The sequence below is a fragment of the Streptomyces sp. BE20 genome, assembly GCF_036322525.1.
Taxonomy (GTDB): Bacteria; Actinomycetota; Actinomycetes; order Streptomycetales; family Streptomycetaceae; genus Kitasatospora.
Genome location: NZ_JAQYWW010001135.1, coordinates 1 through 56,113, shown reverse-complemented (window position 1 = coordinate 56,113; position 56,113 = coordinate 1). Strand labels below are relative to the sequence as shown.

At 74.1% G+C, this 56,113-nt stretch carries 53 protein-coding genes and 1 pseudogene (1 of these 54 cut by a window edge); 33 read left to right on the top strand and 21 right to left on the bottom strand.

Features of this window, described 5'->3' with window-relative positions:
• Positions 1-125, bottom strand: partial view of a DUF5959 family protein gene (locus tag PUR61_RS36265; protein ID WP_329883813.1) — the 5' portion only. The gene continues 352 nt to the left of window position 1, outside the view; only the first 125 of its 477 coding nucleotides appear in the window; it begins with the start codon at positions 123-125; its stop codon lies beyond the left edge, outside the window.
• A gap of 1,227 nt (positions 126-1,352) precedes the next feature.
• On the opposite strand from PUR61_RS36265, the gene PUR61_RS36260 reads away from it, so the two are divergent.
• The 7 genes from PUR61_RS36260 (at position 1,353) to PUR61_RS45625 (ending at position 7,818) form a co-directional block, all read left to right on the top strand.
• Positions 1,353-1,772: a hypothetical protein gene (locus PUR61_RS36260; protein WP_329883812.1), complete on the top strand. Its 420-nt coding sequence runs from the start codon at positions 1,353-1,355 to the stop codon at positions 1,770-1,772.
• 110 nt (positions 1,773-1,882) lie between these two features.
• The gene (locus PUR61_RS36255) at positions 1,883-2,833 is read left to right on the top strand and encodes a hypothetical protein (protein WP_329883811.1); all 951 of its coding nucleotides are present in this window, start codon (positions 1,883-1,885) and stop codon (positions 2,831-2,833) included.
• Between the two features lie 86 nt (positions 2,834-2,919).
• The gene (locus PUR61_RS36250; RefSeq protein ID WP_329883809.1) at positions 2,920-4,932 is read left to right on the top strand and encodes a PE-PGRS family protein; all 2,013 of its coding nucleotides are present in this window, start codon (positions 2,920-2,922) and stop codon (positions 4,930-4,932) included.
• A gap of 238 nt (positions 4,933-5,170) precedes the next feature.
• A complete protein-coding gene (locus PUR61_RS36245; protein ID WP_329883808.1) occupies positions 5,171-5,716 on the top strand; it encodes a hypothetical protein in 546 nt (181 codons plus the stop codon).
• 90 nt (positions 5,717-5,806) lie between these two features.
• Positions 5,807-6,550, top strand: a complete 744-nt coding sequence (locus PUR61_RS36240) for a hypothetical protein (RefSeq protein WP_329883807.1) — start codon at positions 5,807-5,809, stop codon at positions 6,548-6,550.
• A 35-nt stretch (positions 6,551-6,585) separates the two neighbouring features.
• Positions 6,586-6,819 (top strand): DUF6458 family protein, encoded by a 234-nt coding sequence (locus tag PUR61_RS36235; RefSeq protein WP_329883806.1) that lies wholly within the window; start codon positions 6,586-6,588, stop codon positions 6,817-6,819.
• Between the two features lie 705 nt (positions 6,820-7,524).
• Complete coding sequence (locus tag PUR61_RS45625) at positions 7,525-7,818, top strand: STAS domain-containing protein (protein WP_443035302.1); 294 nt, start codon at positions 7,525-7,527, stop codon at positions 7,816-7,818.
• A 36-nt stretch (positions 7,819-7,854) separates the two neighbouring features.
• On the opposite strand, the gene PUR61_RS36225 is transcribed toward PUR61_RS45625, so the two are convergent.
• Entirely contained in the window at positions 7,855-8,823 is a 969-nt protein-coding gene (locus tag PUR61_RS36225) for a helix-turn-helix transcriptional regulator (protein WP_329883804.1), read from the bottom strand.
• A 325-nt stretch (positions 8,824-9,148) separates the two neighbouring features.
• Here PUR61_RS36225 and PUR61_RS36220 point away from each other — a divergent pair, with 325 nt between their 5' ends.
• The gene (locus PUR61_RS36220; protein WP_329883803.1) at positions 9,149-9,685 is read left to right on the top strand and encodes a DUF6480 family protein; all 537 of its coding nucleotides are present in this window, start codon (positions 9,149-9,151) and stop codon (positions 9,683-9,685) included.
• 59 nt (positions 9,686-9,744) lie between these two features.
• On the opposite strand, the gene PUR61_RS36215 is transcribed toward PUR61_RS36220, so the two are convergent.
• Complete coding sequence (locus tag PUR61_RS36215) at positions 9,745-10,134, bottom strand: hypothetical protein (protein WP_329883802.1); 390 nt, start codon at positions 10,132-10,134, stop codon at positions 9,745-9,747.
• 313 nt (positions 10,135-10,447) lie between these two features.
• Between PUR61_RS36215 and PUR61_RS36210 the strand changes: the two genes are divergently transcribed.
• Positions 10,448-11,128, top strand: coding sequence for a hypothetical protein (locus PUR61_RS36210; RefSeq protein ID WP_329883800.1), 681 nt, complete (start codon positions 10,448-10,450; stop codon positions 11,126-11,128).
• Positions 11,129-11,300: 172 nt separating this feature from the next.
• Here PUR61_RS36210 and PUR61_RS36205 read toward each other — a convergent pair whose 3' ends face one another.
• Positions 11,301-11,678: a cupin domain-containing protein gene (locus PUR61_RS36205; RefSeq protein WP_329883823.1), complete on the bottom strand. Its 378-nt coding sequence runs from the start codon at positions 11,676-11,678 to the stop codon at positions 11,301-11,303.
• A 354-nt stretch (positions 11,679-12,032) separates the two neighbouring features.
• On the opposite strand from PUR61_RS36205, the gene PUR61_RS36200 reads away from it, so the two are divergent.
• From PUR61_RS36200 to PUR61_RS36185, 4 genes are all read left to right on the top strand, one after another.
• Positions 12,033-12,929, top strand: coding sequence for an RNA polymerase sigma-70 factor (locus PUR61_RS36200; RefSeq protein WP_329883822.1), 897 nt, complete (start codon positions 12,033-12,035; stop codon positions 12,927-12,929).
• Between the two features lie 203 nt (positions 12,930-13,132).
• A complete protein-coding gene (locus tag PUR61_RS36195) occupies positions 13,133-13,879 on the top strand; it encodes an SDR family oxidoreductase (protein ID WP_329883799.1) in 747 nt (248 codons plus the stop codon).
• A 520-nt stretch (positions 13,880-14,399) separates the two neighbouring features.
• Positions 14,400-14,750 carry a CU044_2847 family protein gene (locus PUR61_RS36190; protein WP_329883798.1) on the top strand — a complete coding sequence of 117 codons (351 nt, stop codon included), beginning with the start codon at positions 14,400-14,402 and terminating at the stop codon, positions 14,748-14,750.
• Between the two features lie 9 nt (positions 14,751-14,759).
• Positions 14,760-19,067: an nSTAND1 domain-containing NTPase gene (locus PUR61_RS36185; RefSeq protein WP_329883797.1), complete on the top strand. Its 4,308-nt coding sequence runs from the start codon at positions 14,760-14,762 to the stop codon at positions 19,065-19,067.
• A 69-nt stretch (positions 19,068-19,136) separates the two neighbouring features.
• Here the strand turns inward: PUR61_RS36185 and PUR61_RS36180 are convergent.
• A pseudogene (locus PUR61_RS36180) lies at positions 19,137-19,658 on the bottom strand (AraC family transcriptional regulator); the annotation flags it as partial.
• Positions 19,659-19,984: 326 nt separating this feature from the next.
• On the opposite strand from PUR61_RS36180, the gene PUR61_RS36175 reads away from it, so the two are divergent.
• A complete protein-coding gene (locus PUR61_RS36175; protein ID WP_329883796.1) occupies positions 19,985-21,241 on the top strand; it encodes a GNAT family N-acetyltransferase in 1,257 nt (418 codons plus the stop codon).
• Between the two features lie 125 nt (positions 21,242-21,366).
• Positions 21,367-21,978 carry a WYL domain-containing protein gene (locus tag PUR61_RS36170; RefSeq protein ID WP_443035301.1) on the top strand — a complete coding sequence of 204 codons (612 nt, stop codon included), beginning with the start codon at positions 21,367-21,369 and terminating at the stop codon, positions 21,976-21,978.
• A gap of 7 nt (positions 21,979-21,985) precedes the next feature.
• Here the strand turns inward: PUR61_RS36170 and PUR61_RS36165 are convergent, their stop codons facing one another.
• The 4 genes from PUR61_RS36165 to PUR61_RS36150 form a co-directional block, all read right to left on the bottom strand.
• On the bottom strand, positions 21,986-22,441 hold the full coding sequence (locus tag PUR61_RS36165) for an SRPBCC family protein (protein ID WP_329883795.1): 456 nt from the start codon (positions 22,439-22,441) through the stop codon (positions 21,986-21,988).
• A gap of 175 nt (positions 22,442-22,616) precedes the next feature.
• On the bottom strand, positions 22,617-23,615 hold the full coding sequence (locus PUR61_RS36160) for a tyrosinase family protein (RefSeq protein ID WP_329883794.1): 999 nt from the start codon (positions 23,613-23,615) through the stop codon (positions 22,617-22,619).
• A gap of 1 nt (position 23,616) precedes the next feature.
• Positions 23,617-23,952 carry a hypothetical protein gene (locus PUR61_RS36155; protein WP_329883793.1) on the bottom strand — a complete coding sequence of 112 codons (336 nt, stop codon included), beginning with the start codon at positions 23,950-23,952 and terminating at the stop codon, positions 23,617-23,619.
• A 211-nt stretch (positions 23,953-24,163) separates the two neighbouring features.
• Positions 24,164-24,568, bottom strand: coding sequence for a nuclear transport factor 2 family protein (locus PUR61_RS36150; RefSeq protein ID WP_329883792.1), 405 nt, complete (start codon positions 24,566-24,568; stop codon positions 24,164-24,166).
• Positions 24,569-24,795: 227 nt separating this feature from the next.
• Between PUR61_RS36150 and PUR61_RS36145 the strand changes: the two genes are divergently transcribed.
• From PUR61_RS36145 to PUR61_RS36135, 3 genes are all read left to right on the top strand, one after another.
• Entirely contained in the window at positions 24,796-25,191 is a 396-nt protein-coding gene (locus PUR61_RS36145) for a MarR family winged helix-turn-helix transcriptional regulator (protein WP_329883821.1), read from the top strand.
• Between the two features lie 350 nt (positions 25,192-25,541).
• Positions 25,542-27,029, top strand: a complete 1,488-nt coding sequence (locus PUR61_RS36140) for a glycoside hydrolase (protein WP_329883791.1) — start codon at positions 25,542-25,544, stop codon at positions 27,027-27,029.
• A 137-nt stretch (positions 27,030-27,166) separates the two neighbouring features.
• On the top strand, positions 27,167-27,601 hold the full coding sequence (locus PUR61_RS36135) for a VOC family protein (protein WP_329883790.1): 435 nt from the start codon (positions 27,167-27,169) through the stop codon (positions 27,599-27,601).
• An 81-nt stretch (positions 27,602-27,682) separates the two neighbouring features.
• Here PUR61_RS36135 and PUR61_RS36130 read toward each other — a convergent pair whose 3' ends face one another.
• From PUR61_RS36130 to PUR61_RS36120, 3 genes are read right to left on the bottom strand one after another with little or no spacing between them, the layout of a single operon-like run.
• Positions 27,683-28,060 (bottom strand): hypothetical protein, encoded by a 378-nt coding sequence (locus tag PUR61_RS36130; protein WP_329883789.1) that lies wholly within the window; start codon positions 28,058-28,060, stop codon positions 27,683-27,685.
• Positions 28,061-28,106: 46 nt separating this feature from the next.
• Entirely contained in the window at positions 28,107-28,784 is a 678-nt protein-coding gene (locus tag PUR61_RS36125; protein ID WP_329883788.1) for a response regulator transcription factor, read from the bottom strand.
• Positions 28,781-29,884, bottom strand: coding sequence for a sensor histidine kinase (locus PUR61_RS36120; RefSeq protein ID WP_329883787.1), 1,104 nt, complete (start codon positions 29,882-29,884; stop codon positions 28,781-28,783). Before PUR61_RS36120 ends, PUR61_RS36125 begins: the two co-directional genes overlap by 4 nt.
• Before the next feature lie 186 nt (positions 29,885-30,070).
• Here PUR61_RS36120 and PUR61_RS36115 point away from each other — a divergent pair, with 186 nt between their 5' ends.
• Complete coding sequence (locus PUR61_RS36115) at positions 30,071-30,721, top strand: hypothetical protein (RefSeq protein ID WP_329883786.1); 651 nt, start codon at positions 30,071-30,073, stop codon at positions 30,719-30,721.
• 39 nt (positions 30,722-30,760) lie between these two features.
• On the opposite strand, the gene PUR61_RS36110 is transcribed toward PUR61_RS36115, so the two are convergent.
• Complete coding sequence (locus PUR61_RS36110) at positions 30,761-31,414, bottom strand: nucleotidyltransferase domain-containing protein (RefSeq protein ID WP_329883785.1); 654 nt, start codon at positions 31,412-31,414, stop codon at positions 30,761-30,763.
• Between the two features lie 176 nt (positions 31,415-31,590).
• Here PUR61_RS36110 and PUR61_RS36105 point away from each other — a divergent pair, with 176 nt between their 5' ends.
• The 3 genes from PUR61_RS36105 to PUR61_RS36095 are packed head-to-tail and all read left to right on the top strand — an operon-like array spanning position 31,591 to position 35,353.
• Entirely contained in the window at positions 31,591-32,178 is a 588-nt protein-coding gene (locus PUR61_RS36105; protein ID WP_443034547.1) for a (2Fe-2S)-binding protein, read from the top strand.
• Entirely contained in the window at positions 32,175-33,209 is a 1,035-nt protein-coding gene (locus PUR61_RS36100) for an FAD binding domain-containing protein (protein WP_329883783.1), read from the top strand. The genes PUR61_RS36105 and PUR61_RS36100 overlap by 4 nt, the downstream gene beginning before the upstream one ends.
• Positions 33,206-35,353, top strand: coding sequence for a xanthine dehydrogenase family protein molybdopterin-binding subunit (locus PUR61_RS36095; protein WP_329883782.1), 2,148 nt, complete (start codon positions 33,206-33,208; stop codon positions 35,351-35,353). The genes PUR61_RS36100 and PUR61_RS36095 overlap by 4 nt, the downstream gene beginning before the upstream one ends.
• 445 nt (positions 35,354-35,798) lie before the next feature.
• On the opposite strand, the gene PUR61_RS36090 is transcribed toward PUR61_RS36095, so the two are convergent.
• Positions 35,799-36,269 carry a GNAT family N-acetyltransferase gene (locus PUR61_RS36090; protein ID WP_329883781.1) on the bottom strand — a complete coding sequence of 157 codons (471 nt, stop codon included), beginning with the start codon at positions 36,267-36,269 and terminating at the stop codon, positions 35,799-35,801.
• 217 nt (positions 36,270-36,486) lie between these two features.
• Here PUR61_RS36090 and PUR61_RS36085 point away from each other — a divergent pair, with 217 nt between their 5' ends.
• A complete protein-coding gene (locus PUR61_RS36085; protein ID WP_329883780.1) occupies positions 36,487-37,722 on the top strand; it encodes a mechanosensitive ion channel family protein in 1,236 nt (411 codons plus the stop codon).
• Here the strand turns inward: PUR61_RS36085 and PUR61_RS36080 are convergent.
• Positions 37,719-38,729, bottom strand: a complete 1,011-nt coding sequence (locus PUR61_RS36080; RefSeq protein WP_329883779.1) for a YihY/virulence factor BrkB family protein — start codon at positions 38,727-38,729, stop codon at positions 37,719-37,721. The genes PUR61_RS36085 and PUR61_RS36080 overlap by 4 nt on opposite strands.
• A gap of 951 nt (positions 38,730-39,680) precedes the next feature.
• On the opposite strand from PUR61_RS36080, the gene lanKC reads away from it, so the two are divergent.
• From lanKC to PUR61_RS36045, 7 genes are all read left to right on the top strand, one after another.
• Positions 39,681-42,356: a class III lanthionine synthetase LanKC gene (gene lanKC / locus PUR61_RS36075; protein WP_329883778.1), complete on the top strand. Its 2,676-nt coding sequence runs from the start codon at positions 39,681-39,683 to the stop codon at positions 42,354-42,356.
• A 115-nt stretch (positions 42,357-42,471) separates the two neighbouring features.
• Complete coding sequence (locus PUR61_RS36070) at positions 42,472-42,609, top strand: SapB/AmfS family lanthipeptide (protein ID WP_329883777.1); 138 nt, start codon at positions 42,472-42,474, stop codon at positions 42,607-42,609.
• Between the two features lie 204 nt (positions 42,610-42,813).
• Positions 42,814-44,604 carry an ABC transporter ATP-binding protein gene (locus PUR61_RS36065; protein WP_329883776.1) on the top strand — a complete coding sequence of 597 codons (1,791 nt, stop codon included), beginning with the start codon at positions 42,814-42,816 and terminating at the stop codon, positions 44,602-44,604.
• 262 nt (positions 44,605-44,866) lie between these two features.
• Positions 44,867-45,142: a GNAT family N-acetyltransferase gene (locus PUR61_RS36060; protein WP_329883775.1), complete on the top strand. Its 276-nt coding sequence runs from the start codon at positions 44,867-44,869 to the stop codon at positions 45,140-45,142.
• Between the two features lie 292 nt (positions 45,143-45,434).
• Entirely contained in the window at positions 45,435-45,635 is a 201-nt protein-coding gene (locus PUR61_RS36055) for a hypothetical protein (protein WP_329883774.1), read from the top strand.
• A 42-nt stretch (positions 45,636-45,677) separates the two neighbouring features.
• A complete protein-coding gene (locus tag PUR61_RS36050; RefSeq protein ID WP_329883773.1) occupies positions 45,678-46,379 on the top strand; it encodes a restriction endonuclease in 702 nt (233 codons plus the stop codon).
• Positions 46,380-46,531: 152 nt separating this feature from the next.
• Positions 46,532-47,218, top strand: a complete 687-nt coding sequence (locus PUR61_RS36045) for a ribonuclease H family protein (RefSeq protein ID WP_329883772.1) — start codon at positions 46,532-46,534, stop codon at positions 47,216-47,218.
• 70 nt (positions 47,219-47,288) lie between these two features.
• On the opposite strand, the gene PUR61_RS36040 is transcribed toward PUR61_RS36045, so the two are convergent.
• Positions 47,289-47,468 carry a hypothetical protein gene (locus PUR61_RS36040; RefSeq protein ID WP_329883771.1) on the bottom strand — a complete coding sequence of 60 codons (180 nt, stop codon included), beginning with the start codon at positions 47,466-47,468 and terminating at the stop codon, positions 47,289-47,291.
• 317 nt (positions 47,469-47,785) lie between these two features.
• Here PUR61_RS36040 and PUR61_RS36035 point away from each other — a divergent pair, with 317 nt between their 5' ends.
• On the top strand, positions 47,786-48,211 hold the full coding sequence (locus tag PUR61_RS36035) for a carboxymuconolactone decarboxylase family protein (RefSeq protein ID WP_329883770.1): 426 nt from the start codon (positions 47,786-47,788) through the stop codon (positions 48,209-48,211).
• An 85-nt stretch (positions 48,212-48,296) separates the two neighbouring features.
• Here PUR61_RS36035 and rox read toward each other — a convergent pair whose 3' ends face one another.
• Positions 48,297-49,736 (bottom strand): rifampin monooxygenase, encoded by a 1,440-nt coding sequence (gene rox / locus PUR61_RS36030; protein ID WP_329883769.1) that lies wholly within the window; start codon positions 49,734-49,736, stop codon positions 48,297-48,299.
• A 493-nt stretch (positions 49,737-50,229) separates the two neighbouring features.
• On the opposite strand from rox, the gene PUR61_RS36025 reads away from it, so the two are divergent.
• A complete protein-coding gene (locus PUR61_RS36025) occupies positions 50,230-50,772 on the top strand; it encodes a hypothetical protein (RefSeq protein ID WP_329883768.1) in 543 nt (180 codons plus the stop codon).
• 75 nt (positions 50,773-50,847) lie between these two features.
• On the opposite strand, the gene PUR61_RS36020 is transcribed toward PUR61_RS36025, so the two are convergent.
• The 4 genes from PUR61_RS36020 to PUR61_RS36005 all read right to left on the bottom strand — a co-directional run bounded on the left by PUR61_RS36020 (position 50,848) and on the right by PUR61_RS36005 (position 54,787).
• Positions 50,848-52,026 carry a hypothetical protein gene (locus PUR61_RS36020; RefSeq protein WP_329883766.1) on the bottom strand — a complete coding sequence of 393 codons (1,179 nt, stop codon included), beginning with the start codon at positions 52,024-52,026 and terminating at the stop codon, positions 50,848-50,850.
• Positions 52,023-52,937 (bottom strand): hypothetical protein, encoded by a 915-nt coding sequence (locus PUR61_RS36015; RefSeq protein ID WP_329883764.1) that lies wholly within the window; start codon positions 52,935-52,937, stop codon positions 52,023-52,025. Before PUR61_RS36015 ends, PUR61_RS36020 begins: the two co-directional genes overlap by 4 nt.
• Positions 52,934-53,752 (bottom strand): hypothetical protein, encoded by an 819-nt coding sequence (locus tag PUR61_RS36010; RefSeq protein WP_329883763.1) that lies wholly within the window; start codon positions 53,750-53,752, stop codon positions 52,934-52,936. Before PUR61_RS36010 ends, PUR61_RS36015 begins: the two co-directional genes overlap by 4 nt.
• Before the next feature lie 84 nt (positions 53,753-53,836).
• Positions 53,837-54,787 carry a hypothetical protein gene (locus PUR61_RS36005; RefSeq protein ID WP_329883762.1) on the bottom strand — a complete coding sequence of 317 codons (951 nt, stop codon included), beginning with the start codon at positions 54,785-54,787 and terminating at the stop codon, positions 53,837-53,839.
• A gap of 595 nt (positions 54,788-55,382) precedes the next feature.
• Here PUR61_RS36005 and PUR61_RS36000 point away from each other — a divergent pair.
• Positions 55,383-56,113, top strand: a 731-nt coding sequence (locus PUR61_RS36000; RefSeq protein ID WP_443035300.1) for a DUF7507 domain-containing protein, incomplete at its 3' end; no start/stop codon positions are given.

Here is a 56,113-nt window from a genome sequence, read left to right as displayed (position 1 = left end):
AGCCAGTCGTGGCCCAGGAGAGCGCCCGGAGCACTCCGGCCCGTCACCCGCACGCTGACGCTCCGGCCACCGAGCCCGGGGCGGTCGGCCAGGCGGATCAGGTCGACGGACTCGGTCTCTTCCACGACAGCTCTCTTCCCTGCGGCGACATCGGCCCCGGCATCCTCTCCCGGCACACCGACAGGGGTGGACGGCGGGGCCCGGGCAGCGCGGGGGCACCCCGAGGCGGTGTCGGACCGGGGCGACCGGTGACACGGGTGCCGTGACCCGTGCCCGCCGTCCGCCGCGGGCGGCGAGGGTCGAGCGGGCCGCATGCGACGCCCGGTTCTCCCCCGGCCGATTCAGCACCCCGCCCCTTTGGCGACCGCGCGGCCTGCCACGAGCGGGCGGCTCGCGGGATTCCTCGGTGAATACCGGACGGGCACAATTCGGAGCATCCCGTTCCGGTTTTTCGCGGCCGTTCGGCCGGCCCGCGGTCGGGTTTCGATCCTTCGCCACACCGCCACCCTCGGATATCGGAATCCACTAGTCCGGATTCACCGGGATTCCCGCACCCGCGCACGTCCCCGGCGGCGTCCGACAGAACGGATCGAATCCGACCCGGATCTTTTCGGCCCGGCCGCCATGTCCATGGCCGACCTTTTCGCCCCATAACCATTTCCTGGAGGCCATGGAGGTCGAACCGGGATGAAGCCGCGTGAAATCGGCGGAACCGCAGCCGGCAAGAGGCGCACGCCGCAGGATCCCCCCTCCAGGGCCGTCACCACACGACGACCTCCCCCACCCGCACCCCCCCTTCCACCGAAGCCCGCGCAACGGCGCAGCGGGGAGGGCGCAGCGGTGACGACAGGCCCTGCGGACGCCGTGACGGCCCTGGGGCCGGCCGGCCGCCGGGGCACGGCCGCGACGGGACTCCCCTCCGAGGCGCTCCGGAAGCCCCTCCGTGGAGCCTCCGGATATGCCGTGGAATTTCCGGTGCCCGCGCCGGGACCGCCACTGCCGACCGGACCGCGTGATTCTTCCGCACTGCGGGCCAATCGGTGCGGGGCATATCCCCCGAAGCGGATCAGGTGTGGTCCAACAAGAAACAGGGGAACAACGGGCCGAATCCCCTGGCGACCGAATCCCGGGCGTCTCACAGTAGGACGTGAAATATTCTCAAACCCCACGTCAGCGGGTCGGCGACGGTTGAGACGTCTCAAGGAGGCCGGTTTCCCTTGGATCGACCCCACCCCTGGGGCAGAGTCGTCAATCGCCGGGCGGAAATCGGCCCGGACATGACCAGGCAATGACCTCGATCCCGATAGCGGGAGCGCGGGTAATTCCTTGTCCACCCACTGAAAGGCAGTGACATGACAAAGAAGATGGCGGCCGCCGCGCTGGCCGCGGTCACCCTCGGAACGGTGCTCCTGGGCACCGCCGGACCGGCTCTCGCGAGCAGCGGCGGCTGCGTCACCGGCGACGCGTGCGTCTACTACAGCCCCAACCTGCAGGGCGCCAAGTTCGGCAAGGGCGAGGGCGGCAACTACGACGGCTACTTCGGTGGCGGCGGGGCCGGCAACGGCCAGGCCGTCGTGAACAACGCCGCCTCCGTGCAGAACCTCGACCACTCGTGGAACCTGCGCGTCCACTACCGCGAGTACAGCATCCGCAACTCCGGCCCGAACCAGTACGTGCCCCACGACCAGTGGGTGAACCTGGGCGCGGTGCCGTGGAACGGCGGCTCGGTCAACATGCGCAACAACAACCACTCGCAGAGCTGGGAGCGCTGACCCGGCCCTGACCGGGTGCCGGGCCCCCTCCCCGGGGGGCCCGGCACCCGGACCGGCCCCACCCCCGAACGCCCGCACCACCCAGCGGGCCGGTTCCCAAGGAGCCCGCCATGACATCCCTACGCCGTTCGCTGCCCGCCCTGCTGCTGGTCCCCCTGATCCTCCTCGCCGGATGCGCCTCCCGCCCCGCCGCTACCGAGGCCGCGCCCACCTCCTCCCTCGCCCCGATGGAGCCGCCGGCGATCGGGGACGTCCCCCTGCTGAACCGGGTGGACGACCGGACGCTGCCCATCGAGGCCTACCTGCTGAGCGGGGAGCAGTTCCGGCAGTACGACGCGGCGCAGACCGTGCTGGTCGCCCGGTGCGTGCGGGGGTTCGGTCTCGACTACACCCGCCCGGACGGAGCCGGGGCGTCCGCCGAGACCCAGACCACCCACCGGTACGACCCGATCGAGATCGCCGACGTCACGGTGAACGGCTACCACTCGCCCGACCCCGACCGCGGGAAGAAGCCGACCGGAGCGCCCTCCCTGAGTGCCGACCTCACCACGGTGCTCGGCTCCGGCCTCGGGCCGGACGGCAAACCCGCCCCGGGATCCGCCTCCACGCTGCGCGGGAAGCCGCTCCCGCCCGGCGGATGCATCGGGGCCGCGCAGAAGGAACTGACCTCGCGCGGCGGGACCGGCCGGGACGCCGACGTCGCGGTGGGGATCAACTACGAGGGCTTCGAGCGCTCGATGAAGGACCCCCGGGTCAAGGCCGCCTTCCAGGACTGGTCACGCTGCATGGCCGACCGCGGCCACTCCTACGCCACGCCCGGGGACGCCCTGAAGGACCCGCGGTGGGCGGCCACCGCCAGGGCGACCGCGGAGGAGATCGCCACGGCCACCGCCGACGTCGAGTGCAAGGCCCGGACCAACGTGGTGGGGACGTGGTTCACCGTCGAGACCGCGTACGAGAACGAACTGATCCGGCGGCGCCTGCCGGAGCTGACGGCGGTGAAGGCGGACAACGACGCCATGCTGGAACTCGCCCGGTCCGTGACGGCCTCCGGCAGCTGAGACGGCGCCGGGACGGCACCGTCCGGCCGCACCTTCCCGGTGGCCCGTCGACCGGTCCCGGCCGTCGATCGGCAAGGATGGCCGCCATGACGAGTGCGAACGCCGAGCTGCCGGACCTGCCCGACCTCCCCGACCTTCTCAAGCGGGCCGGCTTGGAGACCGTCGGTGACCGGTCGGCCCCGGAGGCCCTGACACCGTCGGCCGCCTGGCGTCCCGTGCTGTCCGGCGAGGTCGAACCCGCCACGACCGTGCGACTCGACCGTCCCGACGCCGTCATCGCACTGAACGCGCGGTGGCACCGGTTCGCCATCGAGCACGGAATCCTCGGCGCGGACGGCGAGTTCCTGATCGACGTCCCCGGCTCGTCCGGCAGTTGCGGCTGCCGCCACTGGACCAGGGTGCGCCTCACCGAGGACTGGGACCTCGCCGGCGTCCTGGGCGCCCCCCGCGGGCGGCCCGCCTTCCTGACGGCCTCGCCGGACGGCGGCACCCTGCTCGGTGTGACCTCCGAGGACGCGATCGCCCGGCTGGTCGCCGTGGAGCGGGTCCGCGAGCGTCAGGAGACCTCCGCCGCGCGGGAGGTCACCGAGACGGCCGAGGAGCGCGCCGCCGCCTGGACGTCCCTGCTCGACGGCCCCGGACCGTCCGAGGCGCTGGGCCGGGCGTGGACCGACGGCCTCGGCCGCAACCCCGCCCTGCCCGAGGACCTGTACGAGGACCTGGTGGATCGCACCAGGTGGATCCTCTACCGCCGGATGCCCGCGAAGGCTCTGGCGAAGGCACTCGGCCACCCCGACCGGGCCATCCGCATCTCCGCCCTCGAACACCAACCCGGCCTGGGCCCCGAACACTGGGCCCAGGTGCTCCGGGACGCGGGATCCGCCCGGACCCGTTGGGTCGTCACCATGCTGGCGGCGGAGTACGGCAGGGAACTCCCCCCGGACACCTGCCGACAGCTCGCGTCCGACTCGCAGGCCCGAGTCCGCGCCGAGGCCGCCCGGCTGCCCGGGCTTCCCGCCGACCTGCTCGCCGGCCTAGCGGCCGACCCCGACCCGACGGTCCGGGCCGCCGCCTGCCCCCGGGCCTGGCCGCACCTGGACGGCCCGGCCCGCGAGACGCTGCTCACCGACCCCGACGACAGGGTCCGCACCCACGCGCGGCACCGGCACCACATCGACCACCCCCTCACCCGCGCTGTGTTCGACGCCGAGGACGGCCTGGACACCGCCGCACTGCAGACCTGCCGACTGGACCGCGACCTCGCCGGGCACCTGGCCCGCCACGGCGCCGCGAACCAGCGCCGCGCCCTCGCCGACAACCCTCGGCTGGACCCTGACCTGGTCGACCTGCTCGGCCGAGACCCCGACGAGGCCGTACGCCACCGGGTGGCCCTGCGCCACGACCTCACCGAGGAACAACGCGCCGCCGTCGTGGTCGCGTTCGACCCATCGGCCCATTCGTCGGCACTCGACTGGGTCGTGGCACTGCACGAGGATCCCGACGCCATGCGCCGGCTGGCCGCCTCCGGCCACCCGCTGATCCGGCGGAGCGTCGCCCGGGCCCGCCGCCTTCCGTCCGACGTGGTCGATCGCCTCGCCCGTGACGAGGACCGCTTGGTCCGGCTCTTCCTCGCCGAGTCCTGCGACGACGCGCCGGCCGACATGCTGATGAGCGTGTGGCAGTGGTGGACCGGCAGCCTCACCCGTCCCGACCGACCGCTCGGCCACCCCCATTTCCCCCGCACCGACCTGCTGCGCCACGCCGACGACCCGAATCCGCGGATGCGGAGGCTCGCGCTGGAGGACCCGGCCTCGACAGCCGGGCTGGTCGAGCGGTTCAGCCGGGACGCCGACCCGGAGGTGCGGTACCGGGCCGCCACCGACCCGCGGCTCGGGGCTGCCTCGGCGGTCAGGCTGCTCGACGACCCGAACCGGCACATCCGGCAGGCCGCCGCTGCCCACCCCGGGCTACCGGCACGGGTCCTGGTCCGGCTGCTGCTGGACTCCTGCACCGCAGCCGAGGCCGCCGCCCAGCCCGCACTCCCGGCCGAGGTCATGCGCCGGATGGCGGCCGGTCCCACCGGCGGCCCCCTGTCGTGACGGCCCGCGTCGCCGATCCAGAGCACCCCGCAACCCTCCGGGCCCGGCCCCGCCGACGCCCTGACGCGGCGTCGGCGGCCCTGGCGCCGGCTCCGCACCCGGCGGGCCCCGCCGGGCCCGCGACCACGGTCCTTGTGCCACCGGGAGTTTGAGCCCGGCGGTTCGGGCAAGACGGGCCCTCGGCAGGCCACCCGGCGCGGAGCCGGGCAGGGCAGCACCGAGGGAAGGGACCCGGAGAATGGAAGCCGGCTACATCGCCATCGCCGCACTGCTCGTGCTGGCCGCACTGCTCGCGGTCGTGCTGCCACGACTGCGCTCCCGCAGGCTGCATGCCCGCTTCGGACCCGAGTACGACAACGCCGTGCTGGGCCACGACGGGCAGGTCCGGCTCGCCGAGCAGGAGCTCTCCGACCGGATCTCCCGCCACCGGAGCCTGCGGATCACCCCGCTCGACGCCGCCGACCGCGATCGGGCGGCGGCCGAACTCCAGGGCCTCCAGGCGCTGTTCGTCGAGGACCCGCTGCGCGCGGTCGCCGAGGCCGACAGCCTGCTGGACACCGTGCTCGGCCGCATGGGGTACCCGGAGAAGGGCCGGCTGGAAGCCGTCTCCGTCGACCACCCCGCCGCGCTCGCCCGCTACCGCACCGCCCGCCGGACGCTGGTCCGCGCCCAGGGCGGCGAGGCCGGCGACAGCGAGGCACTGCGAATGGCCCTGATCGCGGTCCGCGACCTCGCCCAGGAGCTGCTGCACCGGACCCGCCAGGGCGCACTCGCGACGCGCTGACGCCCGACGCACTCCGCGCCCCGCGCGCTCCGTTCCCGACGCACCCGAAGCACTCGAAGCACTCGAAGCACTCGAACGAGGAGGACCGTCATGACGGACACCCGGCACACCCATCGCGCTCCCGCCCTGCCCGCGGAGCCGCCCACCGCCGTACCGGACGTGCCCCCGACTCACGCCGCACCGCCCGCCGCACCCGGCACGGCCCCCGACGGCCGGGCCCGGCTCGCCGTCGCGCAGACCCCGGTGCACCTGCCGCACGACGCAGCCGACCACACGCCGGGCCGCACACCGGAGCAGGTCCCCGGGGGGGCCCCGGCCGGGCCGGACCGCCCGGCCGCAGGCGCCGCACCCGCCGAGCACGTACGGCCCGCGCACGACCGGCCCGCGCACGGTGCGGCACCCGCCCACGACGTGGCCGCCCGCAGTACCGACGCCGCCGCGGCTCCGGCCGGGGCCATGACGAAGGCCGACCCCGATCCGCAGACCGGCGCCCACACCGCCACGCACGCCGGAGCCCACGGCGCCGCCCGGCCGACCCCCGGCGGCTGGCTGGACCGGCAGCGGGTCGAGGTGATCGCCGCCGAGTGGGGCGCCGTGCAGGCCGGATTCGTCGACGACCCCGCCGGCGCCGTCACCCGCGCCGACGACCTGATCGGCCGGACCGCCGACCAGGTGGCCGAGGCGGTGGCGCAGCGCCGCGCGGCCCTGCGCCCGATGGTCGACGCGGCCGCCAAGGGGTCCGGCGGGTCCGGCACCGGGGCCGGGTCGACCGAGGAACTCAGGCTTGCCATGCGGGACTTCCGCAGCGTCCTGGACCGCCTGATCGCCTCCTGACCGGACACCGGTCAGCTCGGAGAAAGGACAGACCTGTGGGAATCGGCGGATGCATCATCCTGTTCGCGGCCGGCGCCATCCTCACGTTCGCCGTCGACTGGGAGCTCTCCGGTGTGAACGTGGACGTGGTCGGCATCATCCTGATGGTCGCCGGACTGCTCGGAATCGCGGTCTACGCCCGGGCGCTGCGCCGCCGGCGGGCGCTCGGCGGCTCGCGCGTGGTCCAGGAGCCCATGGTCGAGGAGCGACGCTACTTCGACGGTCCCTGAACCCGCGGTTCCGGGACATCTGGGCAAGCCGACGGTTGACGGCGCACCCCTTCGGCGGCCCGGTCCGCAGTGGACCGGGCCGCCGCCCCGTGGCCCGTGCGGGCCGCGTGGGACCGGGCCCCTTACCCGGTGCCTCCGCAGCCGTGCCCCACCGTAGGGAGCAGGCCCTCCACGGCCGCCACCACGCCGCTGTTCGCGGTGGGGTGGCGGCCGGCGCCGTGCGCGGGTCCTCACGGCCACCCGCTCAGCGCCCGCGTTCGAGCCGGTCCGTCCACGTCGTCCCCGGAACGGCGGACTCGGATCGCGCCGCCCCTGCCCCGACCTGCCCGCGCCGCAGTCGGACCGGCGTGCTTCGACGGGGGCCACCGCGCGGCGCCACTCGATCGCCCCGGGTTTGCGGGGCCCCTCTGAACCCGCCGCACGCCTCTGAACCCGCCGCACGCCGCGACGCCCGGTCCCGGGCCGCGGAGCCGGGTGCGCCGGGATACCTCGACGGCACCCGTACCCACCGGACGCAGCGGCCCGGGGCCCCGGTTTCGTTTTCCGGCCGGCCTCGGGGCCGGCCGGCTTCGTTCCCGGTGCTGCGAGGAGCGCCGGGGCACGGCACAGTGGGGCGGAGCAAGCCTCGGCCGTGTTCAGGAAAAGGCAGCAGTGGAATCCGGACTTCGCATCACCCGCCGTCAAACCGCGCCCGGTGTACGGCAGGTGGCACTGGACGGGTATGCCGACATGGACACGGCCGCCGTCCTGCGCGCCGCCCTGGAGGACGAGTTCGGTGCCACCCCCTTGCCGACGACCCTCGTCGTCGACTGCGGGGAGCTGAGCTTCTGCGCGTCGGCCGGACTCAACGAACTCCTCCGAGGCCGGCTGACCGCCGCCGGCCTGGGCGTCACCTTCCAGGTGGCCTCGCCTCGGGACCAGCTGCGCAGACTGCTGCACCTGACGGAGACGAGCGCCCTCCTGGGGGTGCGGCCCGCCACCGAGCCCACGCCGTCCTGACCGGCCGCTCGCCGCGAAGCGGCTCCCGGCCCGCAGTCATCGTCGGCCGGTACGGTCCCCGTGGAGCGTGAGCGAGGGCGCCCGGCCGTACGCCCTGCGGTACATGTCGGCGAAGCGGCCCGGGTGGGCGAACCCCCAGCGCATGGCGATCTCCGTGACGGTCGCACCGTCGCACGGGTCCGCTGCCGCGAGGTCCGCGTGCGCCCGCTCCAGGCGGACCCGGCGCAGATGGCCGAGGGGTGTGGTCCCGGCGTGGCGACGGAACGCGTACTGCAGTGCGCGCGGGGTGACCCTGGCGGCGGTCGCGATGTCCGCGAGCGTGAGGTCGCGGTGGGCGTTGTCGTCGATGAACGCGACCGCCCGTCGGAGCGTGCCGCTGCCGGCGTCGCGGGTGTCGACGCGAGCGGGCGCGGTCCTGGCGGTGTGGGGCAGCGCGGACAGCACGGCTGCGGCCAGGTGGTGCGCCGCGGTGGAGACGACCAGGGCGCCCGGGGAGGACCCCGCATCGTTCAGCACGGCGTCCCGCAGGTAGAGGACCGCGGCGGTGAGCCGGTCGTTCCCGTCAGCGGTGGTCGCCCTGGGGGCCGTCAGCCTCACCGGCCCCGGCCCGGCCGTCCCGCCGGCGACGGCCATACGGTCCAGCAGGACGGTGTCGAACATCGCGATGGTGTAGCGCGCCGCCCGCACCTCTCCCTGGTACGGAAGGTCGGGCTGGGCAAGGAGAAACGTCTCCCCCGGGCCGAACACCGTCTCGCGGCCACCGGTCCGGTCCACGAGCGTACCGGCGTGCATGCTGATCAGGCAGACCTTTCCGAGGCTGCCGGCGTCGTACCGCATGTCGTAGCCGAGCACGAGGCGGTCCACGCTCAGCGACCCCATCGCTCGCCGGCTGATCCGCACCCGGGCGTCGCTCACCGACCCCCCGATCCGCATCGGCGTGTACGCGGATGAGAGGAAGGCTTCCGTAGCGTCCAGGTTGCCACTGCGAAAGTCCAAGCTGTCCATGTGCCCACTCTCTCGCACCCACCGCGTCCGGGTGAAGTACGCGCTACGCCCGCTCCGGCAGGGTACGGCCCGAACCCGGCGGGGCACCTCCGGGGTCCGGCGGAAGCCACGGGGCGGACGCGCAGATCAGCGCCCTCGTCAGCGGCGACGGCGCACCCGGGCGGGCGGGCCGGCGGGCGGTCCGGCGGTCGGGCCGGCGGTCGGGCCGGCGGTCGGGCGGGCCGGCGGCGGCAGAACTCCCCCGCACGATTGGTTCGCATACATTCGGGTAGACGTGCCGGGTGACGTGGACGGCGCAGCCCGCCCACGGGACGGGAGGCCGATCATGGCGACAGCAGGTTCGCAGACGCCCCGGGGTTCGCGGACGCCCGGGAGCCTGGAGCGACCCGATCTGCACGCGAGGGCCGCGGCCCTCGGATGGTCGGTGGAGGACGCCGCTCCACGACCACGGAGGACCCTCCGGTTCGCGCGGTCCGGCCTCGCCGTGGAGTCGTTCTTCTCGGACGACGGCAGATTCCTCTTCACCCGTGTCCACGGGCCTGCCGGGCCGGGCGAGGAACTCGACCTCCTGTCGACACTCGCCTTCCTGGAGCGCCACGGGACCGGGGCCGACGGCGGGCGGGTCCGGGGCGGAGCCGCTTCCGCCGCGGCCGCCGCACGGTCGGGCGACGACACCGCCCGGCCGGCCGCCGGCCCGACTCCCCAGGAGACGCCGCCCGCGGAGAGCAGCACCACCGCCGGCATCTCCACCCCGGAGTCTCCGGAGTTGCGCCGGGCGTGGGGCCCGTGGCCGATCATGGTGGTCGCGGTCTTCGTGGTTTGCGTCGTGCTCTTCTTCGTCGCCCGGATCGCGGGTTGGTGAGGAGGGCGTGTGGCACCGGTCGCGCACCGCCCGGGGCGCCGGAACGGCCTGATGCGGCGTCAGCCCCGAACGGTGTACGAGGTCTTCTCCGCCAGAGTGCCGTTGCGGAAGCAGAACCGGAAGACGATCACGTCGTCGTTCCGCTCTGCGGATTCCGTGGAGAGCAGGCGCAGGCACCCGGAACCCTCGGGCACGGCCGGTTCGCCCCTGCTCAGGTCCTCGGCGAGGATCCTGGTGAAAAAGCTTTCGCCGTCCGGCAGTTCGCGGCGGACGTCCGCCTCCGGGGTGCCGACCTGGACGGCGTCGTACTCCTTCCCCTCGATGAAACCGTCGCGGTAGTTGCTGTAGAGCAGCCAGCCTCCGAGGGCGAGGAGAACGAGGAGGAGCACCCCGATCACCCCACAGCCGATCAGGCAGCCGTTGCGTCGCTTGGTCGTCGTTTCGTGCATGGGGACCACTGTCGCGAGGGGCCGTGGCGAGGGGCTGTCTCCGAAAGTCTCGCGTGTGATCGACTTCCGGTGCGATTTTCCGACCTCGGCCGACCAGCCGGCCGGTCGGCACCTGCGGGCGCGGAGCCTCCGGACCGGGGGTGGCCGCCGGAAATCACGAAACCGGAGGTGCCGCCCCGCCCTCCACGGCAGACTGGACACCCTGGCGTCGGAGCCTCTCGGCGGCCCCTGGGAGGTCCCGGCACCGGGTTCCACCGACCGACTTCGACTCCGCCGACACCGATGCCGATGCCGATGCCGAGGAGTCGTGATCGTGGAGAAGTTCGTTCCGAGGTTCCAGGGCGCGCCGTGGCCCGACGGCGCCCGCGTCCTGCACGTCTACGCCGTCCCGGACGTGTGGAGCAACCGCCCGCTGGCCCGCCTGGTCGGCGCGTGCCGAAGCGAGATGAGCTCCTACCCGATCACCCCGATCGGTGACGACACGCTGCACTGCACCGTCGAGATGATCGCCGACACCACCGCGGACAGGATCACGGCCGACGAGCGCGACGACCTCGTCGCCGCCCTGCACAGGCACGTGGCCGCCACGGGCCCGCTGGAGGTCACGGCCGGCTCCCCGATCGCCAACCGCTTCGGCGCGTTCCTGGACCTGGCCCCCGACGACGGGCTCGTCGAGCTGCGCGAGCGGGTCCGCGACGCGATCCGCGAAGTCCGCGGGCCCGGCGCACTGCTCCACAACGGCGGCCGACACCACATCTCGCTCGGCTACGCCTGGGCCGAGGCGTCCTCCGACGCGTTGCAGACGGCGCTGCGGAGCCTGGCACCGAGCCACGCGCGCCTCCGCTTCACCGGCCTCCGCCTGCTCGACGTGCAGTTCCGCCTGTCCCCCCGGCCGGACGGCGAGTCGGCCTGGGAACTCTCCTGGGAACCGGTCGCGGACATCCCCCTCGCAGGTGGTTCCGGGGACACCCCGCCCTCGCGGACCGCCGGCTGACTCCCGCTCACCGGCCCGCTCCCGTGTCGGCGGCTCCCCCCTCCGCCACGACGACGGCGAACCGTCGGGCGCGGATGCTGCCGGGGCCCTCGCAGCGCCGGCCCGACGTCGCGCGGGGCGGTCACGGCTGGCCGACGGACCAGCGGGCCGACGGTCGCGGCACGCCGACCGGTCAGCGGTCCCCGGTCGGCCGGGGCGCACGCAGGTGCACGCGCTTCTCCAGCTCGTCCTGGTCGACCAGTTCGAGCATGGGCTTGCCCGGCGCGCACATCATCGTCACCACGAACCGGGTCCGGGCGTCCGTCAGCGCGTTGCCGTCCTGGTAATGGATCACGTCACCGCCCGGCTCCCAGAACGTGCCGCCGGCCTCGACCACCCGCTCGGGCTCGCCTTCGAGTTCGAAGCGGACGGCGCCTTCGACGACGTACCCGAAGGCCGGCCCCGAATGGCGGTGCGGCGGAGTGCCGGGGTCGCCGGGTGCCCACTCGATGTGGACGGTCATCGCCGAGGCCCCCTCGGGGACCGTGATCGGCGAGGCGTCCTGCAGCATCGTCGCCGCCCTCGTCCAACCCTCCGACGCGCCACCGTGGTCGGCTCCGTTCGCGTGCCCGTGCCCGTGCGCCGTGTCCTTGACCGTCATTGCCTCGTACCCCTCCGTCGGTTCACCGTTCCGGGGGGCGGCGCACCGTCCGGCGGAGGCCCGGCCGCCGCGCTCCCCAGCCGTTCGACGACAATGACCGGACACTCCCCGGCGTTGTGACACGGACGTCCGCAGGTCGCGAACGACCGCTGACCACAGGGGGTTTCAGCTCGGACCGACCCTCAGGACGATCTCTCCCGACCGCGTGCGCACCGTACTCGAACGGCTTGTACCATGAGGCCCTCACGGCTGGAAGGGACGATCATGGACGCCGGCGCCGACGCCAATTCGCTCGACCGGGCGGCGAAGGACTTCCTCGCGATACGCCCGCGACTCTTCGGCATCGTCTACCGGGTGCTCGGCAGCACGGTCGAGGCCGAGGACATCGTCCAGGAAGCATGGGTGCGGTGGCAGAACACCGACCGCGCGGAGATCCTCGAACCCGCCGCGTTCCTGGCCACCGTCACCACCCGTCTGGCCATCAACTTCGCCCAGTCCGCCCGGGTCCGGCGCGAGTCGTACGTCGGTCCGTGGCTGCCCGAGCCGGTCAACACCGGCGCGGATCCCCAGGTGGGAGCCGAGCGGGCCGAGGCGCTCGAACTGGCCGTCCTCCGGCTCCTGGAGAGGCTGAACCCGGTCGAGCGGGCGGCCTACGTCCTCCGGGAGGCCTTCGACTACCCCTACCGGCAGATCGCGGACATCCTGGAGACCAGTGAGGCCAACACCCGTCAGCTGGTGAGCCGGGCGCGCAAGCACCTGGCCGCCGCACGCCGGGAGCGTGTCAGCTCCGCCGAGCACCGGCGCCTCCTGGAGGTGTTCCTCAGCGCCGCGCAGACGGGCGACCTCGCGGTGCTGGAGAAGGTGCTGGCCGCGGACGTCGTCAGCTACTCCGACGGCGGAGGAACGCGCGGCGCGTCCAGGATCCCGGTCGTCGGGCGTCTCCCCGTGGCCAGGTACCTGGTGGCCTTCGCCCCGCGGTTCTGGCCCGGAACGGAACTCCGGTGGGTCGAGGCCAACGGCCGGCCTGCCGTTCTCATATCGTCGGCCGGGGCCACCACGGCCCTCCTCTGCGTGGACGTGTCCACCGAGGGGATCGAGACGATCATGTGGTTGATGAACCCGGCCAAGGTGTCGCCCTTCGTGGCGTCCCTGGACGGCTGAGGTCCCCCGGGGCGCGCGTCGCGGTCGCGGTGACCGGCCGCGCTGCGCTCCCCGGGGGATTCCGGAGATTCACCCGGGTGCCGCGTCACAGATCAGCCGGCCGTCCGGTCTACCCGTGTGGGGCGGGACCGGCCGGTGCGCGCGAGCGGCCGATCGGACCGCCCCGGACAGGTCAGAAGGATCTCCGCGAGAGGATCACCCCCATGAAGGTCGTAGTGATCGGTGGCACCGGACTCATCGGCTCGAAGCTGGTCGCCAGGCTCGGCGAACACGGCCACGAGGCGGTGGCGGCCGCGCCCAACACCGGCGTCGACACACTGACGGGCGAGGGCCTCGCCGAGGTCCTGGAGGGCGCCTCGGTCGTGGTCGACGTGTCGAACTCCCCCTCGTTCGAGGACGAGGCCGTCCTGAGGTTCTTCCGCACCTCGACCGCCAACCTCCTGAAGGCCGAGGCGAACGCCGGCGTGACCCACCACGTCGCACTGTCCGTGGTCGGCACCCGGCTGCTCCAGGAGAGCGGCTACTTCCGTGCCAAGCAGGCGCAGGAGGAGCTGATCACAGCCGGTGGGGTCCCGTACTCCATCGTCCACGCGACGCAGTTCTTCGAGTTCATGAAGGGCATCGCGGATGCGGCGACCGACGGCGACACCGTGCGCCTGGCCCCCGTGAGGATCCAGCCCATCCACTCCGACGACGTGGCCGCCGCCGTGGGCCGCACGGCCGTCGGCAGCCCCGTCAACGGCATCGTGGAGGTGGCCGGACCCGAGGCGTTCCGGCTGGACGAGCTCATCCGCAAGGGGCTCGCGGACAAGGGTGACCCGCGCACGGTCGTGGCGGACCCGGCCGCCCCCTACTTCGGCGCCCGGCTTCAGGAGGCCACCCTCCTCCCGGGCCCCGACGCCCGCCTCGCGGAGACCCGCTACACCGACTGGCTCGCGCAGCAGGGCTGAGTCCGCTCGGGGTGGCCCTGTCGCGAGGGCCACCCCGGCCCGGCCACCCCGGCCCAGCCACGCCGACCGCCGGACGGACTCCGGGCGGACGCCGCCCACCGGTCGGCACCCAGGGGCTGCCGGTCTCGGGCCGCGGTGCGGCCGGCTCCTCGCTCGGCGCACCCGATGCGCCCCGCGATGAGGAGCAGCCCGGCCGGAATCAGGCCGCGCGGGAAGCCGGACGGTTCGAGGACCCAGGCCCCGCCGAGCACCCACGCGCCCAGGGGCCGGCCCCGGTGGGACGGTACCTGCCGGTTCTCGACCCCGGCTCCGACCGAGGTCGACGCGTCGGCCCCTGGTAACTGCGCGGTGAGCGGGGGGCGGTGGGCGGTGGCGGGAGGACGGTCGCGGTCCGCCTCCCGGTGGTTCCGATTCGGCCATCCCCGCGCACATCGCTCGCGGTCTTGCCGCAACTCCCCATGGTCATGGGAAAGTTGCCGGGAAACCGGGAAACCGGACAACGGGGGAAGGTGGTCGGAGCATGGGTACCGAGGTGCGTACGGTCGAAGTCCCACTGGGGGACGGTACCGACGGGGTGCTGCGCGTGCAGATCCGCGAGGTGGACGAGTCGCTGGCGAGGGTCGGGCGCGGCGGTGGCGCCGTCGCGCGGGCGTCGCGCTCCTTCGGGGAGATGCTGGACGGTATCCGGCCGGTCGCGGACAGCTTCGTGAGCCGGCTGGGCGGTCTCGTCCACCGGCCGGACGAGATCACGCTGGAGTTCGGGGTCTCCCTGTCGGCCGAGGCGGACATCGTGATCGCGAGCACCGCCACCGAGGCCAACTTCTCGGTGACCCTGACCTGGAACTCCCCGGCGCCGCTCGACACTCCGTAAGGGGCCGGGATGACCGTCGCGAGCGGGTCCGCGAACGCGGACGCCGCGCTGGGCTCCGCCATCGTCCGCGTCACGGGCCCCGACGGAACGGTCGGCGGCGTCGGGTTCCTCGTGGCCCCGGACCTGGCCGTGACCTGTGCCCATGTCGTCGCCGACGCCCTGGGCCTGCCGCGCACGCAGGTCCGGGAGCCGCAGGGCACCCTGACCCTGGACCGGCCCCTGTCCGGCGCTGCCGGCCGGGCCGGGGCGGGAGTGACGTACTGGGTCCCGTTGCGGGCCGACGGCACCGGGGACATCGCCGTCCTGCGACTGGCGGCACCGATCCCCGGCGCGACCCCGCTGGCCATGGCCTCGCCTGCGAGCGTGTGGCAGCACCCCGTACGGGTGGCGGGATTCCCCGCCGTCTCCCCCGGCGGCGTGTGGCACGCCGGGCGGCTGCGCGGCGCGACCGCCGAGGGGTGGGTGCAGCTCTCGGGCGCCGACCAGCAGGGCGTCAGCGTGGACAAGGGCTTCAGCGGCAGCCCCGTCTGGGACGAACAGGCCGGGGCCGTCGTCGGGATGGTCGTGGCCGCCCAGCTATCCGGAGCCCGGCAGAGCTTCATGATCCCCACGCAGACCCTGATCGCGGAGGTCCCGCCGCTCGCTGCCGTCCTCACCCCCGCCTCCCCCTTCCGGGGCCTGGGCACCTATCAGGAGGCGGACGCCGAGGTGTACTTCGGCCGCGACGGCGAGGTGGCGGACGTGACCGCCCTCCTCGACTCCGGCCCGCGGACCTGCGTGGCCGTCGTCGGCCCCTCGGGCTGCGGGAAGTCCTCCCTGGCCCTGGCCGGAGTGGCGCCGCGGATGCGTGCGCGGGGCTACGAAGTACTCGTGGTGCGCGCCGCCGACGGGATCCCCGTACGCACCGCCCTCGCCGCGGAACTCGCCCGGCTGGCCCGGCCGGAGCTGCGCGCCGGACCGGCGGGGCCGCGGTACCTGGAGGAGTCCCTGATCCGCCACGGCCTGCCGGTCACCGCCCGGCTCGCGCTGGGCGAGCGCGCCCAACGCCTTCTCGTCGTCCTCGACCAGGCCGAGGCGGTCCTGCCCGACCCCCGGCGCGCGGACGACCTCACCGTGGGACTGCTCTTCCCCGAGCCGCGCCCCCCGGGGCTGCGCGTACTCGTCACCCTCCGGGCCGACTTCATGGAGGCGGCGCTCTCGCACCCCGTGCTGGGACCGGCCCTGGACCGGGCCGCCGTCCGGCCGCTGCTGCCGATGTCCCGTGCCCAGATGTCCGAGGTGATCCTGCGGCCACTGGCCCGCATCCCCGCCTTCTCGTACGACCCCGGGCTGGTCGCCCGGATGCTCGACGACGCCGGCACCGGGCCCGGTGTCCTGCCCCTGCTGGGCTTCGTCCTGGCGCGACTGTGGGACGAACGGGCCCTGGGCCGCCTGAGGTTCACCGCGTACGAGGAGATCGGCGGGGTTCGCGGCGCCCTGGGCCGCCACGCGGAGGCCGCCTGGCGGGACGGCATCGCGGAGGTCGACCGGGAGGAGGCCATGCGGCTGCTCACGGCGCTGGTCAGGCTGATGCCGGGAGGCGAGGCGCCGCTGCGCGGGGTGCTGAGCCGGGCCGAGGCCGGGGAGGGGCGGTGGCGGATCGCCAGTCGGCTCGCGGAGCGGCGGATCCTGGTCGTCGGCGGGGATCCGGAGCGCGGCCAGACCGTCGAGCTGGCCCACGAGGCGCTCATCGGCGCCTGGCCCACCCTGGCCCACCAGGTGGCGCAGGACCGGGAGTTCCTCACCTGGCGCGCCGGCTTCCGCCACGACCTCGACCGCTGGCGCGAGCTGGACCAGGCCCGGGACCAGCTCCTGACGGGCGCACCGCTCGACACCGCCGTCGCCCAGGTCCGGGCCCGCATGAGCGAACTCTCGATTCCCGAGAGGGAGTTCTACGAGGCAAGCCTGGCCCGGCGCACCGAGGAGGCCTCCCAGGCCCGCTGGGCCAAGCGGCGCAGGAAGGCGGTGATCTGCCTCCTGAGCGCCCTGCTGGTCGTCGCCGGCACCTTCTGCTGGATGTTCTACGGGGCCAACGACAAGCTCGGCGAGGACCTGCGGCGGGCCGCCTCCCCGCAGCTCGCGCAACTCGCGGGCCGGCTCGACGACGTGTCGCTCACCACCTCGGCCCTGGTGAGCGCCGCCGCGTACCGCACGGACCCGGCCCCCGAGGCACAGACGGCCCTGTTCGAGCAGTACGTCCGCATGCGGCACGTCGAGCAGATCGTGCTGGAGGGCAAGGGCGAGGTCCGGGACACGTTCATCAGCGAGGACGGCAAGCACGTCACCGTCGGCCTCCACTCCGGCGACCTCCTGGGGGTGGACCTCACCACCGGATCGCCGCACCTCTCACAGATCCGAACGGGGGTCGTCCGGCTGGTCACGGCCTCGGCCGACGGCCGCACCGTCGCGACCTCCACCCCCTACGGTCTCGTCACGGCGGGCACCCGTCAGACCGACGGCAGCTGGCGGACGGTGAAGCTGCGGGACACCGCGCAGGCCCGCGACAACGCGCGGGCGGCCTCGGACATCCGCTTCGACGCCCCGGGGCAGCGGCTGCTCGCAGCCGTCCCCGGTGAAGGGGTCTCGGTGTGGGAGACGGCCACGGGATCGCGGGTCGGCGACACCCTCGTACCCCCGGCCGGCTGGAACGCCTCGCACGCCTGGTTCGGCCCGGACGGTGCCACCGTCATCGGCCGGATCGTCCCGGAGGGCGCAGCCGCCGGCGCGAACGGCAAGCTGGTGCGCTGGCAGCTGTCCGGCGGCCTCCGGGACGAGGAGACCTGGGGCAGCCAGGAAGTCGGGCAGGTCACGGTCAGCGCGGACGGCTCCACCCTCGTGCGGTGCACCGCCAACGGAGTCCTCCAGGCCTGGGACCTGACCGGGCAGCCGAGGGTGAAGAAGCAGTACAGCACCAGCCAACTGGGCCTGGTCTGCCCGCTGTACGTGCCCCGGCTCGACCGGACGGGACGCTTCCTGCTCAACCCCGCGCAACGGTTCGGGGCCGGCCTGGGCCGGTACCGGTTCCTGGTGCTGGACCTCCAGGAGGGACTGCCCGCCACGCTCGATCTGCCCGCCCCCGCACAGCAGGACGAGTTCGTCGCGGGCTCGACCGCGCTGCCGGCCGTGAGCCTCGCCGGTCCCCCCGACGCGATGAAGGTCGCGGTCAGCGCGGGCGGCACGGTCGTCGTCGCCCGGGTGCCCGCGCCCACCGGCTTCGACAGTGCCATGCTCACGAGCCTGATCCGCACCGTGGACGTGGACCACGACCGTGTCGCCAGTGTCGACGCGGACGGCAGGACCCTGCGCCTGTGGGACCTGAAGACACGCCGCCAGCTCGCGGCCCTGCACCCCTCCGCCCCACTCGCGCGCAGCTACCCGATGTTCAGCCCCGACGGCAGGCGGCTGCTGACCGTCACGACCGACGGCCTCGGTGTCCTCGTCTGGGACCTGAGGCCGCCCGGCACCGGCCCCGGCACCGAACTCGCCGAGGTGCGCCGCCTGGTGCTGCCCGCTCCCCCGGGGATCGATCCGGCGGGCGTCGATCCCCGCACGGGCCGGACCCCGGCCTGGGTCAACGTCTGGTTCGACGGCGACGACCACGCCGTGGTCTCGGCCGTCTCCTACGTGTCCCGTTGGGACCTCCGGTCCGGCGCGCAGGCCGGGAAGCCGTACCGGCCGTCGGTCCAGGAGCCGGTCGACCTGTCGGCCGCGGCCTCCACCGTCTTCGGTGTGGCCCGCGCCGGTCACCACCAGGCGGCCGTCCGCTCGGGGGGAGACGAGATCCAGATCTGGGACTTCAAGGAGGGCAAGGTCGTCGAGAGCTTCGACTCCGAGAAGGGCACGCCCCGGCAGATGACCTTCGACCAGACGGGCCGGCTGCTGGCCGTGGTCACCACCGACGAGGTCCTCAGGATCCGCGACATGGACAAGCACACGTGGCGGACACTGGCCTACCAAGGCGTTCAGTGGCTCAACGGCTTCCCCACCCCGTCCCGGCTGAGCACCGTGGCCACGGCCAACTCCTTCACCTTCTGGGACGTGGGCAAGGGCACGGAGCTGTACCACTTCTCCCCCGGCTACGGGGCGACGGGCGACTGGTCGGCGGACGGCAGCCGGCTCGCCTGGTCCGAGGGCTCGTCCGTGGAGGTGCTGCCGCTGGACCCGGAGTCCTGGCGCCGACGCGCGTGCGACCTCGCCGCCCGCGAACTGTCCGAGGCCGAACGTGGACTCCTCCCGCCGGGCAGCCGCCCCGACGCCTGCACGGCACCGGAGAAGTGACCCCCGCGTCCCGTCGGGGCACCGGCCGGGCCCGGGGGATCCGTCACGCTCCCCACACGGGCGCTGCACGGCCGGCCAGGCGCGGTCGCCCACCGTCAGGAACGGCTCGCCCAGCACGGCGGCCGGGGTCGTGCCGGTGAACGCCATGACGTCCCGATGGAGGTGGGACTGGTCGTATTCGGCCGCCAGGTGGTCGACCCGGACGAGGCCCCGGCCGGCGACGATCCGGTCCCAGGCCCACACCACCGCCGGGTCCACCGGCGACCGTCCTTCGAGTCGGCGGGCGAGCAACGCGTCCGTGCACGCGAAGCGGTCTTCCCACGACGGGATCTCGCCCAGTTGCTCGCGAATCCGTGACGCCTCGCGGCCCCACACCTCGTCGAGGGAGACCAGGAAACCGGCCAGATCGGCCGGGCAAGCGCCCAGGACCCTGCCCGCGACCACGGGGGACAGCCGGACCTGGACGCACTCGACGTGTTCGCCCCACGCCCGGGCCGCGCCTCCGGAACCGAACCCGGGCCCGGCGACGAGACTTCCCCGTTACCGCCGCCCGGCGCCGTCCACCACGATTGACGAACCCGCCCCGAGCTCCTCGGTCACCCCCCAGCTTGCTCGATGGACTGACGGGACTGCCCGTCACCACCTCACCGAGAGCGCCCGCCGGTGGTGGGAGGATCTCGACTCCGGTACCCGGATGTTCACTTGGTGGTCCGGCTCCGAAAGAGCGCGACAAGCCGCGTGCGCGGAGCTGAAGGTCTGGCTGACCGCTCGGGCTCCCCCCGTTAGACGCTAGATGATGATATGACCAGCCCCGGGGGCAGGCCGTAATTCGCTTGCCCCGGCGGTGGATAGGCGCTGCACTGTGGCCGGGCACCACGGCTCGTGGTGCCCGGCATCCCGGGGAGGCGGCGGCGGCGATGGAGATTCGTTCCACGAGCGACGAGGACCTTGACGTCTTCGTCGACACGGTCCATGCCTCGTTCGGACGCTTCCCCGAGACCCCGGTCGAGGGCGGCGGGCTCTGGTGGTCGGCGATCGACATGGACCGCTGCCTGCTCGCCCTGGCGGAGGACGGGCGGCCCGTCGGCACGGCCGCCACGCACGCCTTCGAACTCACCCTGCCCGGTTCGCACCTCGTCCCGGTCGCCGGTGTGACCGCGGTCGGCGTCCTGCCCTCGCACCGGCGCCAGGGCGTGCTCGGCGCGATGATGCGGCATCAGCTCGCCGGGTTGCGGGCAGGCGGGGAGTTCCTCTCGGTCCTGCTGGCCTCCGAGGCCCCGATCTACGGCCGGTTCGGCTACGGGCCGGCCACCTACACACAGCGGCTGACGGTGCCGCGCCACCGGGCCGCCCTCGCGCTCCCCCGGGCGCACGGGCGGGCCGACGCGTCGGCGAACACCTCGGGTACCACCTCGGGTACCGCCTCGGACACCGGCACGGTCGAGCTCCTGCGGCGCGCCGAGTGCGGCGGGATCCTGGAGGAGGTGTACGACCGGTACCGCCGCGCCCAGCCCGGCGCACTGTCCCGGCCGCACCGCTGGTGGGCCCTGCGCGCGGGCCAGCCCCCGGTCTCGGCGGCGCCGCGCCACGTCGCCGTCCACCGGAACGCCGACGGCGTCGCGGACGGGTACGCCAGCTACGCGCTCGGCGAGCCCGACACCTTGACGGTCGACGAGACCGTCGCCACCGATGACGCCGCCTACACGGCCCTGGCCCGGTTCGTGCTCGGGCACGACCTCGTCACCCAGGTCGTGTTCAAGCACTTCCCTCCCGAGCACCCGCTGCGCTGGCAGCTCGCCGACTTCCGCGCCGGCCAGGTGAGCGGCGACACCGACTGGCTCTGGGTGCGGCTGCTGGACGTCCCGCGTGCGCTGGCCGCGCGCGGCTGGTTCGCGGACGGCGAGCTCGTCCTCGACGTCCACGACCCGTTCCTCGGCGAGCACGGCCGCTACCTGCTGACCGCCCGGGACGGCAGGGCCGTCTGCGTCCCGACGGACCGGGAGCCCGACCTGTCCCTGGACGTGCGCGACCTGGGCTCGGTCTACCTCGGCGGCACCGCCCCGAGTACGCTCGTGCGGGCCGGACACGTCCGGGCCCACCGCCCGGACGCGGCTGCCCGTGCCGACGCCCTCTTCCGCGCCGAACGCTCCCCGCACTGCCTGCACTGGTTCTGACCGCGCTCGCCGCCCCACGCTCGCCACCCCGCGCACGGCCCGCCGGGCGGGCCACGGCCGGGCGGCCCGCCCCATCGGAGGCGGCGGCCCCGGAATCCGGCGTCCTGCTGCCGGTCGCCGACGCGGTGAACCACCGCCGCCCGATCGCCGCCCGGTACACCGCCGCGGACGGTCGCCGCAGCGAACGCACGCTGCACCCCCACGGGCTCGTCGCCCACGCGGGCAGGTGGTACGTGACGGCTTCTGATCCCACGACCGGCCAGGACCGGACGTTCCGGCTGGACCGCATCACGGACGTGCGGACCCTGCCGGGCTCGTTCGAACCGCCCACCGGACCCGACCCGGCGAACCGCGTCCTGACGTCGCTCGCCACGGCCCCGTACCGGCATCGGGTGACCCTGTACGTCCAGGCCACGGCCGACCACGTCCACACCCGGCTGCCGCCCGGCATCGCGATCGTGGAGGAACTGCCGACCCCGGACGACGCGGACCGTCAGGCCGACGGCTGGTCCCGCGTCGACCTGCGCGTGGACCGGCTCGACTGGCTGCCCGCCACGCTCGCCTCGCCGGACCGGCCCTTCAGCATCGAACGCCCGGCCGAGCTCCGGGAACTCGTCGAAGCCCTGGCCGAACGGCTCGCCCGTTCCGCCCCGCCGGAGCCCGCCCCGCGCGTGACCGCACCGCGCATGGCCGGCCCGCGCATGACCGGCCCGCGGCGGTCCGGCATCAGGCGCTGACCGGGCGTCAGGCGCTGTCCGACGTCGGCCGGGGGCCACCCTCGACGCCGTGATCCTCTATGAACTCCTTGAAGCGACGCAGGTCTCCCCGCACCTGCCGGTCGAGCACACCCAGCTTGTCGGCGGCCTTCTCGGCCAGCCCGTTGGGCTGGAAGACCATGACCATCCTCACCCGCGTCCGGCTCGTGTCGAGCGACTCGAAGTCGACCGTGCCGGAGTGCTTCACGGTTTCGCCGGTGGTACGCCAGGCGACCCGCTCGTCCGGCGCCCGCTCGACGATCTCGGTCTCGAACTCCCGAAGCAGTCCGGCGATCCTCACCCGCCAGTAGGCACGGCGGTCGTCCAGCTGCCTGACCTCCTCCACACCCTCCATGAACTGCGGGAAGTCCTCGAACGACGCCCACTGCTCATAGACGACGCGGACCGGCACGTCCACGTCGATCGACTCCTCCACCCTGCTCATCGCCACACCTCCACACCGCCCCGCCCGGCCGGCCCGCGCACGACCGCCGGACGAGGAATCCGCTGACGGCACCACTGTCCATCCTGTCCCTCCGCCGAGCGGCGGCAACCCGCCGACCCGCGGGCGAACCGGCCCCGATGCCACGGACGGACCGGGGCCGCGGGGCCGCCACCGGTCAGGGCAGGACGTCATAGGTGCAGACGGCGGAGAAGTCGAGCACGGATCCCGGCGTCGCGTGCGCCCCGAGCGGCGAGACGATCCGGTCGTCGATCCGCTCGCCCTTGAACCTGTTCGCCGGGAAGCTCATGTCCGGGGAGTAGATCCGGCCGTACCGCGTCATCCAGCCCTCCCAGATCCGGTCCACGTTGCAGTGGTGCAGGTAGAACGCGGGGTCGTTGGGGGACGTACCGAACGCCATGTCCCCGCTGATCCACACGTGGACCTGGTTGTGCATGTGGACCGGACGGGCGGGATCGCTCGGGATCCAGCCTTCGAGCAGGTTGCGGAAGCCCCGCGAGGATACGTTGAAGTCGAGGGTGTCGTAGCGGGCCGCCGGCCCGCTGCCGCTCGGCGGCCCGTAGGCGAGCGTGCTCTTGACCTCGGAGCCGGTCGGCAGGGCGGGCCAGTCCGCGGCGAGGAACCGGCTCAGGCCGCGGGGCGGGTCGGCCTGGACGGGCATCCCGCCGGGGTCGCTCTCGATGCGGACGGTGAAGGTCGCCGGATCGGCCGGGTCGAACGCGAACCTCCCGGTGCTGACGGGGTCGCCGTCCCCGCCCAGGTAGTGCTCGGTGAAGACGGTCGCGTCGGTGGGCGAGCCGAGGTCGCCGTCGGCGGCCCAGTCCCAGTAGGGCAGCGCGAAGCCCGGCTTGTCCAGGATCTTCTGGATCTTCGCCTCCAGCAGGCCGAGCATCACCCGGTGCCACGGGAGGAAGATCGGCCCGGCGTGGGCGGCGTTGCGGTCGTCGGGGTTCCCGCCCGGTGGGATCGGGGTCATCATCGTCCAGCAGTGCCAGATCACGAACTGGTCGTAGGTGTGTACGGGGACGGCCGGCCCCGGGACGCCGAGTTGCTGGGTGGTGAAGCCGCTCTCCTCCTGTTTGAGTGCGAGGACGCCCTCGATGTAGTCGTCCCGCGCGGCGGCGTCGGTGAGGATGTTCCTTCGGACGACGGACATGTCACCGGTCCTTCGGGAAGTGCCTGGGGTACTTGCGGATCAGCGTCCGGACCGTCTCCACCGCCGAGGTGAACTGGTAGGCCGGCAGGCCGTGGCAGGACAGCGAGCCGTCGTCGTGCACGTTGAGCCCGACCGCGAGCGGCCGGCCGTCCACGGTGATCTCGTACGAGGTGACGATCTTGATCTTGTGGCCTTCGAACTCCACCTCGCGGACGGAGGACGCGTGGCCGTGGTGACCCATGTGGTCGTGCGCGGGCTTGATGCTCGCGAGGTGGTTCCCGAACGTTTCCGGGTCGATGGCGGCGGCCAGGTCCGCCGGGGTGATGGTCGGATCCATGTCAGCATCCCGGGAGGTTGCGGTACGGGCGCGCGACAGGAGTGCGAGCGCCCTCTCCCTCTCACCATCCCGCCGGAACGGGAGCCGCGCAGCTCGGTCGCCCGGCGGCCACGCAGCGTGGCGGCCGGGCCGGGGAGCCGGGGCGACGGTGGTGGGGCCGGTTGCCGTCCGTGCGCGAGCGGTCCCAGCCTCCGCGACAGGTGCGCGGGGTTCAGCGCGCGGAGCCGAGGTCCCGCTCGGCCTCGGGCCCGTCGAGGAGGAGGGTGGTCTCCTCGATGCGCCGGAAGCGCCCGCACGGGCCGTACTCGCCGAAGAGGTAGACCTCCATACGGACCCGGGTGCCGTCGGTCTTGACGACGTCCACGGTGTGGCGGTCGGCGGTGAGGTTGCCGGCGTGGAACTCCTCGTGGACCTCCAGGGTGCCCGAGGCGACGACCCCGCGCAGGTGGCGGATGTGGTCGACGAAGGCGGCCCGGTCGGCCCAACTGCCGTCGGTGCGCTGGCGGTAGTCGGGGGTGAAGTGGCGGTCGACGGCGGTGTCGAGGTCGAGGCCGGGGGTCAGGAGCAGGTCGGTCAGGGCGGCGGTGATGGTGGTGTGCGAGGCGGTGACGGACATGGCGGTTCCTTCCACGGACCAGGAGTGCGTGCGTGCCGCACGCTTACGGAAGGACTGTACCCCAGAACGCGTGCGCCGCGCACGCTAGGATAGGGGGCGTGAAGGACACCCCCTCCCCCAGGCCTGCCACCACCCCCGACGACACCCCCGACGACACCTCCGACACCCCCGACGCCGCAGCCGTCGCCGGTCTCGGTGACGCCGTCGCGGACGCCCTCGCCACCCTCCTGCGACGCGGCACCCGCACCACCCTCTACCACCGCCTCACCGAGCACCTCGGCGAAGCGGTGGACGAGGTCACCTACCCCGTCCTCAGCGGCCTCGGCCGCACCGGCCCGCGCAGCGCCGCCGACCTGGCCGTCGAGATCGGCCTCGACCGCTCCGGCGTCAGCCGCCGCGCCACCCGCCTGGAGGCAGCGGGCCTGCTCCGCCGCCAGCCCGACCCCCACGACCAGCGCGCCACCCTGCTCGCCCTCACCCCGGACGGCGAGCGCACCGTCGCCGAAATGCGCCGCCGTCTGGCCGACAGTATCGAAGCCACCCTCGCCACCTGGCCCCCCGCCGAGGCCGGGATCTTCGCGCGCGCCCTGCAACGCTTCACCGAACAGGGCCCGTTCAGCTGACCCGGGGGCACGGACGGGACCGCCCGGCACCCGGACCTCCGCGCGTTCGGGGCTCACCCGGAGCAGGCGTCGACGAGAACGACCGGCCCTCCCCGGCCGATGCCCGGCGCGACGCCGACCGGCTGCGTGCGGGGCCGGCCGGAGGAGCAGCGTTCGTTCCCGGCGCGGCATCAGGTCCGCTCGCGCCGAAGGGAACCGGGCCTCGACGGGCTCCGGGAACTCCCGGCAGACCGGCGGACGAGGTGGCCGGAAGCGGTGATCGTCCGACCGACCTCGTCGTCGTGTCGGTACGGTACTGTGCCGTTCGCGTGCGTCGGGATTCCGGCGCGGGGGATCTGTTTGGGGGGCTGATGGAACGTCGTACTGTCCTGCGCGGACTGGTGGGTGTGCCGGTCGGGGCGATGGCGGTGGTCGCGGCTGCGGGGACCGCCAGGGCCGACTTCACCACCACGGTCAATCCGTCGCACACCTGGGGCACCTGGGAGGGCTGGGGCACGTCGTTGGCCTGGTGGGCCAACCAGCTGGGCCCGCAGGAGGACCTGGCCGACGTGCTGTTCAGCCGGAAGACCGTCCAGTTCCACGGTGAGACGGTGCCCGGCCTGGGCATGAACGTGGTCCGCTACAACGCCGGCGCCTCGGGGACGAACAGCATCGGCGGCAGGACGATGAAGCCCGTCCCGGCGCTGGACGGTTTCAAGAAGATCGAGGGCTACCAGCTCGACTGGTTCTCGGACGACCCGCAGTCGGCGAGCTGGAACTGGAACGCGGACGCGAACCAGCGCGACATGATGTGGCTGGCCCGGGACCGGGGCGCAGACAAGTTCGAACTCTTCACCAACTCGCCCATGTGGTGGATGCTGAAGAACGACGATCCGCGCGGAGCGGTCAGCGGCCACACCTGCAACCTGCAGGACGGCAACTTCGGCCGTCACGCGGCGTACCTGGCAACGGTGGCGCGGTACGCCCACGACCACTGGGGCATCGACTTCACCTCCGTTCAACCCGTCAACGAACCGCTGGCCAAGTGGGAGGCGTCGACGGAGTCGATCGAGGGGCAGGAGGGTTGCCACTACGACCGCCCCCAGATCGCCGAGATCGTCCGGCAGACCCGCGCCCAGCTGGACGTGCGGGGCCTGCACTGGATGATGGTGGCGGGTCTCGACGACTGGGGCGTCGGAAGCGCCGTGTACAACTGGACCAACAACTCCGACTTCGACGCCGCCACCCGCGCGGCCGTGGGCCGGGTCAACGTCCACGGTTACGAGGACAACGGCGACCGCTACGCACTCCACCAGGCCGTGGCGGCGGACAACAAGGACATCTGGATGTCCGAGTACGGCGACGGGGACACCAGCGGCATGCTCCTCGCCCGGAACCTCAACTACGACCTGCGCTGGCTGCACCCCACGGCCTGGGTCATCTGGCAGATCCTCGACTGGAACAACTACGGCGCGATCAGCCTCACCAACGGCGTGATCGGCGCGGTCAACCCCAAGTTCTACGTCCTCGCCCAGTACATGCGGCACATCCGCCCCGGTATGACGATCATCGACGCGGGCCACCCCGACGCCGTCGCGGCCTACGACAGCGTCAACCACAAGCTGGTCATCGTCGCCGTGAACTACGGGGAAGACGGGCAGACGATCGACTTCGACCTGTCCAGGTTCAGCACGCCCGGCCAGGACAACGCCCTGATCGGCCGGTGGGCCACCGGAACGAACCCCGGTGGCGAGCGCTACCGGTACTACGAGGACACCTACCTCCACGGCAACCGGTTCTGGTCCACCTTCAACGCCCGTACCGTGCAGACCTTCGAGGTCTCCGGCGTGTACCTGTAGGCCCCACGCCCGTCACACCCGTCGTGCCCCTCGCGGCCGCCCCGTCCGGCGGCCGCGAGGGGCGTCGGCCCGTCCTGGCGCTCACGCGTGCCGGCGGACGACCGGCGGCTGTCGGAGGTCCGCAGTACGCTCCTGCCATGTCAGCCACCATCGATCTGACCCTGGATTGCGCGAACGCACAACTCCTCGCCGATTTCTGGAAGACGGCGCTGGGCTACGTCGACGAGCCGCCACCCGCCCCCTTCGCGACCCGCGAGGAGTGGCTCGCGCAGTTCGACCTGCCGGAGGACGAATCCGTCGACGACGGGGCGTGGCTCTGCGATCCCGACGGCGTCGGCCCCCGCCTCACGATCCTCAAGGTCCCCGAGCCGAAGACGGCGAAGAACCGGCTCCACATCGACGTCCGGGTGCCGGGACACGGCAGCCCCGAGGAGCGGTGGGCCCGGATCAAGGCGGAGTCCGATCGGCTGGTGACGGCGGGTGGGTCCGTCCTGGCGGAGTTCGACGGGCATCACGTGGTGATGGCCGACCCCGAGGGCAACGAGTTCTGCGTCGCCGCGGCCTCGGCCTGAAGCCGCCCCGGAGCGGGCACCCTGTGCCCGCTCCGGGCCGGGCCGGTCCAGTCCGGGTGGGGCTGATGCGGTGGGCCGTGATCAGTACGGGAGTCCGATCAGGCCCCAGCCCCGCTCCCCGGCCCCCGTGACCACCTCGCCCCACTCGCGCAGGAGCGCGACGGCCTCGTCGAAGCGGCCGGACCGGATCGCCCGGCCATCGGCTTCGTCCTCGGTCCGGGCCTGGGCCTGGGCGTCGAACGGTTCGCGGAGCTCCTCCAGCCGCGGCTCCGCCGTCCGCCAGTCACGGACGAGCGCCGGCACCTCACCCGGCGCACGGAGCAGGAAGTCGGCGTCCTCGCACGACTCGCAGCAGAAGTACGGGTGCACGGCGTCGGTCACCACGACCAGGCGCTCCCCCGCCGGTATCCGGGCCAGCCGCTCCCAGTCGGCCATGACCACGGTGATGTCCAGTCCCATCCGTGCAGGCTAGCAACCGGTCGTGGCCACGGTGCCGGGCCCGCCCTCAGCCGCCGACCGTACGGGCGTGCTCCCACGCCCAGGCGGCGATCCCCACCCGGTTGCGGGCCCCGATCTTGCGCTGGATCGAGGCGAGGTGGTTCTTGACCGTGCCGGACGTGATGAACAGCGCCGCACCGATCTCCGCGTTGGTGGCCCCGTCCGCCACGAGCACGGCGATCTCGCTCTCGCGGGCGGTCAGCGCCTCCGCACCCCCCGTTGACGCCACCCCCGCACCGACCGCCCGGTGGCGCTGCGCCGGAAGGAGCTCCGGCTGCGAGAGCTGCTTCAGCAGCCGGACGGTGATCTGCGGGCTGATCAACGTGTCCCCGGCGACCGCCGCCCGGACCGCCTCCGCCAGCAGGGCCGGGCCCGACCGCTTCAGCAGGAAGCCCGTCGCCCCGGCCCGCAGCGCGGCGTGCACGTACTCGTCCAGGTCGAAGGTGGTCACCACGACCACCCGGAACTCCCCGCCCAGCTGCCTGGTCAGCTCCAGGCCGTCCAGCCGGGGCATCCGGATGTCCGCGAGCACCACGTCCGGGCACAGCCGCCGGGCCAGTTCGAGGGCCTCCACACCGTCGGCCGCGCCGCCGACCACCTCGATGTCCGGCTGTGCTCCGAGGATGATCGCGTACGCGCTGCGGATCGCCTCGTCGTCGTCGGCGAGCAGAACCCTGATGGTCATCGGCCCTCCAAGGGCATACGTGCGGTGACCAGCCAACCGCCGTCACCCCGACCGGCGGTGAGCGTTCCGCCCAGCGCCTCCACCCTGGCCGCCAGTCCGGCCAGCCCGCTGCCGCCGCCCCGGCGCGGGCCCGGATTGGCCGCGCCGCCGGTGCCGTCGTCGGCCACCGTGACCTCCAGACCGCCCCCGACCCGGAGGACCCGCACCACGACCGCACGCGCGGCGGGCGCGTGGCGCCGGACGTTCGTCAGCGCCTCGACGACGACCCGGTACGCCGTCGCCGCCACCTCACGCGGTACCCCGGTGTCCTCCTCCGGGGCCTCCAGCTGCACGGAGGTACGGCCGGAGGACGCGAATCGGTCGACCAGGGAGGCGAGTTCCTCCAGACCGGGCTGCGGTGCGCGCTCGGCTCCCGGCTGATCCCACGGTGTCCGCAACAGGTCGACCGTCCGGTCCAGGGCACCGAGCGCCTGTTGCCCGGCCTTCTCGATCCGCTCGAAGAGCGCCGCCGCGCCGACCGGGTCGGCGGCCGCCAGGACCGTGCCGGCCTGGGCCAGCGCGACCATGCCGCTGACGTCGTGCGCCACGAAGTCGTGCAGGTCGTGCGCGAGTTCGATCCGCTGGGCCCGGCGGGCGGTCTCCACCGAACGGCGCCGGGTGTCGTCCAGGCCGCGCAGGTACAGCCCGGCGAGCGCCGCCGGGACGACGAGGACCGCGCCGAACCCGGTGAGGGTCAGCGGGTCGGCCGCCGCGTCGGCCCCCTCGAACCGGGACGGCCAGAGTGCCACCGCCAGGCCGACGGCCGCGACCGACACCGATCCGGGCCGGCGCCGGGAGTGGCGCAGCGCGAGGACCACCAGCAGGATCAGCGCGGCCAGTTCGGCCAGCGCCGCCAGGGCGGGTATCCGGTCCGCCTCCTCCCACCGACCGAGGAGCGCGGTCGCGGCGGTGACCGCCAGCGACACCGCGGCAGCCACCGCCGCGGTCACCGCCGCACTCGCCGCACCCGCCGGAGTCGCCGGCCCGTGCCGTCGTCGCACCGTCAGAGCGAGCACCGCCACGCCCGGTACGGCGAGAGCCGCCAGCGTTCGTCCGATCATTCTTCCGCCCCCATGCCCCCACCTTACGGATCTTCGGGCCCGGCCACCCCTGCCGATCGGCACATACGGGCCCGGGCCGGACCTCCCGGAACAGCCCGATCGGCATCTGCCGCGCCACCCCGCCCGACCAGCAGTCTTGAGGCATCGCAGCGGCCGACCGGGCCGCCGGGAAGAGGAGCCAGTCCCATGATCGACACCAGGCAGTCCTTCCGGTCTGCAGAGTCCGCCCGGTCCGCCCGGTCCACCCGGACCCCGGCCCGGCAGGCCCGGCCGTCCGGCCACGGCGCCGTCCGGTCCTCGTTCCATCCGGCCGGCGTCCCGGCCGAAGCCCCCGCCCCCCGCTGGGCCGAACTCGCCGCCAGGGCGGCCGTCTGGGCCACCGTGCCGTCCGGACTCTGGCGGATCGCCTTCGCCTTCGGCGCGACGATGGGCTTCTCCGGTGAGGCGCTCGCCTTCCTCCACCAGAACGTCCCCGGCTGGGGCACCGTCTACATGCTGACCCTGAGTACGCTCGCCGAGGTCCTGGCCTTCCTCACCCTCGGCCTGGTCCGCCCCTGGGGGCGGGTGGTCCCCCGCTGGATGCCCCTGATCGGCGGGCGCCCGGTCCGCCCCCTCGCCGCGGTCGTCCCGGCCGCCCTGGGCGCACTGGTCCTGACGGCCGCGGGCGTCCTCGGTGTCCTCTGCTGGAACAGCACCGACAACATGGGCAGCCCCGACGCCCCGCAGGGCCTCGCCGGTCTGGTGATGACCCTCTGCTACCTCCCCCTGGTCGCCTGGGGCCCGCTCCTCGCCGCCGTCACCGTCGACTACGCCCGCCGCACCCGGGGGCGCCGGTGACGCTGCACGGCGAACCGGAGCCGTCCGTGTGCGGGGTCTTCAGCGCGCGGGGCCGTCGACCGGCGGGAGGTCCGCCAGCCAGCCGTGTCCCGGATGCACCCGGGTGAGGAGCGCGGCCAGGGTCTGCCGCTGGGCCCCGTCCATCAGGGGGAGCGCGCCGGCGAAGTCGTGCCGGTCCTTGGGGCGGGCGGCCTTGGCCTTGAACAGCAGCGCCAGTTCCGGCGCGAGGTACGGGATGCCGTCCACCGTCCGGCGGACGACGGCGGTGTACGGCAGGCGGATCGAGGGGTCGCGCCGGCAGATCCAGGTCGGTCCGTCGTGCGGCTCGCGGAAGACGTCCACCAGGAAGTCCCCGGTCGCCGGGTCGCGCAGCCAGGTCTGGTGGGACAGTCCCGCCACCTCCGGCGTGAGCTCCCAGAGACGGCCGGACGCGACGACGTCGAAGGCGAACGCGTCGAACCGGGCCCGGATCTCGGGGAACCGCGCGGCCGGGACCGCGATCTCCAGGTCGTCGTGCCGCCGGGTCCGCTCGCCCCTGAACAGGTCGACGGCCCATCCCCCGGCAACGCACCAGGGAGCCGAGACGCCTGCGAGCCGGGCCGCGACCTCGGCGGGCGTCCAGGCGTTCGCCCATCTGGCCCCGGCCTCGGCCTCGGTGATCCCGACGCCACCGGGAGGAAGTCCATCGGTCATCCGACCAGCCTACCGAGAGGTCGATCACGGAACGGGTTCCCCGCAGGACGCCGTCCGGTGAGCGAGCACGGCGAGAGGCGCGCCCGCCTGCGGCACCGCTCCCCCCTCGACGCGGCACGGTGCGGCGTTTCGGTGGTCTGCGCGGCGGCGGCGTGTCCGGACGCGACCCCGGTGGAATGCCTGGCCTCATGGATCCCACCGAAACCGTGCCGACCGCGAGCACGATCACGCTGACCGTCAACGGCCACCCGCACACGCTCACGGTGGACCACCGGAGCACCCTGCTGGACACGCTGCGGGACCGGCTCGGTCTGACCGGCGCGAAGAAGGGGTGCGACCACGGCCAGTGCGGGGCCTGCACGGTGCTGCTGGACGGGCGCCGGTTCAACAGCTGTCTGCTGCTCGCCGTCGCCCAGGACGGCGCGGCCGTCCGGACCGTGGAGGGGCTCGCCGGGCCGGACGGGCCGCACCCGCTGCAACGCGCGTTCGTCGAGGAGGACGCGTTCCAGTGCGGCTTCTGCACACCGGGCCAGCTCTGCTCGGCCGCGGGCCTGCTCGACGAGACGGCCGCCGCGGCGGAGCGGCTCGACGAAGCGGCCGTCCGCGAGCTGCTCAGCGGCAACCTCTGCCGTTGCGGCGCCTACCCCGGCATCGTGCGGGCCGTCTGCCGGGTGCTGCGGGACGCCGCCGCGGGAGCGGCCGGCGGGCAGGGCGCCGGCGGGCGGCCGGCCGGGGCCGGCGCGGGATCGCGGGTCGCCGGATGAGGCCGCTCGGATACCACCGCCCGGCCGACGTGGCGTCGGCCGTCGCCCTGCTGGCCGCCCACCCGCAGGCCCGGGCACTGGCCGGCGGAACCAACCTGGTCGACCTGATGAAGCTCGGTGTGGAACGGCCCGCCCTGCTGGTGGACATCGCCCGCCTGCCGCTCGACCGGATCGAGAAGACGGCGGACGGCGGCCTGCGGATCGGCGCCACCGTCCGCAACAGCGACCTCGCCGCGCACCCCCTGGTCCGCGACCGCTACCCGCTCCTCTCCGGGGCCGTCCTGGCGGGGGCGAGCGGCCAGCTGCGCAACGCGGCCACCACCGGCGGCAACCTCCTCCAACGCACCCGCTGCCTCTACTTCCAGGACGTCACCAAACCCTGCAACAAGCGTCTTCCCGGCTCGGGTTGCCCCGCGCTCGACGGCGTCCACCGCGATCTCGCCGTGCTCGGCACCTCCGCGCACTGCGTGGCCTCCCACCCCTCCGACCTCGCGGTCGCCCTGGTCGCGCTGGACGCCGTGGTGCACCTCACCGGACCGGGCGGCGACCGCGCGCTCCCGCTCACCGCGTTCCACCGGCTGCCCGGCGACACGCCCGACCGCGACACCGAGCTCGCACCGGCGGAGCTGATCACCGCCGTCGAGCTGCCCGCGCCGCCGGCCGGCGCGACGGGCGGCTACCGCAAGGTCCGCGAACGCGCCTCCTTCGCGTTCGCGACCGTCTCCCTGGCCGTCCTGCTGACGGTGCGCCACGACCGGGTCGCCGGCGTCCGGCTGGCCTTCGGCGGACTGGCGCCCAAGCCCTGGCGGGCCCTCACCGCCGAGGCCGCGCTCGCCGGGGGCCCGGCCACCGAGGAGGCGTTCGCCCGCGCCATGGACGCCGAGCTGACCACCGCCCGCCCGCTGCGCGACAACGCGTTCAAGGTGCCGCTGGCCCACCGGCTGGCCGTCACCGAACTGACCGCGCTGGCGGTGCAGGCCGCAACGTCCGCCCCGAGCGCGCCGACCGACGAAGTCCAGGAGGACAGATGATCACCGACCGGGCGGACCTCGCCCGCCTCGAAGGCTGGGCCAAGGTCACCGGCACCGCCCGCTACGCCGGCGACCACCATCCGGACGGCCTCGCCCACGCCTGGCCGGTGCCCGCCACGATCGCCCGCGGCGACCTCGCCGCCGTACGGACCGAGGCCGCACTCGCCGTCCCCGGCGTGCTCGCGGTACTCACCCACCACGACGCGCCCGCGCTCGCTCTCCCCGACGACGGCGATCCGACGCTCGCCGTCCTGCAGTCCCCGCGGATCGCCCACCGCGGCCAGATCGTCGCCCTGGTCGTCGCCGAGACTCCCGAGGACGCCCGGGCCGGCGCCGCCGCCGTCGAGTGCGTCTACCGGCCGGAGCCGTTCGACGTCGTCCTGACCGACCACCACCAGGGCCTCTACACCCCGGCCCAGGCCAACGGCGGCCACCCGGCCGTCCGCGAGCGCGGCGACTTCGACACCGCCCACGGTCAGGCGGCCGTCCGGATCGACCGCACCTACCGGATCGGTCCGCTGCACAACCACCCGATGGAGCCGCACACCGCCACCGCGCAGTGGGACGGCGAACGCCTGACCGTGCACGACTCCAGCCAGGGCACCAACCAGGTCCGGACGACCCTCGCCACGCTGTTCGGCCTGGCCGTCACCGACGTCCTGGTGATCAGCGAACACGTCGGCGGCGGCTTCGGCTCGAAGGGCACCACCCGGCCGCACGCCGTGCTGGCGACGATGGCCGCCCGCCGGGTCGACCGCCCGGTACGGCTCGCGCTGCCCCGGGACCAGCTGCCCGCCCTCACCGGATACCGCGCGCCCACCGTCCACCGGGTCCGGCTGGGCGCCGACGACGACGGCAGGATCACCGCGCTGGCCCACGAGGTGACGACCCGCTCCTCGACCGTGCGGGAGTTCGTCGAGCAGGCCGCCGTCCCGGCCCGGGTGATGTACCACTCCCCGAACAGCCGGACCGTCCACCGGGTGGTGCGCCAGGACGTACCCACCCCGTCCTGGATGCGGGCGCCCGGCGAGGCCCCGGGCATGTTCGCGTTGGAGTGCGCGATGGACGAGCTGGCCGAGACCTGCGGGCTGGACCCGGTCGAGCTGCGGATCCGCAACGAACCGGCCGTCGAGCCGGACAGCGACCGCCCCTTCAGCAGCCGCCACCTGGTGGAGTGCCTGCGCGAGGGCGCCCGCCGCTTCGACTGGTCCCGCCGACACGCGGACGGCCCGCGCCGCGAGGGGCGCCGGCTGCTGGGCAGCGGGGTCGCGGCCGCCACCTACCCGGTGCTGATCGCGCCCTCCACCGCCGAGGTCCTCGCCCGCCCGGACGGCACCTTCCTCGTGCGCGTCAACGCCACCGACATCGGCACGGGTGCCCGCACCGTGCTCGCCGCCGTCGCCGCCGAGACCCTGGCCGTCCCCCCGGACCGGGTGGCCGTGGAGATCGGCCGCAGCGACCTGCCGCCTGCGCCGCTCGCGGGCGGCTCGGCCGGCACCGCCTCCTGGGGGTGGGCCGTCCACGACGCCTGCACCGGGCTGCGCCGCGCGCTCACCGACCGGGGCGGTACGCCCCTCCCCTCCGAGGGGCTCCGCCATCGTGCCGACACCACCGACGCGGTCGCGGCGGGCGGTACCTTCGCCCGGCACGCCTTCGGCGCCCAGTTCGCCGAGGTCGAGGTGGACGCCGACACCGGCGAGGTGCGGCTGCGCCGGCTGCTCGGCGTCTTCGCCGCCGGCCGGATCCTGAACACCCGCACCGCCCGCTCCCAGTTCACCGGCGCGATGATCATGGGCGCGTCGATGGCCCTGCTCGAACACAGCACCCTGGACCCGGGGTTCGGTGACCACGCCGAACGGGACCTGGCCTCCTACCATGTCGCCGTCAACGCCGACGTCCCCGTCGTCGAGGCGTTCTGGCTGGACGAGCACGACGAACACCTGAACCCGATGGGGGCCAAGGGCATCGGCGAGCTCGGCATCGTCGGCACGGCCGCCGCCGTCGTCAACGCCGTCCGCCACGCGTGCGGCGTCCGCGTCCGCGAACTGCCGATCCGGCCCGAGGCCCTGCTGCCCCGTATGCCGCACCTGCCGCACCTGCCGCACCTGCCGCACCTGCCGCACCTGCCGCACCTGCCGGGCTGACCCGGGGCACGGAAACCGGCACGGAAACCGGCAGGGAAGCCGGCACCGAGACCGAAAATTCTTCGGCTCCGGCTGGTGAGCGACCGTCATTTAGGGGGGTCGACGCTGAAGATCTTCTCGTCAGTGCTGGCCGCCGACCCATCGGCGCCCGGGCGCCGCGGGTCTCGCTTCTGCGCGGCATCCGTCACCGAGCCTGCGACACGGTAGCCCTGGAGACACGGAGAGACCTGGCCCCGGCGAAGCTCCGCCGGGGCCGGACCCGTGTCCGCCACGTCGTCAGGTGACGATCACGTCGCTCACGGGCAGGAAGAACTCACCGCTCGCCCTCGCTCCGGTCCGCAGACATGCCTCCGCTCCCGCCGCCCGGCGACCGGCCGGACACTCCGAGTCACCGTTCGGGTCGGGTGGAGGGCCCCTGCCGCGCGTCGGCCGGCGCCGGGTCAGGTCAGGTCACGGGTACAGAGTTCGTTCCGGCCACCGGCAGGAGGTAGAACAGCTCGGGGTCGCCGTCGTCGAGGCCGTGCAGAAGGCCGACCGGACTCCACCCGGCCCGTCGGAGCAGCCGCTGCATCGGCTGATTGGAGACGTTCGTCGAGGTGAACAGCTTCGGGGTCGCGCACGCGTGCGCCGCGGCGTCGAGCAGGCCACGGCCGACGCCTCCGCCGCGCGCGGCGGAGGACACCATCAGCATCGTGACGAAGCCGTGCCCGAAGAACGTGTACTCGACCACGCAGTAGCCCAGCAGGCCGGACGGCCCCTGCGCCACCACCGCGAGGCCCTCCCGGCACCACCTCCGGATGCTCTCCCGCCGCTCGTCGTCGCCTCCGGCCGCGACCGTGTCGATCCCCGCCAGCGCATCCGCCTCCGACTCCCTCACACGGCGCACGACGAATCCGCCCAGGTCCACGTCATCCATGCGGTCATCGTGTCAGCCCGCCCCGGGGGCGCGCCCGGAAGGGGCCTCTCCGGGGTGCCCGGCCGGTCAGGTGCCGGGAGGATGTTTGAACAACCCTCAGCGGGAAGGCGACGGACAGCGCCGCCCCGTCCGCGGCGCCCGGCGTCGAGGCCCCGGCTCTCCCCCCGGGGCCTCGACGCGTATCCGGACCCCGATCACGACCGGAGGAGAGACCCACATGCCGATCTGGACCGTCCTTCGCCCGCTGCTGGTGGCGGCCGCAGTGCCGGCCGCCGTCTTCGCCGTGGACCGGGTGCTGCAGCTGGCCGTCGGCCGGTTGTCCGCCGCCCGGCCCGGCGCCCGACGGTGGCACGTGCTGCGCCGCTGCCGGATACCCGTGCTGGCGACGGCCACGGCGGCGTTGCTGCTCGGCTGCGAGCCGGCCGCCGGACTCGGCCCGGGCATCCGGCCGCCGGTCCGGCACGCGCTCCTGCTGGCGGTGCTGGTCAGTGCGGGCTGGCTCACCGCGCGGACGGTGTCGCTGTTCATCGAGTCCGCGCTGACCAAGTACGCCGCCGGACGGCGGGACCCCGGGCGGGTACGCAGGGTCAGGACCCAGGTCGACCTGGTCGGCCGGATCTCGGACGTGGCGATCGCGGTGCTCACCCTGGCCGCCGCCCTGATGACGTTTCCGGCGGTGCGCGCGGTCGGCGCCAGCCTGCTCGCCTCGGCGGGTCTGCTCGGCCTCGTGGCGGGCGTCGCGGCGCAGTCCTCGCTGGCCAACCTGTTCGCCGGGATCCAGCTGGCCTTCGGCGACATGGTGCGGATCGGCGACGTCGTGGTGGTGGCCGGCGAGTGGGGCACGGTCGAGGAGATCACCCTCACCGCCGTGGTGATCGCCACCTGGGACCAGCGGCGGATCGTGATGCCGGTCTCGTACTTCGCCGGCAAGCCGTTCGAGAACTGGTCCCGGCGGGACCCGGGGATCACCGGCACCGTCCTGCTGCACCTCGACCACCGCACACCGGTCGAGGAGCTGCGCGCCGAGTTCGAGAAGCTGCTGGCGGGCGACGAGCGGTGGGACGGCACCGGCCGGGCGCTCCAGGTGGTCGACACCACCCCCAGCACCATCGTGGTCCGGGCCCTGATGACCGCGGCCGACGCCGACCGCGCCTTCGAGCTGCGCTGCGCGGTCCGCGAGCACCTGGTCGCGTTCCTGCGCGACCGGCACCCCTACGCGCTTCCGCGGGTCACCGTCGCCCGGACCGAGGCGGTGGCCGGGTCCTTCCCGGACGAGACGGCCCCGTTCCCTCCCGATGCGGTCCCGGCCCGCGGCCACGCCGAGGTGCCCGCGCAGCGGCCGACCCCGTCCGAGCCGGCGGGCGGCGATCAGGGCCGGAACCGGGATCAGGACCGGAACCGGGATCAGGAGCGGACCCGGGATCAGGAGCGGGAGCGGCCGGGGCGGAGTTAGACCGCGTCCCGCCCGGCGGCGGGCCCGGCCACAGCTGCCCTGGACACGGCGGGCCCGGACGCCGCGGCCGTCCGCCGGCGGGCGAGCCCGGCGTCGAGTTCCAGGCCCAGCAGGACCGCCAGGTTGGTGAGCCAGAGCCAGACCAGGAACACCATCACCCCGGCCAGGGCCCCGTACATCCGCCCGAACGTGTCGACGTACGCGGCGAAGAGCGCGAAGCCGCCCGAGGCGGCCAGCCAGAGCGCGACCGCCAGCGCGCTGCCCGGGGAGATCAGGCGCGGTTCGCGGGAGGGGAGGTCGGGGGCCGCCCGGTAGAGCACCGCGACCGTCAGGGTGACCAGCAGCACCAGCCCCGGCCACTTGGCGAACGACCAGACGGTGAGGCCGAAGTCCCCGACCCCGAGCGCCCGGCCGGCCTGCTCGGCGATCGGTCCGGTGAGGACCACGATCGTCACCCCCGCCGCCAGCAGCACCACCAGCACGGCGGTCAGCGCCAGCCGTACCGGTGCCAGCCGCCACAGCGGGCGGCGCTCGCGGACCCCGTGGACGGCGTTGGCCGATCGGATGAACGCGCCGACGTAGCCGGAGGCCGACCAGAGGGCCCCGACCGCCCCCAGTACCGCGAACGCCCCGCCCGCACCGGAGTTCTGCTGCACCTGCCCGACGCCGTCCCGCAGGACGTCGCCGGCCGGGCCGGGCGCCAGCCGGCGCAGGCCGTCCATCACCTGCCCTCCGGGCGAGGGCCCGGCGAGGCCGAGCAGGCCGGTCAGCAGCAGCAGACCGGGGAAGAGCGCCAGCACCCCGTAGTAGGTGAGGGCCGCCGCCCGGTCGAACAGTTCGTCGCCGAGCAGCAACCGGCCGGCGTGCCGCAGCACCCCGTGCCCGGGCTGCGGGACGTGCCGATCGGATCCGTGGCGGGGCGCCCGTCGGGCGCCGGGCGCCGGGTGGCGGCGACGCAACCCGAACGGGCCCCGGTCGCCGCGGTGTCGGTGGGTCAAGGCCGGCATGGTCCCTCCTTCCTCGTACGGCTGCTCTCCTCAAGTCCCGTCGCGCGCACCGCGCGGGCGGCCCGGGCGCCCCGCCACCGCGTGCTGCCGGCGCGGGTGGATGCGCCTCGCTCGTCTGCCCGCCGCGGACCGCCGCACACGGGCCCGCCGCGCCGTCAGGCGGTCGCACACCGACGAACCGACGCGGGTGGCTCGTGCGGCCTCGACCCCGACGGCCGGCGTGCTCATCGGTGCCCGACGGGCCGGAGGTGCCTCTGGGGCCGGACGGGTTCCGGCGGACCGATCCCGTCCGAGGCAGCCAGGACATGCAGAAACGAATTTTCCGAATCCTAGAAATACTGTCGAAATAGAACTGAAATGCGGAACGGATGATTCTGTTCGGCATTTCGACAGAATCCGAACCCCCTTCCCGGGTGGTCCACGGACGCCGAAACCCTGTCCTCCGCCGGGCGTGCGCCGGAGCCGGCAGCCGCGAGGCGCGCGTGCCCACGCCGGTCGGCGGAGCCCGGAGGGGCCATCCCTCCAGGTGGTCGGCCGTACAGCCGAAGGGCCGGGGCGGACCGCTCCGGCCGACCCCGAGGCCGCCACCGGCGGCGGACGACTCCGAACGGCAGCAGCCGGCGCGTGGCCGCGCGCCCCGCTCTCGGAATGTCACCGGCGCAATCCGGGTGCGCAGAACCGGCAGTCCGGGCAGAACGTGCGCCGTTGCGGAGATTCCCCGGCGGACCCACTATTCGGATGGCCGTATCGCCATACAAGATTTCGATACCCGAGGCATTCGGCCGGCACCTCCCCGACGGCCGGGGCGGGCACGGTTTCACCGTCGTCCCGCACCACGCCTTCCACGCCCCCGCTCCACCACCCCCCGCTCCGCCGCGCTCTCTTCCCGCCTGCACCGAACCCTGCACCGAACCCTGCACCGACCAGACCCCCGCCACGAGGAGGGTTCCGTTGGACAACCGGTACGAGGCCTACGCCTACGCCGACCCGCTCTTCTACGACTCGCCCCGGCGCTGGGGAGCGCACGAGGAGTTCGCCGCCGTCACCCGGCCGCTGCCCGACGGCTGGGAGCTCGGCGAGCTGGAGATGTGGGCCGTCGTGCGTCCCGTCGGTGTCCGGATCCCCGACCAGGGCTGGAAGATCCACGTCTCCTCGTGCATCGAGACCGCGGAGGAGGTGCTGGAGACCGTCTTCTCCTACTGCCTCCGGGAGGGCGTGACCTTCAAGTTCCTGCGCGGGCTGCCGATCCTCCAGGTGCAGAACTCCAAGTACGCGCCGCGCGGTTCCAGCGGCAAGTTCTGCACGCTGTACCCGGTGGACGACGCGGAGCTGGAGCGATGTCTCGACGGTCTCGGCGAGCTGCTGGCCGGCCGCAAGGGCCCGTACATCCTCAGCGACCTGCGCTGGAAGGACGGCCCGCTCTACCTGAGGTACGGCGGGTTCGCCGAACGCCACTGCCGCAACGAGGCCGGCGAGCGGGTGCTGGCCCTCGTCGGACCGGACGGCCGGCTCGTCCCCGACGTCCGCGGCGCCGGTTTCTCCGTCCCCTCCTGGGCGCCCGTCCCGGCGTGCATCGCCCCGGCCGTCGCCGAGCGCGCCGCGCCGCAGGACACCGGACTGCCGTACACGGTGGAACGCGTCCTGCACTTCTCCAACGCCGGCGGCGTCTACCTGGCCCGCGACGGGAAGGACGGGCCGCCCGTCGTACTGAAGGAGGCCCGCCCGTTCGCCGGCCTCGACCAACGCGGCGTCGACGCGGTGACCCGGCTGCGCAACGAGCACGCCGTCCTCCGCCGTCTGTCGGGAGTCCCCGGAGTCCCGGCCGAACACGGCCTCCTCACCGCCTGGGAGCACGAGTTCCTGGTCCAGGAGTACGTGGCCGGGCAGTCGCTCAGCGCATGGCTCACGGCCCGCTACCCGCTCATCCACCCGGACGCCGACGAGAGCGCCGTCGCCGAGTACACCCGGGACGCCGTCGCGGTCGTCGGTCAGGTGGAACGCGCCCTGGCGGGGATCCACGCCCGCGGTGTCGTCTTCGGGGACCTCCACCCGCACAACCTGATCGTCCGTCCGGACGGCGAGCTCTGCTTCATCGACTTCGAACTCGCCAGCACCGTCGACGACTTCCTCCGTCCCGCACTCGGGGCAGCAGGGTTCACCGCCCCGCCCGGCCACACCGGGACGGACATCGACCGGTACGGGCTGGCGGCGATCCGCCTCTGGCTCTTCTACCCCCTGGTCCAGCTCACCGCCCTCGACCCTGGCAAGGCCGGCCAGCTCGCGGACGCCGTCGAGCGCCGCTTCCCGGTACCTCCCGGCTACACCGACGACATCCGCCGCTACCTCGGCTCCTCACCGGACGACGGCCGCACGCTCCGCCCCGAACTGAGCCACGGACACGCCGAGACCCGCGCGCTGCTGGAGCAGCCGGTCGCCGACTGGCCCGCGATCAGGGACTCGCTGGCCGCCGGCATCGCCGCGACGGCCACCCCCGAACGGACCGACCGGCTCTTCCCCGGCGACATCGCCCAGTTCACGCACGGCGGACTCGGCCTGGCCCACGGCGCGGCCGGCGTGCTCTACGCCCTGCACACGACCGGCGCCGCCGTCGACCCCGGACACGTCGACTGGCTGGCGGACGCCGCCCGCAGCCGAAGCCTCCCGGCCGGCCTCTACCACGGCGGCCACGGCGTGGCCTACGTCCTGGACCTGCTCGGCGAGCACCAGCAGGCACTGGGTCTGCTGCGCCGCCTCCCCGGGGCCGTGGACGGCGAACAATCACCGGGCCTGGCCACCGGTGGCCCCGGCATCGCGCTCACCCTGCTCCACTTCGCGCTCGCCACCGGCGACGGCCGGATGCTGGACGAGGCACTCGACGTCGCCCGGTCCGCCGCCGGGGCGTGGGAGAAGGCCGGGAACGGCGACGCCAAGCGCCGCTCCGGGCTCCTGGCCGGTGCCTCGGGAGCCGCGCTCGCCCTCGTCCGGCTCCACGAACACACCGGGGACCACTCACTGCTCGACCAGGCCGAGACGCTCCTGGGGCTGGACCTCGAACGGTGCGTCGAGGTGAGTGACGGGACGCTCCAGGTGGTCGACGGCCGCCGGGTCCTGCCCTACATCGAGACCGGCAGCGCCGGGATCGGCCTCGTGCTGGACGCACTGCTCGCCCACCGGCCGGACTGCGTCCTGGCGGAGCGGGAGGCGGCGATCCTGCGGGCCGCCGAGCCCGAGTTCGTCATCCAGGCCGGTCTGTTCAACGGACGGGCCGGGCTGCTCGGCTACCTCGCCCGCACCGGCGGGCGAGCGGGCGGCGGGAACGGCGCGGCCGGTGCGACGGGTGACGCCGGTACGGCGGGCGCCCCCGACACCGCCGGTGCCACCGATTCGGCGGACCGCACCGCGCTGCTGGACCGCCAACGTGCCCTGCTGGCCCTCCACCGGATCCCCTACCGAGGACGGCTCGCCTTCCCCGGCGACCAGTTGCTGCGCCTCTCGACGGACCTCGCGACCGGCTCCGCCGGCGTGCTGCTGGCCCTCGGCACGGCCCTGGCGGGCACCCCGTTCCTCCCGTTCACCGGGGCACCCGGCACCGCGCCCCCGCGCCGGCGCCCTGCCGCCCCCCGCTGACCCCACCCCCGTCGGCGGGCCCACCGGCCCGCCGACCCCGGGCGCGGATCCCGCGCCCCCACCGACTCCCGGCCGTCCGGTCGGGTGATGCACCGCACGAGCGAAGGAGAACGTCATGGCGATCCTCGACCTCCAGACCCTGGAGCTGCCCGAGACCGAGGCGGCGCAGATCGACGACACCCTCGCGAGCACCAGCTCGCTGAGCGTCCTGAACTGCGGCACCAGCACGGTCAGCACGCTCCTCTGTCTCTGATCCGTACCGCCGCCCGCCGGGGCGGTCCGTACGGGGAGATCGGCCGGTAGTCCTCGGACACCCGGTCGGTCGCCGGGCCGCAGCGGTCACCGCTGCGGCCCGGCCCGTCCGCACGGAGCACGTGCGCGCGGAACCCGCCCGCACCGAGCTCCTCCGGGCCGACCTCCCGGACGCCCACCGCCGGCCCCAGCAGAGAGGTGTTCCGTGGCCGAACAGCCCGCAAACGCCCCCGCCCTCGCCTCACCGGTGGTCCGGCTGCGCCGCGAACTCGCCGCCCAGCCCGTCCGGCTCGCCGTCGCCCTGCTGCTCGCCGTGGTGGCCACCGCGGCGGGAATCGCCCTCCCCCTGCTGGTCCGGAAGATCGTCGGCGACTTCTCCGCCCACCGGTCCCTCGCCCCCGGACTGCTGATGATGGGTGCGGCCGCCCTCGGCGGGGCCGTGGCCCAGGCCCTCTCGGGTCTCCAACTGGCCCGGATCGGCGAGCGGATGACGTACCGTCTCCGGACCGCCCTCATGGCGCACGCGCTGCGGCTTCCGCTGGCCGTCGTACGGGCCCGGGGCACCGGCGACCTCGCCGCACGGGTCACCTCCGACGCACAACTCCTGCGTCAGGTGGTGGAGGTGGCGACCCAGCTGCCGCTGGCCGCGCTCAGCGTCGCCGCGACCCTCGTCGTCATGGTGTGGATCGACTGGGTGCTCACCGCGGTCACCGTCGCCGCCCTCGTCGTCCTGACCGTCCTGGTGCTGCTGATCCTCCGCCGGATGAAGTCCAACGTCACCGGGCAGCAGGACGCGGTGGGGCAGATCGCCCAGCGCTTCACGGCCAACCTGGAGGCCCTCACCACCATCAAGGCGTACCGGGCCGAACCGGTGGCCGACCGGTTCCTCGCCGAGGACGCCGAGAAGCTCCGCGCGGTCTCGCTGACGGGGGCCAGGCTGGGCGCCCTGGTGCCCGCGGTGCTGACGCTCGGCAACCAGTTCGCGATGATCGCGGTGATCCTCACCGGCGGCGCCCGGCTGGCGGCCGGCGACCTCCAGGTGGCGGCGTTCGCCGCGTTCCTGCTCTACCTGCTCCAGACCGTCCCGGCCGTGAACACGCTCGCGACCGGCTTCGGGCGGCTGCAGGCCGGGCTGGCCGCCCGGGACCGCTGCAACGAACTGCTCGCGGTACCGCCGGAGGCCGACCCGGACGACGCCGACCGGACCACCCCCACCCCGTCCCCCGATGCCCCGGCGGTCGTCTTCCGCTCCGTGTCCTACACCCATGCCGGGTCGGACGACGCCGCCCTGCACGCCGTGTCCTTCGGCATCCCGCGCACCGGTCTGACGGCCGTCGTCGGCCCGTCGGGCGCCGGGAAGAGCACCGCCCTCGCGCTCGTCGGCCGGTTCGTCCGGCCCTCCGCCGGCTCGGTGAGCGTCCTCGGCCACGACGTCCGGAGCTGGCCCCTGGGAGCGCTGCGCGCCCGGATCGCCTACGTGGACCAGGCGTTCACCCTGGTCGAGGCCAGCGCGAGGGAGAACCTCCAGCTCGGCCGGGCCGGGTCGGCGGGGGACGGCGAGCTGGCCGAGGCGCTGGCCGCCGTCGGCCTGGCCGAGGACGTCGCGCGGCTCCCGCAGGGCCTCGACACCGTGCTGGGCCGCGAGTCCGACCTCTCCGGCGGCCAACGCCAGCGGCTGGCACTGGCCCGGGCGCTGCTCACCGACGCCGACATCGTGCTGCTCGACGAGCCCACCAGCCAGCTGGACGGCCTCAACGAGCTCCGATTCCGCACGATCGTGGAGCAACTGGCCCGTAGTCGGGCCGTGGTGGTGGTCGCGCACCGGCTCTCCACGGTCCAGCACGCCGACCACGTGATCATGATGAACCGCGGGACCGTCGTCGACGCCGCGGACCACACCACACTGCTCACCCGCTGCGTCCCGTACCGCGAGCTCGTGGCCAGCCAGGCCGGCCCGTCCCTCCTCGGGGACCGCCGACTCCGCCTTCCCGGCTGATCAGGCGGTCGGTTTCGACCGCGACCTCGACGCGGCGGGCACGGCGGTGCGGGCACGGCGATCCGGGCACGGCGATCCGGGGGCCCTCCCTCCGCCCCGTCGCGTGGGAACCCGGTGGCGGAGCGACGGGTGAACGGGTTGAATCCCGCAGTGAGCCACGTCGCCAACATCATGATCTCCGTCGATCCGGACGATCGACCGACCGTCGAATCGCTGAGCCGGTGGTTGCAGACGTCCGCCCCGCTGCGCGGCCACGGGCCCGGTGCCGTCGGCCGGGTCGGATCGCTCGGCGAGACCACCGGCAAGGACACCCGCCGGGGCGGCGGCAAGGTCCCGGAATGCGACGTCTACGCGGGGCACCGGGACCGTGCTGATCCGGCGCCTGCTGCGCACGGCCCGCGAGGCCGGCATCGAACGCGTCTCGCTGAGCGTCGGGCGGGACAACCCCGCCGTGGGGCTGTACACCCGCGAAGGCTTCCGTCTGCACGGCCGGGACGAGGGCGAGGACTCGCTGACCATGGTGGTCCACCTGCGGTGAAGGTCACCGGCCGGGCAGGTCGACCGGGGTGCGAGACACAGGAGCACGGCGGGAGACGCGCGCCTCTCTCCCTGGGCGTGCGCGGGAGTTCGCGCCGGTCGGCCAGGATCGGGCGGCGGCCTGCCCGTCCGGAGTGAGAGCGCACAGGACCGGCGGGGACTTGTTCGGGTGCGGCTGAAATTCTTCGAAACCCACCTCGGCCCGGGCGCGCCTCTGGCATGCTCTGCCGGACAGTCCTGACCCCGTGTCACCGGGGTCTCACGCACAGCGAACCGAGTGTCCGGGGTGGACCTTGCAGTACACGATCAGCGCCTCCGTGTTCCTGGGGATCATCATCCTCATCCGACTCTCCCGGCGAACCGAGGCCCGCAGCCGCAACGACGAGCGGATCACGGCGTTCAGCTGCGTCGTGTTCGGCGTCCTGATCGCCGCGACGCCCTGGGGGGACGCGATCCTCCGGCTCGTCGGCGTCGTCGCCCAGGCCCTCGGTTGAGAACCGGACGGGTCGCGAGGACCGGCAGGTCGGGAGCAGCGGGTGGCTAGGCGACGCGGGCCCGCGGCCCGGCGACGTGGCGGACGGCAGGGCGCGCGGCGCGACGAGGGCACGTGGCCGGCGGTCGTGCTGGTCGGAGCCGTGGCGGTCAGTGCGGTGACCGCCGCGGTGCGGTGGCTGGCGACGCACTGGTGGGTGCCGGTCGCGCTCCTGGCGGTGGCCGGCGCGGTCGCCGCCGCGGTGGGGCGGGCGCGAGTCGTCGCGGCTCGGGAGCGGCGGCGCCGACTCGCCGGTCTGCGCATGGCGTTGAGCGGCCCCGGTGGCATCGACCACATGAGTCCGGACGGCTTCGAGTACGCGGTGCGGGACCTGCTGGCCCGTGACGGCTGCCGCGCGGAGAAGGTCGGACGCTCCAACGACCAGGGCGTGGACGTGCTCGCGGACGATCCGATGGGGCGGCGGTGGGCGGTGCAGTGCAAGCACAAACAGGACCCGGTCGGCGGCAAGCCGGTGGGGGTCGGGGTGCTGTACGCCCTGGCCGGGACGTTCCAGCGCGTCCACGCCGCGCAGGTGGCGGTGGTGGTCACCAACGGCCGGTTCTCCCGCGACTCGGTGAGGTGGGGCGCGGAGCAGGGCGTCCTCCTGGTGGACCGGGCCGCTCTGGCCCGGTGGGCGAGCGAGGGGCGGCCCCTGTGGGACGTCCTGCCCCGCGTCCCCGCACCACGCAACGGGCGGCTCAGCTGAATCCGTCTGCGGTGCCGAACATATGACGATGCGTCATTTCGGCGCGGTCGCGCCGGCCGGGCTCCGGGCCGGCGGGGCGGGCACGCTCTCCCGCGCGGGGTGGTCCGACGCCGTCTTGGACCGCACGGGCCGGGCCCTGGCATGATCGGTCCATGATCGAACGAGTCATCGCCGCCTGTGACGGAGCGGCCAAGGGCAACCCCGGGCCGGCGGCCTGGGCCTACGTGGTGGCCGACAGTGCCGGGATCCCGCAGCGCTGGCAGGCCGGTCCGCTCGGACACAGCACCAACAACATCGGCGAACTGACCGCGCTGCAGCAGCTGCTGCTCGCCACGGACCCCGCCGTGCCGCTGGAGGTCCGCCTCGACAGCACGTACACCCGCGACGCGGCGACGAAGTGGCTGGTGGCGTGGAAGCGCAACGGGTGGAAGACCGCGGCGGGCAAGCCGGTGGCCAACCGCGAGCTGATCCAGCAGATCGACGCACTCCTGGAGGGGCGGGACGTCACCTTCGTGTACGTTCCCGCCCACCAGGTGGACGGCGACCCGCTGAACGCCATCGCCGACAAGGCCGCCAGCGACGCCGCCCGCACCCAGGAAGCGGCGGCCGGGACGGCCTCCGACCTGCCCGAACCCGACCCGGTCACCGGCACGTCGGCGCGGAGCGGACGCGCCTCCGCCGCACCTGCGGCCGGGAAGCGTCCGGCGGGTGGCACGCGGACCCTCAAGGCCCGCTACGCGGGCACGTGCCCGTGCACCCGCGCCTATGCCAAGGGCGACACGATCACCAAGGTCGGCGGCAGCTGGGGACACCCCCAGTGCGCGGGCGCCCACGCCTGACGCCCACGCGCCCGGCACCGGGGCCGGGGGCCCGCGTCATCGGGGCCGGTGGCGCCGGTGCCGGCGCGGATCAGCCGCGCTCGCCCTCCTTGTCGGGCGCGGCCTGCGGGTCGGGCGGAAGACCGGCCTCCTCACGGTCCTCCTCGGTGCGCTCTTCGAGCTCGTCCTCGTCGGGCCGAAGCGGCAGGCCGCGTCCGTGCCCGGTGTCGGGGTCGCCCTCGACCTGCTTGTTGGACTTGTGGTGTGCCATGGCTCCTCCTCGTCCGGACGGCGCCGTCGCAGGGTTCTGTTGCGCCGGCTGCCGGTGCCCGGGGACCACCCATCCACTCAAGCCCCCGCCGGCGGCGCCCGCAAGCCGAGCCCGCGCGGGTGACGGGCGGGCGGGGTGCTCCGGGTCGAGGAGGGCAGGTCGCACCGCGTCGCCGGTGTCGTACTTGAGCTTGAGTGCACTCGAAGTCCTACGGTCGTGCCATGCCCCCCGGCCCCCCGGCCGCCCGGCCGGTGGCCATGGCAGAACCGGACACACGACGAGAAGCCGCCGCCGCGCGCTGGAAACGGACCACCGGAATGAGCCACTCCCCCACGAACGACGCCGAGACCCGCCAGGACCGCTTCGACCGCGGGATGGAGATGCTCACCCGTGTCGACGGCGAGGGCGGGCAGCGGGTCGTCGACGCGCTGGCCGACATCGGCCCCGAGCTCGCCCACCAGGTCGTCGCCCAGGGGTTCGGCGAGATCTACCGCCGCCCCGGGCTGGCTCCGCGGGACCGGCAGCTGGTGACCCTCGGCATGCTCACCGCGCTCGGCGGCTGCGAGCCCCAGCTGGACGTCCACGTCAACGCCGCCCTCAACGTCGGCCTCACCCCCGAGGAGATCGTCGAGGCACTGCTGCACTCCGCGGCCTACTGCGGCTTCCCCAAGGCCCTCAACGCGACCTTCGTCGCCAAGAAGGTCTTCGGCGAGCGCGGCCTCCTCCCGGTCACGGCCGCCTGACCCCCGGCCGGCGCGGCGCCCCGACGCCGGACGCGACCGGGCCCGCCGCACCGATCGGTGCGGCGGGCCCGGAACGTTTGCGCGGTCAGCGGGTGGCGGCGCCGAACCAGGTGAGCAGCCGGGCGGCCAGCGCGTCCTGGTCCTCGCCGACCCAGGCCACGTGGCCGTCCGGCCGCAGGAGGACCGCGGGCACGTCGAGCTCCTCGGCGGCGTCGACGACATGGTCGACCCGATCCTCCCAGCCGTCCGCCGAGAGCCCGCCGGTCGCGTCGAGGAGCAGGCCCCGGCCGCCGTGCATCAGCTCGTAGAGGCGGCCGCCCCGCTTGAGCGTGACGTCCCGCATCCGCCGGCCGAGCAGTTCATGGCCCTCGCCGAAGTCGTAGCGGACGCCGACCGCCGTGATCATCTCGGTGACGTACCGGTTCACCTCCTCGAAGTCCATCAGCGTCGAGAGCAGCTCCCGCAGGGCGACCGCCCCGGGATCGGTCCCCATCAGCGTGATCTGCGCGCGGGTGTTGTCCAGCACGCGGGCCCCCACCGGGTGCCGTTCGGTGTGATAGCTGTCCAGCAGCCCCTCCGGTGCCCGGCCGTCGACGGCGGCGGCCAGCTTCCAGCCCAGGTTGAACGCGTCCTGCACGCCGAGATTCAGCCCCTGCCCGCCGGTCGGCGGGTGGATGTGGGCCGCGTCGCCGGCCAGCAGGACCCGGCCGACCCGGTAGCGCTCGGCCTGCCGCGTGGCGTCGCCGAACCGGGACAGCCAGCGCGGCGAGTGCACGCCGAAGTCGGTGCCCGCGGCGGCCCGCAGCTGCCTCTTGAACTCGTCCAACGTCGTGGCGGTCGTGCGGTCCCCGGCCACGCCGTCGGCGGGCACGACGATGCGGTACACCCCCGCGTTCCCGTCCACGTCGGGGACGGCGCCGAAGCGCAGCTCGGTCCTGCGGACCTCCGCGACCACGGCCGCGATCGTCGCCGGGTCCTCGGTCGCCTCCATGTCGCCCAGCAGGGTCTCGACCCTGGAGGGCTCGCCGGGAAAGCCGACACCGATCCGCTTGCGCACCGTGCTGCGGCCGCCGTCGCACCCGACGAGGTAGCGGGAGCGCAGCCGCGTACCGTCCGCCGTCTCGGCGGTCACTCCGTCCTCGTGCTGGCTCAGCCCGACCACCTCCCGGCCGCGCCGGATCTCCGCACCGAGTTCGAGCGCACGCTCCTCCAACAGCCGCTCGGTGACCGCCTGCGGAGTGGTGAGCCCGTACGGGTGCGCGGTGTCCAGCCCGTCCGGCCAGGGCTTGTGGATGCCGCCGAAGAAGCCGCCGACCCGGAACTTCTCGCCGGCCGCGAGGAACCGCTCCAACAGACCGCGCTGGTCCATCAGTTCGACGCTGCGCGTGTGCAGGCCACGCCCGCGGGACCGCCTCGTCCGTTCGGTCGACCTCTCCAGCACGACCACGTGCACACCGTGCAGCCGCAACTCGCAGGCCAGCATCAAGCCGGTCGGTCCGCCGCCGACCACGATCACGTCAATCATCACAACGCCCATTCAACGAGAGTGGATTCCGGCCGGCCGCGACGTGTGCCCCCGCGCTCCGGTGGGGGACGCCGGAGCGGCGCGACGAGTCCGCGCGACGAGTCCCACCCGCGACGTCCCGCGCAGCACGCACGTCGACGAAGCGGGACGTAGGGGGCAGATCTGTCTTTTCCGGAATATCGGCCGTGGCCGACCATTGTGTTCCACCACCGGGGCCTTGCCGCAAGCCCCCCGGTGCGCTATACGTTGGGAGTGGCGAGGAGTCGGTGTTCACCGACCCGGACCGGGTGACGGCCCACCGGAAGCCGGTGGCCCCGGCCCCGACCCGCCCCCGGGTCCCCGGGGCGACGCCGTGGACTTCCCTCCTGCTCGGCGCTCCGGCGGTACGGCCCCCTCCCCCGGTTGCCCGCCGCCGACGTTCCGGTCCGGGACGGCTGATGCGCTGTCAGGATGGAGAGCACCCAGCGCACCCGCGACCGTCCGGAGGGCCGCCGTGTTCCACAGTTCCGCCCACCCGGGGCGACCCGTCGATCCCACCTGGCCGGAGCTCCTGCGGTCGTTCGGCCGCCCCGCGGCCCTGCTCGACGCGCCCCGGCCCGGATGGCAGTGCCTGGTGGGCCAGGGGTCGACCGACGGGCTCCTCCAGCGGCTCGACCTCGGCTACCACGAGGGGCGCACCCTGCTGGTGCAGGTCAGCACCCAGCGGCGCCTGCCGGCGCACGTCCGCGCGTTCCCGACGCTGGACCCCGAGGCCCTCCTGCGCGACTTCCTCGCAAACTCCTCGCCCGACGGACCGATCCCCCTGCCGTCCGGGCCCGTCCTCGGAGCGGGCCGGCTCGTCGTGGACGGCACGGCGATGGCGGCACGGCGGCTCACGTGGGGCGCCTACACGGCGACCCTCGCCGTGATCGGGGCCGCGGGAACCGACGCGAGCGGCGAGGAGCGCGGCGAGGAGAGCATCGCGGTCGTCAGTGGCACCGCCCTCCACCGGGAGGCCGTCCGGCTGACCCTCGACACCACCGGCGTCCCCGCCTGAGGAGGAGCACCCCGCGGCCGGGCACGACGACGTGAGCGGGCGGGCGGCGCCGTGGAGGCGCCGCCCGCCCGGGGGTCAGGCCAGCAGGTCGGACTGGAGAGTGACGACCTGGCGGAAGGCCTCGGCCGGGACGCCCCCGGGGTTGGTCATGGTGACCACGCCCACGAGGTCGCCTGCGGAGAGGTAGGCAAGGCGGGCGCTGAGGGCCGTGCCGGCCGTGGTGGCCGGGGTCCCCCGGGTCTCGACGGCGACGCCGAAGACGGTGTCCCAGCCCTCCATCGGAGTGGTCCGGGAGCCGGGGTCCTTCTGGTCCCCGTCGCGGAGCTCGCGGTAGACGTCCCAGGCCGCGGCGGAGGAACCGAAGGCGAGCAGACGGATCTGCGTCCGGGTGCCGTCGGTCGCCGTCCATTCCCGGACGGTGGCGGCCCGGCAGGCGCTCTCCAGGAGAAGGGAACGCACCGCGACCGGGTCCTTCTGCTCGGCGGCGACGGCGTCGCAGGTGACCCAGTCCGCGAGGGGGGCCGTGGCAGGCGGGGTGGAGGCGGTCGACGGGGGCGGAGCGGCGGACGTGGTAGGGCTCGCGGCGGCCGGGGTTCCGGTGGGGCCCCCGGTCGGGCTCCCGGTCGGAGGCGGGGTCGGGGTCGGGAAGACCACCGGGGCGAGCGAACCGCCGGCCTCCTGCGGGGCGGGGAGGAGGAGGTACCGCAGGTCGGCCGCGTGCCGGCTCTTGTTCTCCCGGGGAACGGGCTTGCCGGAGGGCAGCGGCGGGAGCACCAGGGCCGGGAAGGTGTAGCGGCCGTCGCTCTCGGTGGCCAGGCCCGGGAGGTCGGTGCGCTCGGGCGCGGTGACGGCCAGCGCGGAACCCGTGCCGGCCAGCGCGCAGACCGCCATCGCCGCGCCCCACCGCAGCGCCGCCTTGCGCCGGCGGGTGCGGCGGGCCGCGAGCTCCTCGGCGCTCGGCGGTTCGACGGGGCCCTGGACCGTCGCACCGGGGGCGGTCCAGGGGTTCTCGCCGGGGCCGGGGCCGTCCCCGGCGTCGTCTCCGGGGGCGCGGTCGGACGCGGCCGGCATCGTCGGCGCCGGGGACGCCGGGGGCGCCGGGGGCGCCGGGGGCGCCGGGGAGTCCGTGACCGCCTCAGGAGTGGCGGACGCCGTGACGTCGCCCTCTGCGGTGCCGGGGCCCTCCGGGGCGGCGGGGCCCGTGGAGGCGGCCCCGGAGGCGGCGCTGTCGTGCGGCATGGTGCTGTCGGTCATGCGGACGCTCCCGGGGTGGCGAGACGGTCGAGCTGCTGGGCGAGGAAGGCGACGATCTTGTCCTTGGGCAGCGGCGCCACGCCCTCGACGCTCATGACCACCAGGAGGTCGCCCTCGGCGGCCGAACACTCCAGGTAGTCGATCGGCGCGGACGGCGGGGCGGGCATCAGGTAGCAGTGCGCCTCGGGGTGGCCCGGGACGGCGGGGCCGGTGCGGAAGAGCCCGGTGTCACCGGTGAACACGGCCGTGTACTCGTTCATCCGCTGCACCTCCTGCTGGTTGAACTGGCGCAGCCTCATGCCGATGACCAGGCCGCCCTTCCGCTCGGCGTAGGTGCGGATACCGGTGGCCTTGACGTGCAGGCCCTCCCAGTACGCGCGGAGCTTCTCCTGCTGCTCCTTGGGCACCTGGAGGAGTTCGTCCAGTTCGGCGGAGAGCTGCGCGGCCGTCAGTTCGACGTCGTTGCCGTAGCCGCCCTCGTCCGGACCGAGCCCGTAGTCGGAGGGGACCGGCAGCAGCAGGTCGCGCAGCGAGCCGAAGTGGTTGCCGTTGGACTTCGCCCCGAAGGGCGTCGGGGTGGCGCCCGGGGTGGGCGGCGCGGGCGCCGGCGCGGCGGCGGCGACGGGCGCCGGGTCGTCGTACCGGACCTCGATGATGCCGACGCCGATGACCACGCCGACCAGGGCGGCGGCCACGGTCGCGCCGGTGGCGCGCAGGAGCCGGCGGGAGACCGACGGCAGCGCGAGCGGGTCGGACGGAACGGGCTCGGGAGACGGCGCGAGCGGCGGGGCGGGGGCGCGTTCGGCCGAGGGTTCGCCGGCCGACGGCGCTCCGGCCGCGGGCGCGACGTGCGGCTCGGTGCTCGGGGAGCCGGCCACGGTGTCGTCACTCATCACGGTGTCGCCGCTCATACCAGCCGCTCCCACTGCTGCTTGGCGAGGTTCTTCACGAGCTCGGCGTCCACCGGCCGCAGCCCGAAGACCTTGACCTCCATCGCCACCGTGCCGCGCTGCGCGGCCGCGGTGCCCTGGTAGAACTTCTCGGTGGTCTCGGCCCAGAAGAAGGGCTCCTTCTCCACCCGGTAGCCGCCGTTGGCCTCGGCCGCGAACGGCTCCAGCCGGTAGCCCCTCACCCGGTTCCCGGCCTGGGCGACGAAGTCGTCGGAGAACTGGATCAGCGAGACCCGGACCTTCAGGTCGCCCTGCTTCCAGTCGACCTCGACGGCGCGGCGGAAACCCCGCTCGGCCAGGTCCCTGAAGGCGCCCGCGGACGGGCCGCTGCGCTCGGCGAGCTCGCCGATCGAGATCCAGCTGGGCGTGCCGGGGTAGTCGTCCCAGGCCGAGCTGCCGGCCGGCGCCGTGAGCAGCAGCTTCCGCAGGTCGCCGTCGATGGCGAGCGGTGCGGGCGCAGCCGCGGCGACGGCTGCGGGGTCGACCGCCTCGGCCGGGTAGGACGGCAGCGCCACCTGGATCGGCGGCAGCGGCGTCGGCGGCCGGCGCGCCTGGATCCCGTAGCCGACGGCCCCGCCGGCCACGGTGCCGAGCACCAGGCCGGAGACCAGCAGTAGGACCGGCCGGGGCCGGCGGGGGGCGCGGACGCGAGCGGCGGCGGGCGCGGGGAAGGCGGCCGGGTGCTCGGGGACCGGGTCCTCGGGGGGCCGGAACTCGGCGGGCCGGTCCGGAGGGAGGGCGGCGGCGGGTGCCGGCGCCAGGGGTTCGGTGGTCACGCGGTGGCTCCTGGGAAAAGGAAGAGGCGGCGGAGAACGCGGGCGGCGGGAATCAGGCGGGACGCGGGCGGCACTCGGTCGGACTCAGCCGCCGGAGGTCAGCCAGGCGCGCTGGCGCCGCATCAGCTCGCTGAGCAGGGCCTTGTCCGGGGTGCCCTTCACGTCGACGTCGATCGTGTACTGCACGTCACCCTGGCTGGAGATCCCGGTCATCGAGCCGGTGTAGGCCTGCTGCTTGGGTGTGCGGACGTAGCCGCGGGCACCGGGGTCGCCGGTGATCTCCATCGGTTCCAGGCTCATGGTGTAGCCCTCGGCGAATTCCTTCGTGTCCCCGGCGGAGCCGAAGCGCAGCAGGGTGACGGTGACTTCGGCCTTGCCGTCCGCCGTGCGGTACGTCCGGGTCGCGGCGTCCTTGTAGCCGTACGCACGGAGGATCCGCATGATGGTGTCCCGGTTGTTGAACTCGTCCGCGACCTCCTCGTCCGTCAGCGTCATGCCGTCGGCCGGTCCGTAGGACTCGCCGCCCTCGGGGATCGGGAGCAGGAAGTAGCGCAGATCGCCCTCGTGCTTCCCGCCGTTGACGGTCCCTCTGACGGTGCTCGCCGGCTTGGGAGCCGGAGCGGGGGCGGGTGCCGCCGTGGACGCCGGGGCGGACACGGTGGGCGACGCGGTGGGCGACGTGGTGGGCGGCGCGGTGGGCGGCGCCGAGGTGGCTGCGGCCGGGCCCGGACGTGCCGCGGTGCCGGCGACGACGGCCGCTTCCGGGTCCGGCCTGCCGACGGCCACGGTGACGGCGGCGCTGGTCGCCGTCACGGCGATCAGGCCCGCGGCGGCCAGGGTCACCCCGAGGGCGCGCGGCAGCGTCCGCCGGGCGACCGGGGCAGGGGCCGGGGCCGGGTCGAAGGCGGCGGGGCCGGACGCGGCAGGATCGGGCAGGGCGGGATCGGACGACCCCGGGCCGGGCACGGCAGCGGGATCGAGCGCCCCCTGCTGCGCCTGGTCGGCGGCAGACGGCGAACTCTCGGGCGCGGACAAAGGACTCCCCCAGGAAGACAGCGGAATGTCGCGCGTCGGCGCCTCGCGGGCCGCCCCCGGCAGCGCACTTCAGGCCGCCCGTGACGCGTCTCAGCCGAAATTATGAGAGTCGGTCCAGTCCGGTGCCAACAAGATCAATCACCGCACTCCCACCCAATGATCAACCAATGGGACACACCGTGACCGAACCGAAATGGACGGCGCCCGTCGCACGCTCCCGTCCGGCCCCCTCACCGCGGCACCCGACCGGTTCGGCGGGGCGTCCGTCCGGCGACACGCGGGGACTTCGGGGACTTCGGGACCTGCGGAACAGGACCGTTCCGGCGAGTGCGCGCACCCGACCGGATGATTCCCGCGATCACGAACGATGGAGAGACCCCGGATTCGAGTATCTGTTCCGTGCCGCGTCCGGTGCGGGTGCGGCCGTCCACCTGTCCATGAAGGTCGTGCCGCCGTCGCGCCGGTCCTCCCGGTACGGGGCGAGATGAGGAGAACCACGATGCGAGTCGGCGGAACCAGAGGCGCCCCCGGACGACCACCGGGACCGGAGGGCGCACGCGGGACCCACCGGGGTCCCGGCCTGCTGACCTCGGTCGTGGCCGTAGGGGCGGTCCTCGTCGCGGCGTTCCCCCTGGCGCCCGTCGCCACCGCGCAGTCCCCCGCCCTGTCGCTGACGCAGAGCGTCGCGCCGACGACCTTCCGGGCGGCCGGCCAGACGATCACCTTCTCCTACCTGCTGGCCAACACCGGTGACGAGCCGCTGACCGCGGTCACCGCCGCGAACACCTCGTTCAGCGGGACCGGGACCCCGCCGGTGGTCTCCTGTCCGGACACCTCCCTCGCCCAGGGCGCCTCGATGACCTGCACCGCGCCCTACACGGTGACGCAGGCCGACGTCGACGCGGGCAGGGTCACCGGTGTCGGTATCGCGAGCGGCACCCCGCCCACCGGCTCCGCGGTGACCGCGCCCGACTCCCCCGTGACGGCGGTCGCGTTGCAGAGCGCAGCCCTCTCCGTCGAGAAGACCGCCTCGGGCGGCGGGGGCGGTGGCGACAACCGCCGCTCCACGCTGGTGGCGACCCTGTCGCCGGGGCAGACCCTCGTCTACTCCTACCTGGTGAAGAACACCGGGAACGTCACCCTGACCGGCGTGAGCGTCACGGACACCTCGTTCTCCGGCACGGGCACACCGCCCGCGATCACCTGCCCGGACACCACCCTCGTCCCGGGCCAGTCCATGATCTGCTCCGCCACGTACACGGTGACCCAGGCCGACGCCGACGCCGGGACGCTCACCAACACCGCCACCGCCACCGGCACCCCGCC

Excerpts from the sequence above, each read along its gene's own strand:
- PUR61_RS36250 (WP_329883809.1), top strand. The coding sequence starts at position 2,920 with ATGACGAGTGCGAACGCCGAGCTGCCGGACCTGCCCGACCTCCCCGAC.
- PUR61_RS36100 (WP_329883783.1), top strand. The coding sequence starts at position 32,175 with ATGAGGCCGCTCGGATACCACCGCCCGGCCGACGTGGCGTCGGCCGTC.
- PUR61_RS36015 (WP_329883764.1), bottom strand. The coding sequence starts at position 52,937 with ATGAGCGGCGACACCGTGATGAGTGACGACACCGTGGCCGGCTCCCCG.
- PUR61_RS36240 (WP_329883807.1), top strand. The coding sequence starts at position 5,807 with ATGACGGACACCCGGCACACCCATCGCGCTCCCGCCCTGCCCGCGGAG.
- PUR61_RS36245 (WP_329883808.1), top strand. The coding sequence starts at position 5,171 with ATGGAAGCCGGCTACATCGCCATCGCCGCACTGCTCGTGCTGGCCGCA.
- PUR61_RS36110 (WP_329883785.1), bottom strand. The coding sequence starts at position 31,414 with ATGACCGATGGACTTCCTCCCGGTGGCGTCGGGATCACCGAGGCCGAG.
- PUR61_RS36105 (WP_443034547.1), top strand. The coding sequence starts at position 31,591 with ATGCCTGGCCTCATGGATCCCACCGAAACCGTGCCGACCGCGAGCACG.
- PUR61_RS36040 (WP_329883771.1), bottom strand. The coding sequence starts at position 47,468 with ATGGCACACCACAAGTCCAACAAGCAGGTCGAGGGCGACCCCGACACC.
- PUR61_RS36220 (WP_329883803.1), top strand. The coding sequence starts at position 9,149 with ATGGCGACAGCAGGTTCGCAGACGCCCCGGGGTTCGCGGACGCCCGGG.
- PUR61_RS36080 (WP_329883779.1), bottom strand. The coding sequence starts at position 38,729 with ATGCCGGCCTTGACCCACCGACACCGCGGCGACCGGGGCCCGTTCGGG.
- PUR61_RS36175 (WP_329883796.1), top strand. The coding sequence starts at position 19,985 with ATGGAGATTCGTTCCACGAGCGACGAGGACCTTGACGTCTTCGTCGAC.
- PUR61_RS36215 (WP_329883802.1), bottom strand. The coding sequence starts at position 10,134 with ATGCACGAAACGACGACCAAGCGACGCAACGGCTGCCTGATCGGCTGT.
- PUR61_RS36120 (WP_329883787.1), bottom strand. The coding sequence starts at position 29,884 with ATGATCGGACGAACGCTGGCGGCTCTCGCCGTACCGGGCGTGGCGGTG.
- PUR61_RS36125 (WP_329883788.1), bottom strand. The coding sequence starts at position 28,784 with ATGACCATCAGGGTTCTGCTCGCCGACGACGACGAGGCGATCCGCAGC.
- PUR61_RS36035 (WP_329883770.1), top strand. The coding sequence starts at position 47,786 with ATGAGCCACTCCCCCACGAACGACGCCGAGACCCGCCAGGACCGCTTC.
- PUR61_RS36200 (WP_329883822.1), top strand. The coding sequence starts at position 12,033 with ATGGACGCCGGCGCCGACGCCAATTCGCTCGACCGGGCGGCGAAGGAC.
- PUR61_RS36225 (WP_329883804.1), bottom strand. The coding sequence starts at position 8,823 with ATGGACAGCTTGGACTTTCGCAGTGGCAACCTGGACGCTACGGAAGCC.
- PUR61_RS36135 (WP_329883790.1), top strand. The coding sequence starts at position 27,167 with ATGTCAGCCACCATCGATCTGACCCTGGATTGCGCGAACGCACAACTC.
- PUR61_RS36195 (WP_329883799.1), top strand. The coding sequence starts at position 13,133 with ATGAAGGTCGTAGTGATCGGTGGCACCGGACTCATCGGCTCGAAGCTG.
- PUR61_RS36260 (WP_329883812.1), top strand. The coding sequence starts at position 1,353 with ATGACAAAGAAGATGGCGGCCGCCGCGCTGGCCGCGGTCACCCTCGGA.
- PUR61_RS36095 (WP_329883782.1), top strand. The coding sequence starts at position 33,206 with ATGATCACCGACCGGGCGGACCTCGCCCGCCTCGAAGGCTGGGCCAAG.
- PUR61_RS36160 (WP_329883794.1), bottom strand. The coding sequence starts at position 23,615 with ATGTCCGTCGTCCGAAGGAACATCCTCACCGACGCCGCCGCGCGGGAC.
- PUR61_RS36190 (WP_329883798.1), top strand. The coding sequence starts at position 14,400 with ATGGGTACCGAGGTGCGTACGGTCGAAGTCCCACTGGGGGACGGTACC.
- PUR61_RS36155 (WP_329883793.1), bottom strand. The coding sequence starts at position 23,952 with ATGGATCCGACCATCACCCCGGCGGACCTGGCCGCCGCCATCGACCCG.
- rox (WP_329883769.1), bottom strand. The coding sequence starts at position 49,736 with ATGATTGACGTGATCGTGGTCGGCGGCGGACCGACCGGCTTGATGCTG.
- PUR61_RS36140 (WP_329883791.1), top strand. The coding sequence starts at position 25,542 with ATGGAACGTCGTACTGTCCTGCGCGGACTGGTGGGTGTGCCGGTCGGG.
- PUR61_RS36090 (WP_329883781.1), bottom strand. The coding sequence starts at position 36,269 with ATGGATGACGTGGACCTGGGCGGATTCGTCGTGCGCCGTGTGAGGGAG.
- PUR61_RS36045 (WP_329883772.1), top strand. The coding sequence starts at position 46,532 with ATGATCGAACGAGTCATCGCCGCCTGTGACGGAGCGGCCAAGGGCAAC.
- PUR61_RS36255 (WP_329883811.1), top strand. The coding sequence starts at position 1,883 with ATGACATCCCTACGCCGTTCGCTGCCCGCCCTGCTGCTGGTCCCCCTG.
- PUR61_RS36150 (WP_329883792.1), bottom strand. The coding sequence starts at position 24,568 with ATGTCCGTCACCGCCTCGCACACCACCATCACCGCCGCCCTGACCGAC.
- PUR61_RS36085 (WP_329883780.1), top strand. The coding sequence starts at position 36,487 with ATGCCGATCTGGACCGTCCTTCGCCCGCTGCTGGTGGCGGCCGCAGTG.
- PUR61_RS36020 (WP_329883766.1), bottom strand. The coding sequence starts at position 52,026 with ATGACCGACAGCACCATGCCGCACGACAGCGCCGCCTCCGGGGCCGCC.
- PUR61_RS36115 (WP_329883786.1), top strand. The coding sequence starts at position 30,071 with ATGATCGACACCAGGCAGTCCTTCCGGTCTGCAGAGTCCGCCCGGTCC.
- PUR61_RS36205 (WP_329883823.1), bottom strand. The coding sequence starts at position 11,678 with ATGCTGCAGGACGCCTCGCCGATCACGGTCCCCGAGGGGGCCTCGGCG.
- PUR61_RS36165 (WP_329883795.1), bottom strand. The coding sequence starts at position 22,441 with ATGAGCAGGGTGGAGGAGTCGATCGACGTGGACGTGCCGGTCCGCGTC.
- PUR61_RS36130 (WP_329883789.1), bottom strand. The coding sequence starts at position 28,060 with ATGGGACTGGACATCACCGTGGTCATGGCCGACTGGGAGCGGCTGGCC.
- PUR61_RS36070 (WP_329883777.1), top strand. The coding sequence starts at position 42,472 with ATGGCGATCCTCGACCTCCAGACCCTGGAGCTGCCCGAGACCGAGGCG.
- PUR61_RS36185 (WP_329883797.1), top strand. The coding sequence starts at position 14,760 with ATGACCGTCGCGAGCGGGTCCGCGAACGCGGACGCCGCGCTGGGCTCC.